Here is a 46766-nt window from a genome sequence, read left to right as displayed (position 1 = left end):
TGGCACGACCAACAGGCCCCACACTGCCGGGTCGGGCAGACCAATAGTCCATACCATCAGCCCGGTGGTAATGCCCACTAGCAGGAAATAGGTTAAAGCTTACCTGCACCGCTGAATTGGCGCATTACGGTTAAACAACAGCTCGCCCACTTCGATCAAAACCTTACCGCTTGCCTAAAAACCGTGGTTGCTCAATATCATGGTGCTGCAGCCACCGATATATGGTGGGCCGGGACACATCGAAACGCCGGGCCACTTCGGTAATGTTCCACCGATAGGTTTCAAGTGCCACCAGCAGACAACGCCGCCTATCAGGGCTTTCGCTCGGCTCTGTGGGCACAGACACACTCTTTTGCTTCAAACAAGCTTCTGGCAAATCTTCGGCGGTGATTTCGTGGTTATCACAGGTGGCTTCCGCAAAGGCCAAAGCGTTAACCAATTCACGAATATTTCCTGGCCAGTGGTACGCCAGCATGGCACTCATGGCGTCGGCCCGAATGTGAACATCCTGGACTTGACCCTGCTTTATAAGCTTTCGCAATACACTGTTAATAACATGCTGGCGATCGGCTCTCTGGCACAGCGAGGGCAATTTTAAAGTCGCGCCGTTCAAGCGATAGTATAGGTCAGAGCGGAAAGCACCCGACTGAATCAGCTGCTCAAGGTTCTGATGCGTTGCAGCCATGAAACGGCAGTTCACCCGAATCGGTGCCTCTGCGCCAACCGGAAGAACTTCGCCTTCTGCAAGCACCCGCAACAGCCGCGTCTGTAAATGCAGGGGCATGTCTCCGATTTCGTCCAGAAACAGTGTTCCACCTTCTGCCTGTTGAATCAGGCCGCGCATGCCTTTGGCACGCGCACCGGTAAATGCTCCAGCCACATAGCCGAACAACTCACTTTCAATCAGGGATTCTGGAATTGCCGCACAGTTAACAGCGATGAACGCGCCGCTCGCGCGGCTGCCCGACTGATGTATGGCCTTGGCCAGAACTTCTTTGCCAGTACCCGTTTCACCAAGAATCAGTAGCCCGACATCGCGGTTCCGCAGGCGCTTGGCCAACGAAAGGGTACGCCGCATAACCGGGTCGTCTGCGGCCAGCTGGTCTAACTCCGGCACGCACTCGTCGTTACTGGCCTTTACGCTGCCGGAGTAATCGGCCGGTTTGGCTTTTGGTTTGATCAGTGTGGCAAACAAGGTGTCTTTATTGGCGTAATGCCTGAATGCCTTGACCTGATCATCGTGATCGTAAGGAATGCTCCAGATATCTCGAAGATCGCATTCAAACAATTCGGTCACCCCGGAAACCCCATCGATAAGGCCGGCGGCATTTTCGGGCATGAGCGAGCGCCCTGCCGTATTGGCGGCTTCGATGCGACCAGCTTCGTCAATCGCAAACAGATACTGGCCATTAACCTGGACAAACTCGCGGGAAACGCCGCAGCGCAGAACGGTCTGATTACGGTAGCGTCGTAAAAAATAAGCGTCTTCAATCAAGCGTGCATAAAGCTGGGTTAAGTGCAGTGCGAAAGTCTGGCTCTCACGGGCATTTGGCGAGTCCAGGGCCGATATGTCGAGCACCGCAAGCAAATCACCGGAAGGGTCACGAATCGGCGCCGACGTGCAGGTAAGGCTGATGTGCGTTGCATCGAAATGATCAACCCGGTGGCAGGTCAACGCTTGCTGTTCCTGAATGCAGGTGCCCACAGCGCAAGTGCCGGCATACTGCTCGTTCCAATCGGCACCTAGATAAAGCCCGGCTTTGCGCAAACGACGGTCGTAGCGTCGGTCGCCAAGGTATTGAACGGTAATCCCCCGGTGGTCGGTCAACAGCACCACGTAACCAAGGCCCGCAATAATCCCGTAAAGCTGGTCTACCCCTGCCCGGGCCACGTTCAGGAACTCGTCCACCGAATCCTGATGCTCGCGCAAGGTCTGCTGCGTAACAATGCGAGCGCTGCGCGGCCGGCTCGGGTCCATGCCGTAGTCTTCAATACAGCGTTTCCAGGATCGCCCAATCAACTCGGCGCTTGGCGTTAACGCAGGGTAAGAGCCTTTCTCTGAAAAGTTCAGAATTGAATGAATATGACGACTCTGCGCCAGCTGATGGGTCATAACAGGCCTCGCGATGCTGTGCTCATTTTGTTGTTGTTGACAACGGATATAAAGGCAATCAATAAAGAGCATAGACCCCACAACGCCATAACGACATGCTTCGTTAGTACTCTCTACTGGCAATCTCTACAGCCCCCTGCGTTACACCTGTAACACCACTGAACTCTGCGATGTTTCAGGTGTAACGCCAAAACCTTCTCTAATCCGCTCACACACCCAACCCCCACACAGTTAAAAAAATTTATTTTATTATTTTCAATAACTTATATTTCCCAGAGTTTTCTAAAAAAACTGGCATGCCTGCTGCAACCTGAAGATTGTCATGAAAGGATAAATTCCTGCAGTGGGTGCCAGGCACCCCGGTAACAAAAACAATCTAACACCGGAAGGCTACGATGACGGAGACCAAGATGACTGAGAACAAAGTGACAGCGACCCAACAAGCCCGGCAATGGCTTGACAGCTTTGAGGAAACCCTGAATTCGGATAACCCCGCGCAAGCCGCCGATCTGTTCGAAGACGGTGGTTTCTGGCGCGACCTGGTCACCATGACCTGGAATATTAAAACAATGGAAGGGCGCGGAGCCATTCGCGACATGCTCAGCGCCACGGCCAAGCGAACCCAGCCCGCAAACTGGCAGGTTTCCGAAGAGGCGACCGAACAGGATGGCGTGATCGACGCCTGGGTCACCTTCGAAACCGTTGATGCCATTGGCAAGGGCCATCTGCGCCTACGCAACGGCCATGCATGGACACTGCTGACAACCATGCAGGAGCTGAAGGGATTTCCGGAGAAGCGCAAATTCCACCGCGCCAAGGGCGCAGAGCACGGCGCCAGCAAATCCCGTAAATCCTGGCTCGAAACCCTGCAAGACGAGCAGCAGGAATTAGGTTATAGCCGCCAGCCTTACTGCGTCATTATCGGCGGCGGCCAGGGTGGTATTGCCCTGGCCGCCCGGTTGAAGCAACTGGACGTGCCCACCATTGTCATAGAACGCAGCGCCAAAGCCGGTGACTCCTGGCGCAACCGTTATAAGTCCCTGTGTCTGCACGACCCGATATGGTACGACCACCTGCCTTATTTACCTTTCCCCGATCACTGGCCCGTTTTCGCACCAAAAGACAAAATTGGTGATTGGCTGGAAATGTACACAAAAATCATGGAGCTCAACTATTGGAGTTCTACCGAATGCACCGCAGCCCGCTATGACGAAGCCAGTAAAGAGTGGGTAGTAGACGTGGTTCGTGATGGCGAAAAGGTGACCCTGCGCCCGCAGCAGCTGGTGCTGGCCACCGGCATGTCCGGCATCCCGAATATTCCCGATATTCCAGGTATGGACACGTTTGAAGGCGAGCAACATCACTCCAGCCGGCATCCCGGCGGCGAAGCCTTCAAAGGTAAAAAGTGCGTGATTCTTGGCGCCAATAACTCCGCTCACGACATCTGTGCGGCGCTTTGGGAAAACAGCGCTGACGTGACTATGATCCAGCGCTCATCGACTCACATCATCAAGTCGGACACCTTGATGGATGACGTTCTTGGCGGGCTCTATTCGGAACAGGCGGTTGCCGATGGCATGACAACGGAAAAGGCTGACCTTACCTTTGCGTCTGTACCTTTCCGAATCATGCCTGATTTTCATATTCCGGTTTACCAACAGGTGGCCGAAAAGGACGCCGATTTCTACGGACGGCTGAGAAAAGCCGGATTTATGCTGGACTTCGGTGACGACGGTTCTGGTCTGTTCATGAAGTATCTTCGTCGGGGATCGGGTTACTACATTGATGTGGGTGCGTCAGAGTTGGTCGCAGACGGCGAGATAAAACTGAAAAGTGGCGTCAGTATCGAACACATCAACCCACGTTCTGTGACCCTGACAGACGGCACGGAGTTGCCTGCTGACCTGATTGTTTACGCCACCGGTTTTGGCTCTATGAACGGCTGGGCGGCACATATTATTTCTGAAGAAGTTGCTGACAAGGTGGGCAAATGTTGGGGTATGGGATCGGACACCACCAAAGACCCAGGCCCGTGGGAAGGTGAACTGAGAAACATGTGGAAACCCACGCAACAGAAGGCTCTGTGGTTCCACGGCGGCAACCTGCACCAGTCCCGGCATTATTCGCTGTATCTGGCGCTGCAGCTGAAAGCGCGTAAAGAGGGCCTTGATACGCCAGTTTATGGACAGGAATCGGTACATCATTTGTCTTGATTAACCACCAGGACTGGCCGTAAAGGTCAGCCCTGGTTATTTCCTGCCGGTTGCTCTCTACCGGATACTCTCTACCCGTTAAACTCTGCTGGTTTACTCTGGGCTGTAAAGCCGCTGAATACTGGAAAAATCCAGATCTGCATTTCCCTGCCCCGCGTGAAGCGAGAACAGGTTACGAGCCAGTGAGCCCATGGGAATCGACGCCTGGTTTTTCACCGCGTTGTCGAACGCCAGGCCTAGGTCTTTGGTCATCAGCTTTACCAAAAAACCGCCTTCGTAGTTGCGTGATGCCGGCGCTGCTTCCATCACTCCCGGCCAAGGGTTATACACATTCAACGCCCAGTTACCGCCAGAGCTTTGCTTCATGATTTCCGACAGTACGGCTGGGTCCAGCCCGTTTTTAACACCCAGAGCCAGAGCTTCGCTGGTGCCCGCCATCAAGATGGCCAGCAGCATGTTGTTGCAGATTTTGGCCACCTGCCCAGAACCGTGTTCACCAGCGCGAAAAATGTTCTTGCCCATGTCCTGCAGAATGGGCTGGGCAGCCGCGTAATCGACCTCGGAGCCACCGCAGATAAACGTTAGCGTGCCGGCCTTTGCGCCACCGACGCCACCGGACACCGGTGCATCCAGAAAGCGGACTTTGTGCTCTGAGGCTTGCGCCGCTACTTTTTTGGCGGTTTCCGGGGCAATGGTCGAGGAATCAATCACCAGGGTGCCTTCCGGCAGAGCTGCCAGTAAGCCTTCAGCGCCCAGATAAACCGCTTCTACGTGCTGGCCAGCAGGCAGCATAGTGATCACGCACTCAGCGCCTTTAACGGCTTCATGAGCGGTGTCGGCGCTGCTTGCACCTTTGGCCTTCAGCGCACTGACGGCGTCTGCCGACAAATCAAACACGGTGACCTGGTGGCCGGCTTTCAACAGATTGCTGGCCATTGGGCCGCCCATATTACCAAGGCCAATAAATGAAATAATTGCCATCGTATTTCCCTCTTTTGTTTTAGTGCGGCTTCTTTTGTCAAGTGCTGTTAAGTGCCCTGCTCATGGCGGCTCTAACAAGCTCAAACAAAAAAGCCGTTAACCCAATCGTTATCGATATCCGCAAGGGTGGCGTAACGCCACCTTGGTTGCTGGTCTTTGTCGATCAGCAAAGCCCGCACGCCCTCGGCAAACTCACCTTTGCTAAGGCAGTTGGTGGACAGCAGCAATTCTTTGTCAAACACCTGCTTCAAGCCATCCAGGCGGCAGCGGTGCATGTGTTCCCACACCAACGCACAAGCCACCGGCGACGTTGCCGCGAGCGGCTTCACAGCTTTGGCCAGCCAGCCATCGCCCGACGCCAGTTCCTTCAACTGGGCAATGGCCTGCTCCAGGGTGTCGGCGTCGGTGGCGCGGTTGATCTCATCAAAGTGATCGCGAACGGGTGAAGCAGGCTGGGCATCGGCGCTCTGTTGCTCAAACTGACGCAATACCGAGCCTACGACCTCATGGCCATGGCGGCTTTGCCAGTTGGCTCGAGTCAGCTCGGCAACCACCTGAGCTTTCAAATCGTGCTTTATAAAACGATCAGCCATGCCGGTGAACAGCGCATCGGCGCCGTTCATACGGGCGCCCGTGAGGCCCAAAAACAGACCGGTGCGGCCGGGGCAGCGATTGAGAAACCAGCCGCCGCCCACATCCGGGTAAAGCCCGATGGTGGTTTCAGGCATCGCCAGTTTTGAGCTTTCGGTCACTACCCGATGGGAAGCGCCCTGCATAATGCCCATGCCGCCGCCCATCACAATGCCGTGGCCCCAGCACACAACTGGTTTGGGGTAGCTGTGAATCAGGTAGTCCAGTTCATATTCTTCGGTGAAGAACGCCTTGCCGATATCAGCACTTCCGGCCTCCGTCATACTGCGATACAGAGCAACGATGTCGCCGCCGGCACAAAACGCCTTGTCGCCTTCGGCTTCCAGCCAAACAGCGCATACCCGTTCATCTTCAGCCCAGGCTTTCAGCTGCGGCGTCAGCAGGCGAATCATTTCCAGTGACAGAGAGTTCAGCGAGCGCGGCGTGTTCAGGCGTACGACTCCGATAGCGGCGTCGTCTGCGGTTTGCCACTGCTCAAATACAATCGGTTGATCACTCATGGTGAATCCTTTGGCCCATGTGTCGGATTGGCGTTAGCGGTTTTTCCACTGCGGCTTTCGCTTGCCTAAAAACGCATTGACACCTTCTTTCTGGTCTTCAGTAGAAAACAGCTCGATGAACAGTTCCCGCTCCAAGCGCCAGCCGTCCTCATGGTTATGACCGTCGCGCACGTTCATGATCAGATTCTTACAGCGAGCAATGGACGACGGGCTTTGCTTGCAAGCGCCTTCTGCTAGCTCCAAAGCTTTCGCCAAGCTTTGGCCGGTGGGAACCACTTCTTCCACCAGACCAATGCTGAGAGCTTTGTCGGCTTTCAGGCGCTCACCACACAGAATCATGCGCTTGGCCCAACCTTCGCCCACCAACCATGGCAGGTTTTGAGTGCCGCCTGCGCAGGGCAGCAGGCCGACGGCTGCTTCTGGCAGAGCCATTTGCGCGTGCTCTTCAGCAATACGGATATCACAGGCCAACGCGCATTCCAGGCCGCCACCCATGGCGTAACCGTTAATGGCCGCAATGGACACGCCGCGGAAGTGGGTTAGCGCGGCAAACGCTGCGCCAAAAGCTCGGGACATATCTGTGGCGCGGGCAATGTCGCCGTCGGCAAAGGCATTCAGATCCGCTCCGGCAGAGAAGAATTTGTCGCCTTGGCCGGTAACCACCAACGCAAAAATATCTTTGTCAGCGTTCAATTCAGCGATTGTGTGTTGTAATTTACTCAACGAATCGCGGGTCCAGGTGTTCGCCGGTGGGTTGCTGATCGTCAGCACGGCAATGTGGCCGCGCTTTTCCAGTTGCAGCTTATCGCTCTTAAAATCGAGTGTGTCGCTCATAAGATCTCCGCAATGTGATGTTGAATGGCTTGCGCTACTGAATCGCTTCCGCGACGCCCTGCTCCAGAATGCGGCGAGCCACAATCAGGCGCATGACTTCGTTGGTGCCTTCCAAGATCTGGTGCACCCGCAAGTCCCGTAGGTATCGCTCAAGGGGGTATTCCCGAATATAGCCGTAGCCACCGTGCAGTTGCAGGGCGTCGTTGACCACGTCGAAACACACGTCGGTGGCAAAACGTTTGGCCATGGCGCAGTGCAATGTGGCTTCAGGGTCGCCGTTGTCTAATTTGAACGCGCCCAGGCGCACCATTTGCCGCGCTGCAACCAGATTGGTGGCCATATCCGCCAGTTTAAATTGCAGAGCCTGAAACGCCGCCAGCGGTTTGCCAAACTGGGCGCGGGCGTGCATGTAGTCACGGGCACGCAGCAACGCCGCCTGGGCACCGCCCAGGGAACAGGTGGCAATGTTCAAGCGGCCACCGTCGAGGCCCTTCATGGCAATGGCAAAGCCTTCGCCTTCGGCGCCTAGGCGGTTGGTGACCGGCACCCGAACATTTTCCAGTGTGACCGAGCGGGTCGGTTGGCTGTGCCAGCCCATTTTTTTTTCATTCTTGCCATAGGACACGCCGTCGGCGTCCGCCGGAATCAAAAACGCAGAAATGCCTTTGGCACCGCTGTCCGGGCTGCCGGTACGAGCCATCAAAATCAGCACATCGGTCGCGCCAGCACCGGAAATAAAAACCTTGCTGCCGTTGATGACATAATCGTCACCATCCCGTTCTGCTTTGGTACGCAGGCTTGCTGCATCGGACCCTGCGCCGGGCTCGGTCAGGCAATAAGACGCCAATTTCTCACCGCTGGCCAAGGTAGGCACCACATTCTGCCTGACCTCGTCTGTGCCAAAACTGGCCAGCATCCAGGTCGCCATGTTGTGAATGGTAATGAAGGCTGCAGTAGAGGGGCAGGCGGCGGCCAGCTCCTCTACAATCACCGCGGTGTCTTGGCGCGAAAGCCCCATGCCACCAAAGGCTTCCGGCGTGTAGAGCCCGCAGAAGCCCATTTCTCCCGCTTGTCGAAGCACATCTTTTGGAAAAATGCTTTCTTCGTCCCAGTGCGCAGCGAAAGGCGCCATGGATTTTTGCGCGAATGCCCGCGCTGCCTCACGAAACGCCTGCTGATCTTCAGTCAGGTCAAAGTTCATAGCTGGCTCCTGCTCGTATCCCGCCTGCCTGACTGGCAAACTTGTGCGTCAGACAGACGGGCCACTGCGAATCAACGCAACTGAATAGAGAAGTTGGCTTCGGTGCTGGTGGCTTCTGAACTGAACCAGCGCGAGGTGACGGTTTTGGTTTCGGTGTAGAAACGCACGGCCTGCTTGCCGTAAGCATGCTGATCACCGTAGAAAGAACCTTTCCAGCCGGTGAACGAGAAAAACGGCAGGGGCACCGGAATGGGGATATTCACACCCACCTGGCCAACTTCAATTTCGTGCTGGAAGCGACGGGCTGCACCGCCAGAACCGGTAAAGATAGACGTACCATTGCCGTAAGGGCTGCGGTTAATGAACTCGATGGCTTCGCCCAGGGAATCTACTTCGGAACAGCACAGCACCGGGCCGAAGATTTCTTCGTTGTAAATGTCCATTTCGCTGGTCACACCGGCGAACAGTGTAGGGCCTACCCAGTTGCCATTCGGCAAACCGTCCACCGTGCAATTGCGGCCGTCCAGCAGCAGCTGGGCACCCTGGGCTTCACCCGTTGCGATCAGCGCCTCGACCCGCTCTTTGGCTTTCGGGCTGATAACAGGGCCGTAGCTGGCACCGGAATCGTTCCAGGCACCGGGGCGCACTTTTGTCATCGCTTCTTTTAATTGCGGAATCCACTGCCGCGCTTCGCCCACGAATACCGCAACCGAGATGGCCATGCAACGCTGACCTGCCGCGCCCACGGAGGCGCCTACAAGAGCGTTGAGCACCTGCTGCTTGTCGGCATCCGGCATGATAACCATGTGGTTTTTAGCACCTGCGAAAGACTGCACACGCTTCATATTGCGGGTGCCGGTTTCATAGATGTAGCGCCCAACAGGCACAGAACCAACAAAGGAAATCGCTTTAACGGCAGGATCGTTCAGCAGGGTATCTACCTGCTCTTTACCACCGTGAACGACCTGTAAAACGCCCTTGGGCGCGCCGGCCTGTTCGAACAACTCAGCAAGACGTGTCGGTGTCAGGGGATCCTGTTCCGACGGCTTCAGAATAAAGGTGTTACCGCAGGCAATGGCCATGGGGAACATCCACAGGGGAATCATTGCGGGGAAGTTGAACGGAGTAATACCCGTGCATACGCCCAAGGGCTGAATCCAGGAATGAGTGTCGACTTCGCGGGCCACGTTTTCAACAGTTTCGCCCATCATCATCGACGCTACGTTGGCGGCGTGCTCAACCACTTCGATACCGCGCCACACATCGCCCTTTGCATCATCAAACGTTTTGCCGGTTTCCTGGGCCAGGATTTCGGCAATTTCATTGTGATGTTCTTTCAGCAACGCCTGATAACGCAGCATCACCCTTGCCCGCTCTGACACTGGCACTTCTTTCCAGGTTTTGAAGGTTTCAGCCGCAAAATCGATGGCCTTGCGCATCTCTGCAGGCGTGGTACTAGGGGCCCTGGCGATGACTTCATTGGTGGCGGGATTGGTCACGTCAATCCAGCTGTCGGTCTGGCTTTGAACAAATTCACCTGCAAGGTACAGAGGGACATTTTTCATGGGGCGGATCCTGCGTGTTGTGTAGATCAAGAGTTTTGTTGTTGTGCAAATGTTGAGCGATGCCGGATTATCGTGCTGATTAGCTCAAGCGTGTCATTCAGACTAGCACGGTAATTGGGGCCGTGTGATTGACTAAGTTTCGCCAATAATGGACTATCTTTCGATCACGAAAAGCGGGAATTCCATATGGCCCTAACGTCGCAATGGCCGGCGGCGCCCGACAGCGTGCGCTACTTGCTACCCGAGCCCAGTATTCAACTTCTAAGCTCGCACCCGCTTACCCGCGAGCTCTATCCCATCGCTTTCGGCCACTATCGGCGGGCGAGCGGGCACCACATGCACCGGGAGCAGCCTGCGGATCATTTGCTGATCTATTGCAGCGATGGCCAGGCTTTTCTTAATGTGAATGGCGAAGCGTTTACCGTTAGCGCGGGAGACCTGGTGTTGCTGCCGGCCGGCACTAGCCACCGTTATACCGCCGATCCGGCTAACCCCTGGACGATTCATTGGGTACATTACACCGGCCCGTTAGCCGATGCTTTTACCGGCCACATGGGATTCGACCAGCAAACACCGCTGCTTTATATCGGCCGCCAGCCAAGGCTGTTGGTGGATTTCAACGGTTTGCTGTCGGTGCGGCAAACCGGCTTTCGCACCAGCGGATTGATTCACGTTGCCAATCGCCTGCGCCAACTGCTGGCGGCAATACCCATGATTGCGGAACACAGCGAACAAGACGCCGGTCCCGATCTGGAAGTGTTGAATAATTACATGCGGGAAAACCTGGAACAAAGGCTGACACTGGATCAGCTGGCGGAATTGGCTGGTTTGTCACCGGCGCATTTCGCTACCCGCTATCGCGAGCGCACAGGCATTTCACCCATCCAGCACTTTTTGCGTTTGAAAGTGGAGCGCTCTTGCCAGTTGCTGGATAGCACAACGCTGCCGTTCGCGGCTATAAGCCGCCAGTTGGGCTACGATGACGCCTACTACTTTTCACGACTGTTCAAGAAAATCATGGGGAAATCACCGCGGGATTATAGACACACCGCACGGCACTAAATTGCGGATTAAGATACGCTTGCAAAATATTAGTAAGCGGCTGTTACGAAATTGATCTGGGGCAACGCTCTGTTTTGATTGATTCCGTAAGCTCCGGGGGACCATTTAATGAGCGTCTTTTAGGAGAATAACATGGCCGCAGAACCCATTGTGCTGTTCGATAACGGGCACCACAAATGCTTGATGTTTGATTCGCTGGTTATTGGTGAGGGCGTTCAATCAAACCAGTTTCTGCTGGTAGATGGCAAACACGAAGCTCTGATTGACCCGGGTGGCGATCTTACCTATACGCCGCTGGCCGTGGCTGCATCGCGTTTCATGAATATTCGCGAATTGGATTACGTATTTGCATCACACCAGGACCCGGATATTATTGGCGCTATTGACCGTTGGCTGGTGCACACCCGCGCCAAAGTGGTGACATCCAAACTATGGGCTCGCTTCCTGCCTCACCTGGTGTCTGAACATGTGGCTAAACTGGCGGGCGGCAACGTTTATGATCGCATTATGGCGATACCGGATGCCGGAGCGAATGTTCGCTTTGGAGACACTTACGTTCAATGTTTACCCGCCCACTTCATGCACTCGGTGGGTAACATTCAGTTTTACGATCCGATCGCGAAAATTTTGTTTTCCGGGGATTTAGGCGCGTCTATAGGCGGCACCGATGAACACCTTCCGGTAACCGATTTCGACAAGCACATTCCTTACATGATGGGCTTTCATCGCCGTTATATTGCCTCGCAGAAGGTATGCCGCCTGTGGGCCAATATGATTCGGGAAATGGATGTACGGGCCATTGTGCCCCAGCATGGCAAGCGCTTTGAAGGCCCGGAAATGGTGGAACGCTTTCTGAACTGGGTCAGCTCGGTAGAGTGCGGTATCGACCTTGTGACTCAAGATAATTACCGCCCACCGGTAGATTACGCCTAAAAGGAATAAACACTGTTCGATCCCTGCGTTGTCCAGTAAAATTCTGCGCTCTTAAAAGAGTTTCAACGGGGTCCAAAAAGAGTTTCAACGGGGCCCAAAAACAGTTTCAACGGGGCCCAAGAGAGTTTCAACCGAGATTTAAGAGAGTTTCAACCGAGCTTAAAAAGAGCTCCACCCTGCAATCAACGAGGCAGCGCACATGGGCAGAGCCTATCAGAACCGCAAACAATCCATGGCCAAAACGGCCGACGCCAAGACCAAGGTTTACAGCAAGTACGGTCGTGAAATCTATATGTCGGCGAAATCCGGCGGCACCGACCCTGACGGCAACCTGTCTCTGCGCGGGCTGATCGATCGCGCCAAAAAAGACCAGGTTCCCAGCCACGTTATTGAAAAAGCCATCGACAAAGCCCACGGCGGTACCGGTGAAGATTACTCACCAGCGCGCTATGAAGGCTACGGCCCGGGTAATTGCATGGTGATTGTGGACTGCTTGACCGACAACCCCAACCGCACCTTTGGTGATGTGCGCCTGGCGTTTACCAAAACCAAAGCCAGAATCGGCACGCCGGGCACCGTTGCCCACATGTTCGACCATTGCGCGATTTTTGCCTTCAAGGGGCAAGATGAAGACGCTGTTCTAGAAGCGTTGATGGATGCGGATGTAGACGTAACCGACATCGAAATGGAAAACGAACTGATCACTGTGTTCGCGCCCCACACCGAATACGCCAAAGCCCGCCAAGCGCTAGTAGACGCGTTCGAAGGCATTGATTTCGACGCTGACGACATTCAGTTTCTTGCAAAAACCACCACAGAGGTGAGCGGTGACGACATTCCGATGTTTGAGAAATTTATGGATATGCTGAATGAGCTGGACGATGTTCAGACCGTGTTCCACAACGCGGAACTGCCGCAGGAACAAACATCCTAAGCAGGGATCTTTTCGGCTATGACTGCTCCGCTCGCTGACACTCGCAAGCCGCGCGTTATCATTGTAAAAACCGGCGAAACCTACCCACAGATTCGCGAATGCTGCGGCGATTTCGAATCCTGGTTTGTTCGCGGACTGTCTTCGGCGCTGAAACTGTCTGTGGTGAATGTGGTGGCCGGCGAATCACCGGGCGAACCCACAGACTGGGACGGCATTGTGATCACCGGCTCCCCGGCTATGGTGAGCAACCGCGACCTTTGGAGCGAGCGAACCGCGCAGTGGCTGGCCACTGCGGTAGCCGCCAAGGTGCCAGTGCTGGGCGTGTGCTATGGCCACCAGCTGTTGGCCCACGCCCTCGGTGGCACGGTGGGTTACCATCCTGAAGGCCGTGAAAGTGGCACTCATACCGTTACACTTACAGAGTCAGCCGCAAGTGACGCTCTGTTTGGCACCATGCCCTCCCAGTTTTCAGCCCAACTAACTCACAAGCAGTCGGTGTTGAGTTTGCCGCCACAGGCGGTGCTGTTGGGTACTTCGGATTTCGAGCCGCATCAGGCTTTTCGGATTGGTGAATGCGCCTGGGGTGTGCAGTTTCATCCGGAGTTTACCGATGAGGTGATGCGCGCTTATCTGGCGGTTCAGGCTTTGGATATAGAGTCTGAAGGAGGCGATGCGGCGGCTTTACTGGCCGCGGTTAAACCGGCGCCGGAAGCCAGCAGCCTGCTGCAGCAGTTTTCGGAATTGGTTCTTTCTGGGCGGTTTTAGAGTCTGATTTGGTGCTTGTGCGGGTGGGGCAAGATGATTTGAAAACCGCCCGCAAGTACATCCCTGTAGGGCTTCACTGCAGCCATCCATGGCTGCAGACATTTTCCAATCACCTTGCCCCACCCTCCCTTTCAGCATTGAACTTTGCGTCGACAACACCTAAAACAAGCACGTACTCCGGCGGAACAGTGTTCAGCCGAAGATATTGCCCTTACCCATTCGGCTCAGGGGATCCTAATCGCCGCGCCGAGCGCGCGTCCGCTCGATTCCGCGACGGTTTTGAGCCGAGCGGCGTCATGCAAAGTGGTCGTCACGGTTGAAGAGGACAGTGCACAGGGGAGCTCGGAAGCACAGTTTCCAAGCTCTTGGCCGAACACGGCGGTAAACTGATGCTGCGGCTTGAAGTAGTTGAGTTTGCGCCGACCGGCAGTGCAGACGAAATTCTTATTCACTTCCAGCTCGATGCAGCTGGTATTTTCACTTCGGTGGTAGATTTTATGGAGCGCACATTCACTGGTCAAAGAACAATTCTGCATAGTGGGCTTACGCGTTGAGTTTGGCCATTGTAATATTCGGCGTGCTGGGCGCTGCGCTGCTACACGCAATCTGGAACACTATCGTTAAAGGGCATTCTGACAAACTTACGATGATGCTTACCATCGCCATCGTACAATTCTCAATAGCTGTGATGATGGTTCCTTTTCTTGGATATCCTGTTCCGGAAGCATGGGTTTGGTTGAGCTTGGCAGCTGTGCCGCATACAACATATAAAATCGCTCTGGCAAAGGCCTATGAACTTGGCGAGATGACTAAAATCTATCCAATATCGCGCGGGTTCAGTATTGTATTGGTCACATCCGTAAGTATGTTGGTTTTTCAAGAAGAATTAACAGGTGTAATGCTTCTAGGTATCCTAATTATCGTTCTTGGTACTTTCGGTCTATCAGTGCCTGAAAGTAGCAGTGCTGTCCGGCTTAGTGGTGTTGCCCTAACTTTGTGTCTAGGAGCCGGATTGAGCGTAGCCGCATACACAATGCTCGACGGGGTCGGGGTTCGAGTCGGTGAAAATGCGACCACTCTCAAGTCCATCGCTACTTTTGCAGCTTGGCTTTTTATACTTGATGGATTGGGCATGATGACCTTCATGTTCCTTTATCGTGGCCGGTCCGCGTTTATAGCAGCAGTCGAAACCCGGGGCCGTGGCTTGCTCGCCGGTTTCGCAGCTTTTGCATGTTTTTGGATCGCGATCTGGGCGTTCGCCCACGCGCCTATTGCTTTGGTAGCAGTGCTGCGCGAGACCAGTGTTTTGTTCTCTTTGATCCTTGGCAAACTTTTCCTCTCCGAAAAAATAGGTGTTCGCCGTTCATTCTTTGCGCTAGTCACGTTTTTTGGAATTGTTATCCTACAATTTTCTTAGATTGAAACTGTTATATGGCGTTGTTGCGGAATTCCAGCCGGAGGCCTAATTGACTACTTCCTCATCCGATGTATGCAGCAACTCCAAAGGAGAAAAAGATGGAAAGCTATGAGTACTACCCTATCCGTATTTTCACTCCAAACATGGAGCTTCCTTTTGCCGGGCACCCGACGGTAGGGACTGCGCATCTGTTGGCGGAGCTAGGTATGGCTATGCGCGACAGGCCGCTCACACTCGACGCCGGGCCTTTAGTCGTGGCCTACGACAAAAACCTAACCCGTTTCACTGTAGCGGCACCAATACACATCCAAACCAGTACTCTAAAAAAGTAACCGCAGCTCAGTTGCTTGGACTGGAGCCGGAAGAAGTGGTCAGCAAGCCAGTACTTGCTTCGTGTGGACTCCCGTACCATCTGATTGGGCTTGAATCGTTAAAAACGCTCGGACGCGTTCAACTCTCGCCAAGTATTTGGTCGGAAAACATATCACCCAGCGGCTGCGATCAAATTTATCTCTATGTGGCCGAGAATGCCTCAAGTGCTGAAAGCTTCCTGCGTGCCCGTATGTTCAGTGACGAGGGAGGGCAGCGAGAAGATCCCGCCACCGGAAGTGCCGCCGCAGCCTTGATTGGCATGCTGGCAGTTGACGAAAAGATCCCTGGCTCACGGCGCTGGAAAATCAGCCAAGGCGTAGAAATGAACCGGCCGAGTCTCATCTTTGCTGAGACCGAATATGATAATAATAGCCCGGTGATTCGTATTGCTGGTCAAGCGCTGATTGTTGGTACTGGTATAATTGGGAAACTCCCTTCTTTGACTTCGCGCTCAACCAAGAAATTTTAACAGTCGAGTTTGGGATTTTACTCGAACTGTTCTGACCAAAGCCTGTCGCTACTCGTTAAACTCGCTTAACGCGAGCAAAGCCTGCTCTGCCTTATCGTACGGCACAAATACATGGTCGTGATAATACGCGGCAATCACATTTGCACTAATACCTTTTGAGGCTAGCTTTGCCGATACGGCAGCTGTTAAACCGACCGCCTCAAGACTTGAATGAACCGTTAATGTAATTTGGCGAAAAGAACTTTCGTACTTTAAACCTGCGTTTTGGGCCTGATGTTTTAGTAGCACCAACGTTAAACCTTCTAGCTCCAAGAACGTAGCCACTGGTCTTAAATGAGCATAATTGCTTAGTTCACCGACAACAGTACAAAACACAAATTCATCATTCGTCATTCTAGGCTTCATAGCGCTAAGCAATTGGTCAAGCTCCTTGACTCCTGACATGTTCACCTCTTTTTTTTCTACCTGATTTAACGCTAAAGAGCGAGAAGCGGTCAGCATCACCCCGGCAGCTTGTACCCAAGATTACAGCTGCTTGTTCCCCCTGTCTTCTCGCTCCACTAAAGCGTGATTAGCCCAAAATCCGCTGGCCTGGTATAGACCGCGTGAAGCAAATGCATCTATTTTCATCCGTTGAGCAACCGGCGCCTCATTTCACTCAACGCCACGCTCATACCTCCTCATTCTGCTTTGGTAAAAATGGCCACATCCTTTCTCGGTACCTCTAAGCTCCACTGATGCTGTTTCGCTATCAACTCCAGTGTTTCTTCTTTATAAAACACCACATGAGTGGGATCACGCCGGTAATGCCAGCTGGCAAAGCGGGTGTCGTCCGTCTGAAAACAGGTCATCACCGCCAGCAAACCGCCAGGTTTTAACAGGCCATCCAGCTGGCGCAAGACCGCCGCAGGCTGGTGCAAGTGTTCCAGCACTTCCGTGCAGGTGATGAAGTCGTATTGTTGCTGCAAGACATCAGGCTGCGGATGAAAGAACGGATCGTACAGCGCCATGGTCATACCAGCTTCCTCCAGCATGGCAGCCAGCGCCGGGCCAGGACCACAGCCGAAATCCAGGCCGTGAGCTCCGCGGGGAAGTCGGGCCAATAAGGGATCTGCTACCTTAGACAGGAAACGACGATAACCGGAATCACCCGGGTTGTTGTCGTGGTATTGGTAGATGGCTTTTTCCTGCTCGGCACTTAAACGACCGTCAGGATTCATCACGGTGCATTGGCATTCCGGGCAGCGCAAATAGTGCTGTTTTTTGATGGCCTGGAAGTGCTGTAACTCGGCCTGCTCGCAGACAGGGCAAATTATTGAAAGCGTTGAGGGCATGGGGCGATTCTAGGTGGTTTAAGCGGGCGCTATCGGGTAACAATGGCAGAGGCGGGTATTCACGTCCAGCGCTCTGGTTAACACTCTGGCGATTAAACCCTTGCCTGCTGTCGGCTGCTACCGGCGCGCTCGCCTGTTATGATGCACGGCTTAACTGAACCCACACCCAGCCGGTGCCCTGCATGACCCAGTCTTCTTCCACACGCCTGAACAAATACATCAGCGAGAGCGGCATTTGTTCGCGGCGCGAGGCCGACCGATACATCGAGCAGGGTAATGTGCGAATCAACGGCAAGCGCGCCAGCGTTGGCGATCAGGTATTGCCGACGGACACGGTCATGGTCAACGGCCAAATCATTGAGCCCCGTGCTGAGGAAGATCAGGTATTCATTGCTCTGAACAAGCCGGTGGGCATTGTCAGCACCACCGACAGCGCCGAGCGCGACAATATTCAGCGCTTTGTCGGGCACACAGTGAGAATTTTCCCTATCGGCCGGCTAGACAAGGATTCTCAAGGGCTGATTTTTATGACCAGCAACGGCGATCTGGTCAACAAGATCCTGCGTGCGGGTAATAATCACGAGAAAGAGTATTTGGTCACCGTTGATAAGCCCATCACCAAGACCTTTATTGATGGTATGGCCGGCGGGGTCCCGATTCTGGGTACGGTTACAAAAAAATGCCGGGTGTCGCAGGAGTCGCGCTTTGTGTTCCGCATTGTTCTGGTACAAGGCCTGAACCGGCAGATTCGACGCATGGCGGAACATTTTGGCTTTGACGTAACGCGCCTGGAACGCCAGCGCATTATGAATATTAGCCTGGGCAATCTGCCCGTAGGCCAATGGCGGGATTTAACATCGAAAGAACTGGCGGTGCTGATGGACAGCATTCGGGATTCGTCATCGGATGCCCCAGCTGCGCCTCAAAAGCCCGCCGGTAAGACGAAGCCAGCCAATGCTCCGGCACAAAAGCGCGAGAGCCACAAACCACGCGCCGGCAATAAGACCCCTCCCCGGCCAGGCGCCAAATCTGCAGGACAGCCCGGCGGACGGCCAGATAACCGCCCCGGCTCAAAGCCTGCGGCGCGGCCAAAATCCAAGCCGAAGAAACAGCGCCAGCGCAGCACTAAACGCTAACGCAGGCTTTTATCTGTTTTCTCTATCTGCACTATTTTCGGCCATCTTTCCGGCACTATTTTCGGTCTACGCGTCTTTGATCGCAGGCGTAGGCCGCACCAGTATTTCGTTAACGTCTACATGTGCCGGCTGGGCCACGGCGTACATGACCGCGTTGGCAATGTCGTCTGGCTGCAGCGCGTTGTCTGGCTGCTGGTCAAAGAAGGGTGTGTCTACCATGCCCGGCTCAATCAGGGTTACTCGAATACCGGAGCCCCGCAGTTCTTCGCGAGCGCCATAGCCAATGGCCGACACTGCCCACTTGGTGGCGCTGTACATAGATCCTGGAATGGTTACCCGTCCCGCGGCAGAGCCCGTCAATAACAAGTGCCCACGGCTCTCCCTCAGCGCTGGCAGGCAATGCTGCACAGTCAGGCCAACACCGTAGATGTTGGTCAGAATCATGTCTTTCCAGACTTCCGCATCTGCACCACTGAAGCCACCGGGCTCACCCCCGCGGCCGGCGTTGGCGAATACGGCATCGATGCGACCAAAACTGGCCAGCGCCTTTTTCACCATTTCACGCTGATCTGTGTCGCTTTGCACGTCGCAGCGCACCGTTAATACCTGCTCTTTACCGCCCAGTTCCTGTTGCAACTTGTGCAGTTTAGCTTCCGAACGAGCCGCCAGTACAAGGCGATAGCCCTGTTTGGCCGCTGCCCGTGCGGTAGCCGCCCCAATACCTGAAGATGCGCCTGTAATCAGCAGTACGGGTTGATCGCTCATGATTCGTTTCACCGTGGTCAATGAATGTTGATAGCCCTTACGTACTTTAGGCCGCCGGCTCACAGTTTCAACCGCGAGCGGTATTGAATCTGGCAACCAACGCGTGCTTATGCAATGCTTAAAACAGAAACTGCAAGCGGCTGGCGAGGCATTTTTATGATGTGGGCTCTGTATTTACTGATCTTTATCGGTCTGTTTTTGCTGGTTTTTTTAGCCGTGTCGTTCGTGCTGTTCCGGCCAGAAGACTATTCGACGTTTGATAGTCATGAGTTCAAATCGCGGACCGCACTGCCTAGCATCGCCAACAAAGAGGTAATCGAGCGCGTACGCAATATGGGGCAAAAGCTGCATGGCGTTAGGGGGCGGGCGCGAATTCTTGCCATGCGCGATTATATGGACAGCATCAGCGATGACCTGCACATGGTGTCTACCGTGACTGCGACCGACCAGCCCCGCGGTGAGTGGTTGGTAACCCCCGGCGCCGATACCCGTCGGCGTATTCTGTACATTCATGGCGGCGCCTGGATGGCCGGTAGCCCGCGCAGCCATCGCAGCATGACCGACCGGCTGTCGCAAATTGGCAAGGCTGCGGTGTTTGCGGTGGACTATCGGCTGATGCCGGAATATCGCTATATGGCCGGCGTGGAAGACTGCCGCAAGGCCTATGAGTGGCTGTTAGAAAACGGTCCGGAGGGCAAGCAGGAGGCTCAGATTATGGTGATTGCGGGTGATTCGGCCGGTGGCAGCCATACCTTGGCTCTGATTGCCTGGCTGCGCGACCAGAAGCTGCGCCAGGCCGATGCGGCCATTGCGCTGTCGCCGTCCACTGACATGACCATGACCGCGCCCAGCAATCGAAGCAATATAGCCACCGACCCCATGCTAGGCCCAATGTTTGGTGGCCTGCAAAAAGTGCCGCTGCCGGTTTTGTGGTGGTTCAGTACGGCAACTTTCCGCATGCGACCGGCCAGCCCCGTGGCGTCGCCACTACGCGGGCCGCTGCATGACCTGCCGCCCACCCTGATTCAGGCCAGCGACTGCGAAATGCTGATAGATAACGCAAGGCGCTACGCCGCCAAGGCGCAAGCAGAGGGCTCACCGGTGGAACTGCATATCTGGCAGGGAATGGTGCACGTGTGGCAGATTTTTGGCCCGATGCTGCCAGAAGCAGACGAGGCTTTTGACGATATGGCGGAGTTTCTGAGAGTTCACACCGGCGCGGCAGAACAGGATCGAGCGGGCTAAGCTTGAACCTTTCCCCGCAACGCTTTGGTACGGCCCTTTTGCACTTTACCGTCGGTGCGCTTGCGCTTGGCGGATTTGCTGGGTTTTGTGGCGCGGCGCGCTTTTTGCGGTTTTACCGCTTGCAGGATCAACGCTTTAAGCCGCTGCATGGCGTCGTTTTTGTTCAGCTCTAGCGTACGATGGCTTTGTGCTTTAAGCACCAGTACACCGTCTTTGCTGATGCGCTGATCGTTCAGCGCCATCAGGCGTTCTTTATAAAACAGTGGCAGCGACGAGTTCCAAATGTCAAAGCGCAGATGCACCGCAGAGGAGACCTTGTTGACATTCTGCCCACCGGCACCCTGAGCGCGGATCTGGGTGATTTCGATCTCCCAGTCCGCAAGTTCAACAGCGTTGGATAATTTAAGCATGACCTACTTTACCACGACAGATGGGGCACTAGTCCGAAGCATGTACAAATATGCGCGCTTCTACCGGCAGGTTTGCCAGCTTGCGATGCAGCCGGAATCTGAGGCGGTTGATATCGTCCTGCCAATTATCCGGCAGAGCCACTTCTACCATCAGTGATGGGCCAACCTTGATGGTGCTGGCACAGTCCGGGTGTAAGCCAACATCCCGCATGGCCTCAGATACACAACTTTGCAACTCTTCAGACGGTGCAGACAAAAGCAGTTCACGCACAGCCGCCGCGGTCATTTTTACCGGAACTACCAGAAAGTAACCTGAAATTAGCATCATCATCATCGGGTCGGCGTACTTGGCCAGGTGACCCCAGGCACCGGTTTCCAGCAAAGCGGCCGCTACAAAACCAATCAGCACGGCCCCACTCAGCCCCATATCCATCAGCCACTGCTTCTTTTCCGCCAGCAGCAAACCGGACTGGCTGCGGCCCGTAGCCCAATGCAAATAGGCCCACACCAGTGCGCAACCCATCACGCTGATTCCAGAGAAAATCAGAGCCATACCGGCGTCAACAACCTGACCACCGCTGAACAAAGCGGCAATGGCAGAGAACAGCGAGATGACACACACCAGGGCAATCGTCAGGCCTTTTACCGCAATCACCAAGGGCTCCAAAGCACCACGGCCCAAGGGGAACGCATCGCAGGCTGGCTTGCGCATCAGGCGCGCCGCATAAACCGACAACAGCGACAACATCAAACTCACCAACGAATAGGCGCCATCAAACAGAATAACCAAAGAATCGACCCACAAGCCCCAGGTAATACCCAGAACCGCAAACAGGGCAGCACCCATCGACGATAAAATCAGCGCCAGGTTTTCCCGCGCCAGAAAAGCAGCCATAAACACCTCCAGTGACTGGAGACTGATATTAATGATAGATACACTGAGGTGCGAGTCGGTGGCCGACGGTTTATCCGTCGCTAATAAGGGTAAATACGCAATTTAAGGCACTTTCTAATACACTTTCTAAGGTACTTCTAGCGTGAAAACGTCGCAAATACAGATTTTTCTGGCGATTGTGCGCTTTGGCACCGTTGCCGCGGCTGCCCGCGAGCTCGGCCGCAGCCGCACCACCGTCAGCACGGCATTGGCGGCGCTGGAAGACGAGTTGGGTGCGCAGCTGTTCGAACGCAGTGGTAACCAGCTTCAGCTGACCGCTGTGGGCCACTCCATCGTGACCGACTGCCGTCGCTTTGATCAGGTAGCGGGCCAAATCTTGGCGCGCTGCGAGCACCACCTCAGCGGTGCCGAAACCGCCCTCCGTATCGGCCGTGATGATTCCCTGCCCGAGTCGGCATGGCGCAGAATTTTGCAGCGCCTGAAACAACGCTTCCCCCATACCAGTATTGCGGTGTATCTGGCCTCACCCCGGGAATTGCCAGCGCTGGTGGAGCACCAGTCGGTGGATGTGTGTTATGGCTTGATGCCCGAACCCACCACCGAAGGCTATGAGTGGCGGCGCGAGTTGGCGGATGTGCGCATGTTAACGGTGGCGGCAAGCAGCCACCCGTTGTGTCAGCTGGAACGGGTAACTCAAGACGACCTGGTGGCGCACACCGAAATCACCTTGGCCTCTATACGCGATATGCGCCTGGAGCCGGAATCCCCGGAAACGGCCAACTATCTGGCGTTTACCCAGTACGAACTGATACGGGACTCAGTGATTGATGGCGCCGGCTGGGCGGATTTACCGCTGCCACTGATTCGCGAGGCGTTGGCCAACGGCGAGCTGACCACCATCCACCACCGCAGTGCAAAATGGTGGAAAGTGTTCAGCGCGCTGGAATCCGAGTATGCCCAGGGTGGCGCCGTGGTGGGCTGGCTGGGCAATGAACTAGAGACTTATCTGGCCGAGGTGGCCAGCTAGCCCTCTCCCGGCTAAGGGTGTGGCCACTGTGCCAGCGACCAGCCAGGGCAGAGGCCTCAGTCTGTCTTGCGGCGAATGTAAAGCACCTTGTGTACGCGAGCAACCAGCTCGCCTTGTTCGTCATGCACTTCGACGTCCCAGGTGGGCAGTATTTTCTCGCCATCGGCGGTGGCTGCTCGAATTTCATCGAGACGTTCGTTCGTCAGCTCAAAGTGCGCCACAACTTTGCCTTTGCCAGGGCGGATGAAATCGATGTGGGCAGATTTGTCCCACACAACGTAGCCATTGCCCAAGCGCCGCATCAGCAGCAGCATATACATCGGGTCTAACATGCTATAAAGCGAGCCGCCAAAATGAGTGCCAACGTAGTTGGTGTTGTACCAGCGCTGGCGCATTTCCACCGTGGCAGAGCCAAAGTCGTCGGCGATATGGGTCACCCGGATGCCCGCACCCAAGTAGGGCGAGTAGGCAGACATGATTCGGCGCAGAGCGCCTGCACTGGCAAAAAAGCGGCGAATAGTTTTATTCATAAACTGGCTCGAAGTGATGTTTTTAACGCCGATTTGAACACGGTTGGTTCTCGTGCAGCCTATTGACTTCTAAGAGTACGCGTTAAAGAGCGCTACAGACTGCCATTAAGAGCCAGTTGCAACGCTATCGCCGCCATCATTAAACCAATCAGGCCGTCAATAACGCGCCACGCCAGTGGCCGCGACAGCACAGGTGCCAAAGCTGCACCGCCCCACGCCAGCAGGCTAAACCACACCACCGAAGCGGTGCTGGCGCCGATCACAAAAGCCACGGCACTGCTCTGCTGGGCACCAATCGCCGGCACCAGCAACAACGTGTCGAGGTAAACCTGAGGGTTCAGAAGCGTGACCGCCAGCGCGGTCAATACCACCTTGCGCAAACTGCCTCGAGTGGCCGCTCCAACTTTTAACGCAGCGCGGCCCCTCCAGACACGCACGGCCGCCTGAAGCGCCAGCCAGCCCAAAAAAATCACGCCTAGCCAGCGCAAAAACTCCAACGCCTGGGGCACGGCTATCAGCGCCGCACTAACGCCGAACATACCCAAGGTGAACAGACTGGCATCGCACACTGCGCAAATAGCCGCCACCGGCCAATGGTGCTCCCGGCGAATGGCCTGGCTCAGCAGGTAGGCATTTTGCGCGCCAATGGCAATAATTAAACCACCACACACCAGTAAGCCGGTTAGGTAACTTTCAAACAAACGCAGATTCCTTAAAAAAGCTTGGCTTTTTAGACGCTGCGCAGAATATCGGCTTTACACCACAATCGCCATTAATGATCCATATCGGAGTGGTTCATGCTGGAATGATCTATTGCAGAGTGGTTCATCGTCGAATGGTCCACTCCACCATCGTCTTCGCCACTGCTATCCAGCGACCTGACGTCCAGTACGGCCTTCTGCGCCGGGATGCGTTCAAATTTTAGCGTCACAGGAATTTTCTGCCCGACCTTTAACGGCTGTGTTAAACCTTCCAGCATCAGGTGATAGCTGAGGGGCTTGAACTCCACGCTCTGACCAGAGTCTATGCTCAAGCCATCCGGCAACGGTTTCATACGCATCATGCCGTTGTCTGCGAGGGTTTCATGAATGGAAACGTCTGTGGCAACCTCGCTGGTGGCGCCGGTGAGGCGTACCGCTGCGTCAGTGTGGTTGTGAATGACCATGTAGCCAACCCCGACCGCTGCGCCCGGCGGCGTTGGCCGGCTCCAACCGTGCTCCACCATGACACCGCTAACATGGGGATGGGGATTGGGAGCGGTGTCGGCGGCAGCCATCAGCGGAATGCAACTGGCGACCGCGGCAACAACAGCGACCGTACTAACATGACGGGCAAAGCGACGAATCAAAGAAGAAGGTTCCATCAACAGCTCCTGCAAGGTCAAAATCGATAGTCAGCATAGCCTGCCACAAACAGCCACAGCAACGCTGCGACCAATTGTCGCTGGGCCAAAACAGCCAGACGGAACACTATTAGTGGGGGGACTTTGGCCCAACAGAAAGAGCGGCCGGACGGCCAAAATAGTAGCCCTGAAACAATTTGCAACCCATTGCCATTAACGCCAGGTATTGGCCTTCGGTTTCTACGCCTTCGGCAACCAGTTCGAGCTGATGACTGCGGGCAATGCTGATAATGCTGGCGACCATGTTTTGAACTTTGTGATCATCTAACAGGCCGTCAATGAAGGTCTTGTCAATTTTCAGCTCGTCCAGCGGCAGGGTTCTCAGTAAGCTTAGCGACGAGTAACCGGTACCAAAGTCGTCCATCGATACCCGCACACCCTGTTTGCGCAATTCGTTGAGTACGGCCAGTACATCGTCAAAATTGGAAATAAACAGACTCTCGGTCATTTCCAACACCAACTGCTTGGGCGACAGCCCATATCTCGATAGCAAAGACAAAACATCTTTGGCAAAACCCGGCTGCAAAAATTGCAATACCGATATGTTCACCGCCAGTTTTCGCATTTCACCCTGAGCACCCACAAACTCGGAAAACTCGCGAACGCTGGTTTCCATTACAAACTGACCCAGCGCTGGCATAAGTCCGCTGGACTCGGCAACCCCGACAAATTCATCAGGGCCGACCTGACCGAGTTCCTCGTCGTACCAGCGCACCAGCGCTTCGTATCCATAAACGACTTTGACGTGATCAACCTGGGGCTGAAACACCATGGTCAGCTGCCCAAGGCTCAACGCTTGGCGCAAGCGTTGTTCAAGCTGCACCCGGCGGATGTAGGCCTGTTCGAGTTCTTCCCGATACAGACACCAGTCATTACGGCTCTTTTTGGCCTGATACAGGGCCAGGTGTGCGCTGCGTAAAAGCGTATTCACCGAATCGCCATCGCGGGGGGACACCGCGACACCGATGCTGGCACCCAGCTGCAAGGGAAACTGTTCCAGTTCCAGCGGTTTGTCCAGTTGGTGGCTAAGCTGGCGCGCATGACTCTCGAGCGCCTGTAAATTCACCACCTTAATCAGTAACACAAACTCATCGGCGCCCAAACGAGCCACTACGTCCTTGTCGTCGACTACGCTGAGCAGCCTGCGTGCAAATGCGCAGAGCACCTGGTCACCGTATTCTTGCCCAAAACGGTCATTAACGCCGCGAAAGTGGTCGATATTGATGACAGCCACCATAAAGCTCTGTTTGCGCCGCAGCAGACTCTTGATGCTAGCGCTTAGTCCCGAACGATTGCCCACTCCTGTCAGTTCATCGTGTCGCGACAGGTACATCAGCTCTTTGAGACGCTTGGCTTCAGCGACCGCGATAATACGAAACATGATGAACAAGGCCAGAAAACTGCCTAGGAAAATGCTGACGTATAACAGTGCGGTTTTAAAAAACGTCACCCACAACGGGCGCATCAGGGTTTCAGACATCACCCACATTTGGAACCGATTGTTGAATTGGGCAGCTCCCAGATAGTTTTTCTGATCACGATGAATGCGGTAGGTATAGGGTGTATCTGACTGCTGTGTGTCTGCCGGGGACAGATTCTCCGACTGAGGGATTTGGCCCACAAGCGTTTGAGCCTGATAACGGAGTTTGGAATACTGCTCCGGGCCCGTGCCCTGCTCTGAAATAAACTGCACATAGCCGTCTGACGCCCGCGTCAGCATGACCCGATCGTAAGCGCCGCTGTATAAGGAGTTACTCAGAACACCGGCGCGGCCGTCAATACGAAGGCCAGCCGTCATTACCGCAACCACCTCACCCTGGGGATTGCGCAGCGCTTTGCGCACCGGAATTGTCCACTTGTTGATGGCGCCCATAAAATACGTGCGCCCCAATACCATGGTGTCGGTTGCCAAGGCTTCTTGAAAACTGTCTCGCGAGGTTTTCGCTCGCAACAGGTTTGGCAACAAACCCAGATCCAGATTAGAACTCACCAGCATCAGTTGCCCGTCTGAGCGGGCCATTCCCAAACCAATAGCAACGGGGTTTTCCTGAAGAATACGATCCAGTTCAGCTGAATGCTGGGGCGTCTGTGGCAGATTGCCAGCGCGCAGAATTTCGCGACCAACAACCGTCAGCAATAGCTCTTGGGTACGCAAAACGCTGTCTATAGACTGCGCCACCAATGCCACCCGCGCGCTATGGACTGAATTGCGCTCGGCAATAATCGATTGCCAGAACGACAACAAAAGCAGGACAAGAATCACACCTCCCGCTGCCAGCGTCAGAAGATAGAGTGTCCATAAATTGCGCTTTAATAATGCCAAAGAAAAAGATTCCGCTGGGGCTGCAGGTTTTGCCGTCTTTTCACGATGATCATTTAGGGTTAGCCATCTGCGAATGTTCCTTCAATTTAATCCGCATGTTAACAGCTAAATCCCGGATTTTCACAACCTGGAGCACATACTCCGCATCAGACCTTTTTGACGAACTCCGACTTCAGTTTCATCGGCCCAATACCGTCTACTTTGCAATCAATATCGTGATCACCGCCAACCAACCTTATCCTTTTAACCTTTGTGCCCACTTTCACCACCAGCGACGAACCCTTCACTTTAAGGTCTTTAATCACCGTTACGCTGTCGCCGTCTTGCAGTTCATTGCCGTTAGCATCACGAATGATTTTCTCTGATTCTGCGGCGGCGCCCTCGGTTTCGCTCCACTCGTGGCCGCACTCCGGACACACTAGCTGGGCGCCGTCTTCGTAGGTAAATTCAGAAGCGCATTGGGGGCAAGGTGGCAACTGTGACATAGCAGGTTTCCTCGGTGATTGGATAGGGTGCGCATTATAGCAGAATCACCCCCCGACCCAGTCACACCGAGCGGCACTTGATCTGAGTGTTAACGTGATAGATCACGTTTATAAAGGAACTTGACCGGTCAGAGCCAGCGCGGCCAGCACAAGGCAGATAAACAAACCCGCAGTTCCGGCAATTTTTAGCCCACCCATCAATTCCTGTTCCGGCGTCATAGCACTTCCCTGATTCCAGATGTATCCCAATTCAGCATTGGCCAACATTAAACTGCCTTATGATGGCGCCGCCCATGTGTGCGCCTTCACAAACATCAGCGAAACGCCACACAAACAATTTAATGCGAACAATTATTATTTGCAATGAATTTATTAGGGATGCCCTTCGCCAAATCGCCCATACAGCTCAGTGGGGGTCGTTCGTGCGCTCCGTCTTATCAAACTGTGGTAGCGAATCGGTGATCTGAAACCAGTCTGACTGCGCGGCTACATACACGTGTTGGGCCGCGACTTTACCCAGAGGCTTTTCCAGCGCGCCTACCCGCAGCCGCAAAATGGCGGGAATGGCGTCTACCCTGCTATACAGCTGAGAGCCGCAGCGGCCACAAAAGCCGCGGTATTTGCCCGGGCTGGAAGCGTATTCTTTTAACTGGTCTGCGCCGATCAGCCACTGCATGTGAATTGCCTGTGCCGGCGCGCTGGCGGAAAACGCACTACCGTGCGCCCGCTGACACTGTTTGCAGTGGCACAAGACCACCGGGCCCAGGGGGCCGCCATACTGAAACTGAATATCGCCACAGAGACACCGGCCGCTGTACGCCATCATTAATCTCCTCCCATTAGAAGAGATGTCGTAACCGCACCACGAACGCTGAATGTGAGCGTCAAAGAGTTGTTCATTCAATGTCCTTTTATAAAAAACAAGCTAGGAAGAATATTTAATGGTTTGCTGAGCCTTGTGAATGGTAGCTGCGGAGAAAATAAGCTACTGTTTAATGTGTCGAAAGTTTAATCAATACGCAACGCCGCCCTGCCACTTCGGACGCTATTATGCCCTGCTCGTTTCCCACTGTGAACGCGTTTACTGCCCTGCCGGCTCCGGCTCGCCGCCTACGCGGGTTGGCGTTAGCTGCACTGCTGGCATGGCCGGGGGCCCCGGCACTGGCCGTAGACACGAATGGCCAAAGCGCAATGGCGCAGGCAGGCGCATGGAACGGCACTATGCGGGCCTATGCCAGCAAGTCGCTGAACAGCGACAGCGCCTTGGGCATGGCCGCGCTGCCTATGAACGGGCCGGGCGTAGAGCAGTTTATTAATGCCGACACCCTGATGAGCCCTGGCTCCATCATGAAAGTCCTGACCACCTACGCCGCCTTGGAGATACTCGGGCCCAACTACACTTGGGACACGGATTTTCTGACCAACGGTGACATGTCCGACAGCACGCTTAATGGCAACCTTTATGTGCGCTTCGGCGGTGATCCAAAACTGACCTTCGAGCGGTTATGGTCAACGCTCAGAGAACTGCGGGACATGGGCATAACAAGAGTCAATGGCGACCTGATTCTAGACGGCAGCTATTTCCAGATTGACGGCGGTTTTCCGCCTTTCCACGATAACGGCAGCAACCCCCACGCCCCGTTTCTGGTGGAACCCTCTGCGTACCTGACGAACCTCAACCTGAGCCAGCTGGAGGTTCGTTCAGACGAACGCGGCACCCGCGCATGGAGTACACCGAATCTGGCTGAAGTGGTGATCGACAACCAGGTAGTTGCCTCCGCCGAAGGCCCCTGCCCGGGCCGCGGTTCATTCATCTGGACACCGGTTTTTCACAGCGACCAAAGCGTGACTGTGTCCGTTAAAGGCACATTACCCAAGGGCTGTCGAACCACACGCTACTTGTCTCTGCAATCCCATGAGCGCTACAGCGCATCGATGATCCGCTCGCTACTGGCAGAAATGGGTGTGGAAATCAGCGGCATCAACAGCGTGGGCAGTACGCCTGAGAACGCTAAACTGGTTATGCGCACCACATCGCCAGATTTGGTAACCATGGTGCGCGATATCAATAAATGGAGCAGTAACGTGATGGCGCGCCAGCTGCTACTGGGTATTGGCGCAGAAAAACGCACAGCTGCCGACAACGATGACCGGGTAACCGGTATTCGTGCCATTTACAGCTGGCTGGAAGATAAAGGTATTAACACCACCGGTATGGTGATCGATAACGGGGCCGGTTTAACCCGACATGGTCGCATCAGTGCACGCCAAGGCGTGGATATTCTGAGAAATGCCTGGAATAGCCGATATTCAGCGGACTTGATGGCGTCAATGCCCTTGATTGCAATGGATGGCACCATGGCCCGCAGGCTGCGGAACACGGGTATGAAGGGCGAAGGCAGGATCAAAACCGGTTACCTGGAAAATGTGCGTTCCATTGCCGGTTTTACTCGTGATCAGAACAACACCACCTGGGCCGTAGTGGGCATGGTCAATCACAACCCGGCCTGGAACGGCCAAGCGGTGCTCGACCGCATTTTGTATTCACTGCATCACAAACCGCCAGTGCCGACGACCCTGTCACAATCCGCAGGCCAGAGCGAAAACCGCATTCTGCAGTAGTGGGCAACCGGTCTAGTGTCCCGTCTGGCTAATTCGCAAGCCTACTGCCTGGCACTTAGCGGAAAAACCACGGCCCAAGTCACAAGAAACGCACGCAACCAGCGGAATACGAACTGCCCATCCAGCCCGGTGTTCATAAAGGTAATTACCCCAGACATCAGTAATGACATCATGCAGGACATATAAAAGCCAAAAATAAGCTGGCGCACTCGGGCAGATTTGAAGCGGGACATGAACATTCCTGTAACGTCTGAAAGCAAGCGACTGTCGTAAACGTAATAACGGCTATAGCGTGTGCCAATGCCATACGCATAGTAATAAGTAAACGATCTTTTAGGTAGCGTTTAATGTTTGCACCCACCCGGCCACAACGCATTACACCCGCCACCTTATTACGTTTGGCAACCACGATGGTGCTGGTGCTGGCAGTTGCCGGCTGTAGCTCTGCCAAGCTGGCTTACCGTTACGCGGACTGGGGCACGGTGTGGTGGATGGAAGACTATGTATCACTCACCGGCGCCCAACAGCAGGCCCTTGAACAGAGCGTTCGCGATTTTCGCCAATGGCATTGCAGCCGGGAGCTGCCCCGTTACGAACGCTGGTTAAGCACCGTTATAGCCGATACCAACTCAGCTGTACTGACGAATTCAACGCGTATGGAGTTCCATCAGGAGCAACTGTTTGCCTTGCTGCCAGCACTCACTGAAAAAGCCACGCCCATGGTAGTGGCCTTTCTTAAAACATTGAGTGACGAGCAGGTTCAGGAATTGGCGGCCAATATGGCCGACCGCCAGCAAGAGCTAGAGCAGGACTTGCTGAAGCGCTCCCCGGAAGCCACTGCCTCGGCTCGCGCCGAACGTGCCGCGGAGCGTCTTGAATCGTGGCTGGGCGACTTCAGTGATGATCAGTATTTCCGCATTCAGCGCTGGTCTGCAGCCCAGGCCGGCCAAACCGATGTCTGGCTTGAAGGTCGAGAGCGCTGGCAGCAAGTGTTTCTGGAAGCACTGCAACAGCGACAGCAGGCAGAATTCGCCAGCGTTATCGCCGATTTGTTGCAAAACCCAGAACAGGCTCGTGGACTGGCTTACCAGCAGACCATGGCACAAAGCAAAAACGCTATGGCCACACTGTTAAGCGACCTACTGGCAATGGGTGGCGAACCTGCCCTGGAACAAGTCAAAGTTAAAGCCGCTGAACTGAAAAGCGACGTTGACGTACTCACCTGCCCGCTGCCTACAGTCTGAGGCAGTGCCATTCGCGCCAATTCAAATGGTTAAATAGCCACCGTCAGCGTTCACACAAGCACCGGTGGTGTAACTGGATGCGGCCGATACCAGATACAGCACTGTGCCCGCCATTTCGTCCGGGCTGGCTACCCGCTTCATGGGTATGTGTGCCATCGCCTGTTTTTTGATCGCTTCGTTGCTGGTCAGCGCGCTGGCAAATTTTGTATCAGTCAGCCCCGGTAAAAGCGCGTTCACCCGAATGTTCATTGGCCCCAATTCCATGGCGAAAGACTTGGTCATGGAAATGACTGCGGCCTTGGTAATGGAATAGATACCCTGAAAGTGCCCGGGGTTAACGCCATTTACCGACGCCACATTCACAATGGCTCCGCCACCGTGTTTTTTCATTAGCTGGGCACCCTTGGCGCACATAAAAAAGTAACCGCGAATATTCACATCCACGGTTTTATTGAAGGCGGCCATATCGGTGTCTTCTACCGGCCCAAAATAGGGGTTGGTAGCAGCGTTGTTCACCAGAATGTCCAGCTTGCCGTGCTTTTGTGCGATATGTTCCCAAACCGCGTCAATCTGGTCCATCTCGCCAATATGGCAGGCGAAGGCCTCGGCGCTGCCGCCAGCGCTGCGAATACTGCTGGCCACCGCCTCGCAGCCGTCCAGTTTGCGACTGCTGACAATCACGTGGGCGCCTTGGGCGGCTAATGTGCGAGCAATGCTCTCGCCAATACCGCGGCTGGCACCGGTGATTAACGCGGTTTTTCCGTTCAGATCAAACAGATTTGTGCTCATGGATTTCCCTGTTTTTAGCGAAGTTTTTGGCGAAATTGTTAGCGAAAGGTTACCAGGGCGGGGTCTTCCGCCTCCAGGTGGCTGTAATTGTTGAACACCGCCAAACTGCGCCGACTGTCGCTATGGCGCCCGCGGCTGCTATAAAGCACTCGGGTAACGCTGGTGTTGGCGATCATGCTGTTCAAGTCCAGAGTGCGTTCATCGCTCAGATCAAGCAGCGCTTGCACTATCACTGCGATGGGGCCACCTGAGGTTGCAACCAGCAGATCTTTACCCGCGGCGCAGCTGACTGCCTCGTCCAACGCCGCCAAAACCCGTGCCTTGAACCCGAGCCAGCTTTCCGCGTATTCGTGATCAAAGCCGCCACTGGCCCAGCGCTGGACCGCCGCGACAAATTCCACTTGAAACGTCTTGGCCGGCGCGATGGAAGCAGCCAGATCCCGCGCCATCACGCTATGGTCCTGCCACTGGGGCCGGTGGCGGTGAATCAGCGCCACATGGTCAAACTCATCAAAACCGGACGCCACCTGCATAGCTGGCAGGCCGTCACCAAAACCGCGAGCCATAGCCTCCACGGTTTCCCGATGGCGCCGCAACGTACCGCCAAAAACCGCCTGCGGCTTTGCTGTCGCCGCTTGCGAACACCTCAGTGCGCGCCCCAGCACCCGCCCCTGCTGCCAGCCGATTTGCGAAAGGCGATCGTAATCTTCAGCGCCAAAGCTGGCCTGGCCGTGGCGCACCAGATAAATCGTTGCCATTACAGGCTGCTCTTTAAAATCAGCTTTTCACAGCGCATTTGTAAATAATTGGCGGCCTGGCCAAACATCGCAAAGCGCTGGTCTGCGGTCTGGCCATGGTAATAGCGGGTGTAGATCTGCTGAACAATCACCGCCAGACGAAACAGACCGTAAACCTCGTAAAAATCAAAGTTATCGATCTGTCGCCCTGATTGTTGAGCGTAGTAAGTGACGACCTCGTCGCGAGTCAGCATGCCCGGCTGATGGGTTGGCTGGCGCCGCAACATCTTAAATGGCGCCTCGTCATCCGCCTGTATCCAATAGGCCAGACTGTTGCCCAAATCCATCAACGGATCGCCAATGGTCGCCATTTCCCAATCCAGCACCCCAATCACCTCGAACGGGTTGTCGGGATTCAGCACCACGTTGTCGAAACGGTAATCGTTGTGGATGACCACTTGGGCGACATCGTCTGGCATCTTGTCATTCAGCCATTGCATTACCGTGGCAAAATCGCCTACATCGTCAGTTCGGGCTTTTACAAAGCGTTCGCTCCAACCACGGATCTGACGCTGCACATAACCCTCGCCCTTGCCGAGATGGCTCAGGCCCGCAGCTTCGGCATCCACCTTGTGCAGCTCAACCAGTTTATCAATCACGTTCGTGCAAAGTGTGCGAACGTCTTCTGCTGGCATGGTCAGGTCCGCCGGGAAATCCTGGCGTAGAATTACGCCTTCAAGGCGCTGCATCACGTAAAAATCACAGCCCAGAACGCTGTGGTCATCGCAGGTGGCAACAATTTCTGGCACATAACCGTAAACTGGCTTGAGCGCCGCCATCACACGGGCTTCGCGCAGCATATCGTGGGCTGAACGGGCAATTTTGCCCAACGGCGGCCGGCGTAGGACAAACGAATGCGAGCCGTAATCCACCTGATACGTCAGATTTGAAGCACCACCGGGATACTGGCGAATCACCGGCTTGCCCTTCAGATTAGCCACCGCCTGCTTCATAAAGCGATCGACCGCTGAGGCATCCAGCTCCTCGCCATCGCGCACCGCTACCGCCTGATCGATCTGACTCATTACATCCACTCCCGTTTTACAAAATTCGACCGTGCCGGCACCTTCAGGATTTGGGCTTCGCGCCCATCTTTTTAATCCAGCTCTTACTGCCCTGATGCATCAGCCAGTCAAAAGCCCAGGGAGCGTGGCGCTTGAGGACCCACATACGGCGCTCCTTAACGTGGGGCAGAACCCAAAAAGTGTTGCTCTGAACCGCCCGAAAAATGTCATCGGCCACATCTTCCGCAGAAATCGTGGAGCGCTTCATCAACTTGGCGACATTGCCCTGAATACCGGGAATCACCGAACGCATACCTTCGGTCAGATTGGTCTGGAAAAACGCCGGGCACACGCAACTGACCTGAATACCGCTCTCGCGCAGCTCTTGGCTCATGGTTTCCGATAGAGCAATTACACCGGCCTTGGACACATTGTAACTGTTCATCATCGGTGCCAGCATCAGGCCCGCCATAGACGCAATATTCACAAACGTACCCGCGCCCTGCTGTTTGAACATCGGTGTAAACGCCTTACAACCACGCACCACGCCCAACACGTTGATATCCAGAATCCACTCCCAATCCGCCATCGGCGTGTCTTCAATAGACCCGGCCGACGCCACACCGGCGTTATTCACCACAATATCCACCCCGCCCCAACGCGCGGCCAAATCATCCCGAACCCGCTCCAGATCCTTCAACCGGCGAACATCACAATCCACATAATAGCCCTCGCCCCCCGCCTTACTGATTTCCTGCTCCACCAAAGCGCCCTGCTGCGGATTCACATCGCCAATGCAAACCTTTGCTCCCTCACGAGCATAGCGCAGCGCAATCGCTCGCCCCAAACCACTGGCTCCACCGGTAATAAATACTCTTGTTGTCATAGTTATGTCCTGATGTTTGAAAAACGGTTGATACAAAAACCGGCTGAAACTGTGCGGAGCCGTAAGTGGCGGAGCCCAAACCGCGCTGGGAGCCTTGAGGCGTGTTTCATCCGCACCAACGGCAAGTCGCCAAACTCCGTATTTAGCGCTTTAGGCGCAAAAATCCTATGCCAAATAAAAATCTATTTGTACTTACGCAACTCAAGCCGAGCCACCATCGCTCGATGCACCTCATCCGGCCCATCCGCTAGGCGTAAAACCCGCGCATACGCAAACAACGCCGTCAGCGGAAAATCATCATCACTCACCCCGGCTCCGCCGTGAATCTGAATAGCGTCATCCACAATCGTCTGCAGCATCTGCGGCACCAGCGCCTTGATCATCGACACCTCCTGCAATGCTCCAGCAATGCCCTTGGTATCCAAGGCCCAGGCGCACTTCAACGTCAACAAACGCGCTTGCTCGATGGCCATACGCGCGTTGGCAATCTTGTCCACATTGCCCCCCAATTTAGCCAAAGGCCGACCGAACGCCTCACGGGATAACGCACGCTTAATCAGCAGTTCCAGCGCCCGCTCAGCAGCGCCAATGGCACGCATGCAGTGGTGCACCCGCCCCGGCCCCAAACGGCCCTGGGCAACCTCAAAGCCGCGGCCAGGCCCGGCAATAAACGCCGAAACCGGCAGTCGCACATTATCAAACGCCACCACGCCATGGCCGTAGGGCTCATCAAAGGCGCCAAATACCGGCAACATGCGCTCAATACTGACACCCGGCGCGTCCATCGGCACCAACACCATCGAATGGCGACGGTGCTTGGCAGCATCTGTATCGGTTACGCCCATAAAAATGGCGACCTTGCAGTCCGGATGGCCCACACCTGTGCTCCACCACTTACGCCCGTTCAGCACCACCTCATCACCGTCCACCGTGGCGGTAGCCGCCATAGTCGTCGCGTCTGACGAGGCCACGTCGGGTTCGGTCATACAAAAGGCCGAGCGAACTTCACCACTCAGCAGACGCGGCAGCCATTCTGCTTTCTGCTGATTTGAGCCGTAATGGATCAGCACCTCCATGTTGCCGGTGTCTGGCGCGTTGCAGTTGAAGATCTCCGGCGCAATAAAGCTGCGACCGGTCTCCTCGGCAATCAGCGCGTAGTCGGAATTCAGCAGGCCACAACCGTAGGTGTCATCGGGGAAAAACAGATTCCACAGACCTTGCTCACGGGCTTTGGCCTTCAGTTCGCGGATAACGGGCAGCACCACCCAACGGTTATCTAGCGCCGCCAACTCCCAGTGGTACTGTGCTTCTACCGGAACAATCTCGTCGGCCATGAAGTGTTTTACCCGCTCCAGATAATCCTGGCCTTTGGCGGAAATTGAAAAATCCATTGTTTTACCTCCTACGCTGACTGAGCGCTACTGACACCCGCGGTTTGCGACTACTGTCCAGTGTACGCACAGGCAGTGTAGGCACAGGCAAAGTATTACGCGACTGAATTATTTTTATCCTTTACCATTAGTAAAATTGATATCACTGCGCATCTCAGGGATGAAAAACATGGCGGCAAACCGGCCAGACCTGAATCTACTTCAGGTTTTTGACACTATTTATCGCGAGGGCAGTCTGACCCGCGCCGCCAAGACCCTGCACCTGACCCAGCCAGCGCTCAGCCACTCGCTGGCGCGGTTGCGGGCCTGGTTTAATGACCCATTGTTCAGCCGCCAAGGCAATCGCATGGTACCTACGCCGCTGGCCACCCGGTTTATAGAGTCCATGCGGCCAGGGCTCAACCAGATACACAGCGCCGTCGCTCAGTTCCATAGCTTTGACCCGACACATCAGCGGAAGACGTTTTCGCTGGCTCTGCGCGACATTTTGGAATCGACATTTTTGCCCCAGCTGATGGCGCAGCTGGCGCCCTACCCGGATCTGGGCATTGTTAGCCAAAGAGTGGCGCGCCGGGACATGGAAAGCCAACTGGCGGCGGGAAAGCTGGACTTTGCGATTGACGTGCTGCTGCCGGTGAGCGAGCACACCGGCCACCAATGGTTGCACCAGGACCCGCTGGTGGTACTGGCGCGCAAAGACCACCCGTGGGTGACTATGGCGCCGACCGAGACCAGTGACGAGTTATCGACTGAGCGCTATTTGGCTGCGTACCTGCAAGCACAGCACGTACTGGTGTCGTCGCGGGCCACAGGTTCAGGAGTGGAGGATTTCGAGTTATCAAGACTGGGACTGCAGCGGGATATACGTCTGCGCTGTCAGCACTATTTTGCAGCCTGCCGGGTGGTCGCCAACACCGAACTGTTGCTGACCATGCCGGCGTCTTACGCGCGACTACTGGCCAGCCACCACGACCTTGCCGTTATGCCAACGCCAGCCCCACTGCCGCCGGTGAATGTTCATTTGTACTGGCACAAAGCCTATGAGCAAGAACCCGCACTGGTGTGGTTTCGCCAAAAACTGATACGTGACCAGCCTTAATAGGCGCCGACCAATCCCAGAAAACCGAAGAAACCGGCTGCGGTAATGCCCAATGAGGCAACCACAATCGCAAACCCCCACCAAATTGCCTTACCCGAGTCCACGGCCAGATCATACCCCTGCAGGGTCCGGTAAAACGCCCAAGGCCCTAATACAAAAGCGCCCACAATGGCGAACACCAGGCCCACACTGATACCCACAAAAGTCCAGGTGGCCAAGTTGTTGGCGCGCTCCTGCAACTGTTCGGTAACACCCTGACGCTGCAAAAACATTCGGCAAAATAGCCAAACCAGAGCAAACAAAATGGCCACAAAAACGGCGCCACCGATAACGGTCAAAATTCGATAAAACACAAGCACCTGCCTTGGTAGAAAGAAATAAACAACACGCTTGTGCAGTGCACAGGCACACGTTTGAGCGAATTAATCCTCCGGAAAAAAGGGTTCCGGCAGCTCCTCAAAACCTGGCCGGGCGAACAAGTAGCCTTGAAACAGGCTAATCCCTCTGTGCCGAAGCCAGCGGTATTCCTCCATGGTTTCTACGCCCTCGGCGATCACCCGAGTGCCCAACTGGTCCGACATGACCAGAATACCGTTAACCACTGCTTGTTGGTTATTATTACGCTCAATACCACGCAACAGAGTCATATCCAGCTTAATCAGGTTCGGCGGGCTGGCAATGATCACGTTCATACGCGAATAGCCAGCGCCAAAATCGTCCAGCGCAACCTGAAAGCCCATCTCGCGGTAAGCGTTGATAATCGACACCAAATGGTCCGCATCGGTGAGCGCCTCATTTTCGGTCAACTCGAAGATCAGTTTTTTGGTATCAAAATTATAGGTTTTTGCCGCCGCCAGAGTGGTACGGATGCAGCTTTCAGGTTGGTAGACTGCGTTGGGCATGAAATTGATGCTCAACCGGGTTTGCAGCTTCAGGTGTGCCGCCAACTTTACTGCTTTGACCCTGCACCTCTGGTCAAACGAGTACCTGTTGCGTTCGTTTACGCGGTTCAAAATAGTGTGAGCGCCCTCGCCTTGGGTGCCACGCACCAGAGCTTCGTAGGCATACACATCCCGATTGTCTACATCGATAATCGGCTGAAATGCGAATGAAAAGGAAAAGTCCAGCCCCTCATCACAGTCGCATTCGCCACAACGGTCTTTTCCATGTAGATTTTCAGGCAACATCATTTTTTGCTCTTCTCATGTATTTATAGACGACCACTATTTACGCTCACTATAGTCGTCACCCGCTGAGCCGTAAATAACTCATCGAATCAGCCGGTGGCATTGGCGGCCATCACAGCTACACTCATCACAACTACGCTACAGTAGTGCTTTTTTTGCTTACCGGCCAAGGAGTTTTAATGTCTGCTACAACCAACATCGCTATCACACCCGGCGACGGTATTGGCCCGGAAGTGGTCAATCAAGCTGTTAATTGCCTCGCATTATTACGCCAGCGCTTCAAACTGGATCTGGACTGGCACCAATTCCCCTGGCCCTCACACCATTGGCACCAGCAACACGGCGAATCCATGCCTGCTGACGCTCTGGAACAACTAGGCGCCTTTGATGCCATTTTGCTGGGCGCTCTGGGCGACCCTGGCCCGGTGACCGATCACAATCGTTATCTGTTGTCTGACAGCGTGTCGCTGGCGCCGTTACTGCAGATCCGTAAGGGCTTTGACCAGTGGGCGTGCGAGCGGCCCGCGCGCTTGCTGCCCGGCGCTCGCCAGTATCTAGCGGACGATCGCGCCCGCGACATCGACATGCTGGTCATTCGGGAAAACTCAGAGGGAGAATACGTCAGCCAGGGCGGGCGCCTGCGCCAGGGTACGCCCCATGAAGTGGCTACCCAGATTGAAGTATTTACCCATTTCGCCAGCGAACGCATCATTCGTTACGGCTTCGAGCAGGCCCGCGCCCGAGCCATTCACCGCAAGCAACACGACGAGACACGCCAGTTTCAGACATTAGATGGCCGCGTCTGTGACAGCCAGGTTTGCCTCGTAACCAAACGCAACGCCTTGCGTTACTGGGGTGATCTTTATACCGAAGTGTTCGAGCGCATGAGCCTGGAGTACCCGGATGTAGCAACCCATCATGAGCTGGTGGATGCCGCCTGTATGAAGTTCGTGCAAAGCCCGTGGGCGTTCGATGTCGTGGTGGCCAGTAATCTGCAAGGCGACATTTTAACCGATCTGGCCGCGGTGCTGTCCGGCGGCCTGGGGGTGGCGCCATCCTGCAACCTGAATCCCACGGACCCAACCATGCCGTCAATGTTCGAGCCGACTCACGGCAGCGCGCCGGATATTGCCGGCCAGGGCCTTGCGGACCCCACAGCTATGTTATTTACCACCGCGCGCATGCTGGATTGGTTAGCCCATAAAGATCCCACCATGGCCGCGGCAGGCCATGCTCTGTTTGAGGCTACCGCCGCAGACCTGGCACAGCACGGCGGCAAACGACGATCAACCGCTGAGATCGGCGCAGCCGTTTGTGCACGGTTAAACGCCTGACCTCAAAGTAAACACCACTGCGCCTAGTCGGCCATAACAAACTCAAGCCGGCCTGGCGCTACGCGGATATCCATGGGCACCATGCCAAACAGTCGCTGGGCCATGCTGCTATCGTCTAAGCGATATATCGGCATAGTTTCCAGCATTTGCGCCACTACCCGCATAACCGTGTCGGTAACGGGCTTAAGATCACCGCGAAAAAGTGGTGATTCAACGCTGCTTTCCAATAGTTGTAAACGACGAAGATACACCGCCTTTTCAGCGCTGTCATAAACCGGAGCACCCTCCAGCTTCAACGAGATATCCACTGGCAGTTTTGCCATTAAAACGGTCAGGGCTACTTGCCCTTTCAACCCTATTACGGCCACATCACGACCGTCCGGGCCAAGGGTAATGTCCGCGTCATTCAAGCTCAGGCTTAATGGCGAGCCGCTTTGCAACTGCTTGCGATCGTAGTCGCGCACAGCATCCTGCAGGTGGCGTTCAAGCTCACCTTCGGAAACTGCGTAAGGAGAAAGGCTGGCGCAACCACTGGCCAGAACGGCCAGCAAGAGAATACTCAAACAGCGTATGGTGTTCAAAAATCCGATCATCAGTGTTGCCTCCGTGGGCTCGGACTCTATCCTGACCCACGGCTGCCAAGCGGGCAAGGCCCGCTTGGCCTTATTGGCTGGCTATTGTCAGATTGATTATAAGTTCTGCTTGGCCATCCACGGAATGATGCGGTCAAACGCCGCATCCAGTTTCTCGCAGGTGGTGGAAAAACTGAAACGCAGGGCATTGGTGCAACCCTCACCAAAGGAGTCTCCCGGCACCACGCACACGCCCGTTTCTTTCAGCATCCGCAGCGCCAGATCCGTACCATCCACATGGGGGGGCAAGTCTGGAAACGCAAAAAACGCACCGCCCGGTTTATAGCCGTTCAGGTGTGGGGTTTGCGCAATCAGGTCCACAATTTTGTCGCGGCGCTCGCGATAAATATTCAACATGTCGGTCACGCATTGCTGATCGCCGTTCAGTGCCGCAACACCGGCGAACTGCGCCGGCGTGTTCGCCACTGACGTCGTAAACATGTGATAGCGCCGCAGCGACTTGATGGCCGCCTGACTGGAAATCACCCAGCCTACCCTCAACCCCGCCATACTATAGGTCTTGGAAAAACTGCTGATGCACATGATGTTGTCTAGATCCACCGCGCAATTGAGCACGCTGGCAAATTTGTCGTCATCAAAAATAAAGTGGTCGTACACCTCATCCGCGTATACCTGAACTCCGCGGTAAGCACACTCCTCTAGAATGGCTTCCACGGTTGAACGCGGATACACCGCTCCGGTGGGGTTATTCGGATTATTCAGAATCAGCGCGTAGGTGCGCGGCCCAATCGCTCGGATAACGTCGTTCGGATCTAACTGGTGGTTGTTTTCCACGTGAGTCGGCACATATTTCACCTCACCACCGTTCATGCGGATTAGCGGCGCGTACAGCAGAAAAGACGGATCTGTAACCAGAAACTGACGCCCGGGTGCGGCGGTTGCAGCTATGGCCAGGTACATAGCCTCGGTGGCGCCATTGGTTACCAGGATGTTGTCGCGAGTAAGCTTGCGGTTGTAACGTTTGCTGTAATAATCGCGCAGAGCTATTACCAATTCTGGTAGGCCCGCATCCATGGTATAGCCGGTTTGGCCTGCGTGAAGAGCATCCACATAGGCATCAATAATATGCTTTGGCGTGGGCAAGTCAGGCTGACCAATGGACAGATGAATCACGTCTTTCATGGTGGCCGCCAGATTCACCATACGACGGATACCAGGTACGGGAACCGCCTGCATAGCAGGGTTCCAGCTGGCTTTGGTTTTGCGATATTTGACGGTTCTGCTTTTGGCCTGGCTGCTTTCGTGGTTGGCGGACGCCACCATAAATTAACTCCTACAAGCTGCGACGAGGTGAGACGGAAAGTTCCGCTGAAACTGCAGGTTAGTCTCGTTACGCAGGCTCTACAAGCACGCATCTGCAGGTTGACCCCAGCCCATGTGCTGTCCAGACTGTAAGCACACTCGCTAATCCATTCAAGCCCCAGGGCTCAAGGGAAAAAACACTCATGGCCACACAGAAAAAACCGGTGATTACCATTCTGACTGCGCCCGGTGATCCGCAACCCGAGGGATTACATGCTTTGCGGTCGCGAGTAGAAATACGTCACGCCTGGGACGAGAAAACCCTGAAAAATACCCTGCCCGGGACCTCGGTGCTGTTGGTCACTGATTTTCGTACAGAAGCGCTGGAAGCCGCCTGGCACTGCGCCGATGAGCTGCGTTGGATTCACGCCACCAGCGCCGGCGTGGATGCGCTGATGTTCCCGGCGCTGGTGAGCAGCAAGGTGATGGTCACCAACGCCCGCGGTATTTTCGATCGCACGATTGCCGAGTATGTATTGTGTACCATCCTCATGTTTGCCAAGGATTTTCCGGCATCATTGCGATTTCAGTCAGCGCATCGCTGGCAGCACCGCGACACGGAAAGAGCAGAAGGCAAACACGTGCTGGTGGTGGGTGCCGGCTCCATCGGTCGACAAATTGCCCGCCTAACGAAGGCCATTGGCATGAACCCCCATGGCATCGCCCGCAGCGCCCGCCCGCAAGATGCAGACTTCGTTGCGGTACACGCCAACGATCAGCTCCATGAGCAACTTGGCAAAGCTGACTACGTGGTCATTGCGGCACCGCTGACACCACAGACCGAGGGCCTTTTTGACAGCGTCGCCTTTGCCGCGATGCGCAAGGAAGCACGCCTGATCAACATTGGTCGCGGCCCGATTGTTAAAACCGATGACCTGATCGCCGCTCTCGAACAGGGCCAGATTGCCGGTGCCGCGTTGGACGTGTTTGAAGAAGAACCCCTGCCGGCCGACCATCCGCTATGGGATCGGGAAAATGTGATCATGACGGCCCATATGGCCGGCGATTTTATTGGCTGGCGGCGAGCTCTGGTGGATCAGTTCCTGCAGAACTTTGATCGCTGGCACCAGAATAAAGAGGTGTTCAATCGCGTTGACAAAGGATTGGGCTACGCTGCCAAAGGTTGAAAATACGGCGCCGAACAAAAACAAAAAGAAACAAAAAAGCCGACGGCTATGGCAGCACGTCGGCCTTTTGTTACCCATTTTAGGTTAGCTGCCCGAGAGCGACTGCTCCGACGGGTCAATCTCCATCTGCTGAATGGCAATCACAGCCTGGGTGCGATTACGCACACCCAGTTTGCGGAAAACCGCCGTAATGTGGGCTTTGATCGTGGCTTCAGACACATCCAGATCGTAAGCGATCTGCTTATTCAACAGGCCTTCGGCCAACATACCCAAAACACGAAACTGCTGTGGTGTGAGTGACGCCAGTTTCTCGGAAAAATCGGTGGCATCTGAATGCATGCGTTCAATTTTATCCGCGGCGCCCTCAGGCAACCATACATCACCCTGCAGTACGTCCTGAATGGCCTTGGTGATGGTGGGCAGCGGCGCCGATTTCGGAATGAAGCCAGACGCTCCATAGTCGATTGAACGACGCACTACCTGCAACTGCTCCGAACCCGACACCACCACCACCGGCAAGCCAGGATACTGCCCGCGCATGAAAACCAGCCCAGAGAAGCCGTGAGCACCCGGCATGTTCAGATCCAGTAACACCAAATCGGCATCCGGGTGAGCCTCTATCGCCGCTTGCAGCGCCTTGATGCTGTCAACCTCTACGGTAAGAGCGTCGGGTACTGCCTGGTTCACCGCCTGCTTCAATGCTGCCCGAAACAGTGGGTGATCGTCCGCGACAATAATTGTTTGTGCCATTCCACTGTATCCTTGACGGTGCCGGCGCTTGCCGAGCGATTACTTTGACTAACGGCTACTTTGACTGACGGCTGCTGATCAGATCATCGACGACGCCCGGGTCGGCCAGTGTAGACGTGTCTCCCAACTGATCGTACTCGTTGGCAGCAATTTTACGCAAAATGCGGCGCATAATCTTGCCTGAACGGGTTTTTGGCAAGCCCGTTGCCCACTGAATAACGTCCGGGGAGGCAATAGGGCCAATTTCTTTGCGCACCCATTGTACCAGCTCTTTTTTCAACTCGTCGGTCGGCTCTTCGCCCTGCATCAACGTAACATACACGTAGATGCCTTGCCCTTTGATGTCATGGGGATAACCTACCACCGCCGCTTCCGCTACTTTCGGATGGGACACCATGGCACTTTCCACCTCAGCGGTCCCAAGGCGGTGGCCAGATACGTTCAGCACGTCGTCAACCCTGCCGGTAATCCAGTAGTCACCATCGGCGTCACGGCGGGCACCGTCACCGGTAAAGTACATGCCTTTGTAAGCGCTGAAGTAGGTCTGAATGAAACGTTCATGGTCGCCATAAATGGTTCGCATCTGCCCGGGCCAGCTGTCCATAATCACCAGATTGCCTTCGGCTTCGCCTTCCAGCAACGTGCCTTCGGCGTCTACCAGGGCCGGCTGAACACCGAAGAATGGCACGGTCGCAGAGCCCGGTTTCAAATCGGTAGCGCCCGGCAGAGGGGAGATCAGGATACCGCCGGTTTCGGTTTGCCACCAGGTATCAACAATCGGGCATTCGCCATTGCCCATGACCCGGTGGTACCACTTCCAGGCTTCAGGGTTGATGGGTTCACCTACCGAACCCAAAATTCTCAGGCTGCTGCGGTTGGTGCCATCCATGCAACTTTCGCCTTGGGCCATCAGTGCTCGAATGGCTGTGGGCGCGGTGTACAGGATGTTCACCTGGTGCTTGTCGACCACCTGGCCCATGCGCGAGCTGTCCGGGTAGTTGGGCACACCTTCAAACAGCAGCGTAGTGGCGCCGTTGACCAAGGGGCCATACAGAATATAACTGTGCCCGGTAACCCAACCGAAGTCGGCGGTGCACCAGTACACATCACCATCGTGATAATCAAAAATGTATTGGTGGGTCATGGAGGCGTACACCAAGTAGCCACCGGTGGTGTGCAACACACCCTTGGGCTCGCCGGTAGAACCGGAGGTGTACAGCATGAACAGCGGGTCTTCGGCGTTCATGGGCTCGGGCTCGCAGTCTGCCGAAGCATTGGCCATCAGGTCTTCGTAGCGCTGGTCGCGGCTTTCTGTCCAAGCAATATCGCCGCCGGTACGAGTGACCACAATAACGGTTTTTACCGTGTGGTGATCGTCGTTTTTAAGCGCCGCGTCGACGTTCTTTTTAAGCGGAATTTTGCGGCCGGCGCGAAGGCCTTCATCGGCGGTAATCACGATGTTGGATTTGCCGTTAACCACTCGGGAGCCAAGTGCTTCTGGTGAAAAGCCGCCAAAGACCACCGAATGGATAGCGCCAATACGGGTACACGCCAACATAACCACGGCGGTTTCGACGATCATCGGCATGTAAATGGTGACAACATCGCCTTTTTTAACCCCCTGGCTTCTCAGCACGTTGGCAAATTTGCACACTTGCTCGTGCAGTTCGCGGTAGCTGACGTTGCGGGAGTCCGACGGGTCATCGCCTTCAAAAATGATGGCGGTCTGGTCACCACGGCTTTCCAGATGGCGGTCCAGGCAGTTGACAGAAGCGTTCAGCTCGCCATCTTCAAACCATTTGATGGACAACGCATCGTAATCATAAGTGGTGTTTTTGACCTTGGTAAACGGCTTGATCCAGTCTACGCGCTTGCCATGCTCGGCCCAGAACTGATCTGGGTTTTCGATGGACTGCTTGTACATCGCCTGGTACTGGTCTTTATTAATCAGCGCGTGTTTTGCCACTTCCGGGGTTACCGGATACACCTGCTTATCAGTCATGCTGCTCCCCTTTTTCCTGGTCTATTGTCATTATGGTTTTTAAATTCAGAGCGAACGGGCCTAACGGCCCGCCATCGGGATGCCCATATTTCACTACAGTTCACCACGCCGATGGCCTTTTGTTGAATTAGACGAACGTACTAATTAACGTGAACGTGTGGCAAAGTTGCGAAAAATGACGCTAACAAGACGACAAATTGCGAGCTTACGTCGGCTTTAAATATGGCCCCAAAAACCCACTATAGCACCGGGAGCAAGGCCCAGGCCGGTCATGAAACATTCTATTCCGGGCGGCGCAGACGCGCTGAACAACGCCTGCTGCAAAGGCTTTGGCGGCATGCCCGGCTGCAGCCGCGATGTGAGCGCTTGCGGTTGCGCCGACTTTAAGAAGGCGAGCAACTGCTCTACCCTGCGCGCGATGGCATCACCACTGTCGACCCAAAACCGCACACCGGGTGCTGCCTGCTTCAAGGCAGGTAGCAGCAGTGGATAATGCGTGCAACCCAGTACCACCGTGTCTACCCCTGCGAGCTCAAACGGAACCAGAATCTCAGCCAGCCGAGACTGCGGCACGGGCTCGCCCCGCGCCAGCCCCTCCGCCCAATGCACCAGACTTGGGTGCCCAATACGACTCACCTGGCAGTCAGCTGCGTAATCCGCAATCAGCTGATCCAGATACGACCTTGCCACCGTGGCCGGCGTAGCCAGTATCCCGATGCGGCGATTAACACTGATCGCCGCCGCCGGTTTGATGGCTGGCACAACACCCACAACCGCCTCCGATACACATTGACGCAACGCGGGCAACGCCACTGTACTGGCAGTGTTGCAGGCTAAAACCACAATCTGGCAATCAAACTGCGACAGAGCGCTGGTTACCAGGTTGCAGGTGCGCCTGGTAACCTCCTCTTCGGGTTTGTCGCCATAGGGAAACCCTGCGTTGTCCGCCAGATACACCAGAGGCAAATGCGGGCACCGGCGTCGAATGCTGGCAGCCACGCTGAGCCCGCCTACACC

General features: G+C 55.0%; 48 protein-coding genes (1 of these 48 only partly in view). 17 read left to right on the top strand and 31 right to left on the bottom strand.

All coding sequences use genetic code 11. The features are described from left to right. Positions 1-163: 163 nt before the first annotated feature. Positions 164-2113 (bottom strand): sigma-54-dependent Fis family transcriptional regulator, encoded by a 1950-nt coding sequence (locus MELB17_RS13945; RefSeq protein WP_007350919.1) that lies wholly within the window; start codon positions 2111-2113, stop codon positions 164-166. Positions 2114-2523: 410 nt separating this feature from the next. On the opposite strand from MELB17_RS13945, the gene MELB17_RS13940 reads away from it, so the two are divergent. Then, complete coding sequence (locus MELB17_RS13940; protein ID WP_036184820.1) at positions 2524-4326, top strand: flavin-containing monooxygenase; 1803 nt, start codon at positions 2524-2526, stop codon at positions 4324-4326. A gap of 93 nt (positions 4327-4419) precedes the next feature. Here MELB17_RS13940 and mmsB read toward each other — a convergent pair whose 3' ends face one another. From mmsB to MELB17_RS13915, 5 genes are all read right to left on the bottom strand, one after another. Next, a complete protein-coding gene (mmsB, locus tag MELB17_RS13935) occupies positions 4420-5307 on the bottom strand; it encodes a 3-hydroxyisobutyrate dehydrogenase (protein ID WP_007350917.1) in 888 nt (295 codons plus the stop codon). 80 nt (positions 5308-5387) lie between these two features. Beyond that, on the bottom strand, positions 5388-6458 hold the full coding sequence (locus tag MELB17_RS13930) for an enoyl-CoA hydratase/isomerase family protein (RefSeq protein ID WP_007350916.1): 1071 nt from the start codon (positions 6456-6458) through the stop codon (positions 5388-5390). A 33-nt stretch (positions 6459-6491) separates the two neighbouring features. Next, on the bottom strand, positions 6492-7292 hold the full coding sequence (locus MELB17_RS13925) for an enoyl-CoA hydratase (protein ID WP_007350915.1): 801 nt from the start codon (positions 7290-7292) through the stop codon (positions 6492-6494). A 34-nt stretch (positions 7293-7326) separates the two neighbouring features. Further along, positions 7327-8493: an acyl-CoA dehydrogenase family protein gene (locus MELB17_RS13920; RefSeq protein ID WP_007350914.1), complete on the bottom strand. Its 1167-nt coding sequence runs from the start codon at positions 8491-8493 to the stop codon at positions 7327-7329. Positions 8494-8564: 71 nt separating this feature from the next. Beyond that, a complete protein-coding gene (locus tag MELB17_RS13915) occupies positions 8565-10058 on the bottom strand; it encodes a CoA-acylating methylmalonate-semialdehyde dehydrogenase (protein ID WP_007350913.1) in 1494 nt (497 codons plus the stop codon). Between the two features lie 186 nt (positions 10059-10244). On the opposite strand from MELB17_RS13915, the gene MELB17_RS13910 reads away from it, so the two are divergent. The 8 genes from MELB17_RS13910 to MELB17_RS23280 all read left to right on the top strand — a co-directional run bounded on the left by MELB17_RS13910 (position 10245) and on the right by MELB17_RS23280 (position 16010). Next, positions 10245-11120 (top strand): AraC family transcriptional regulator, encoded by an 876-nt coding sequence (locus MELB17_RS13910; protein ID WP_007350912.1) that lies wholly within the window; start codon positions 10245-10247, stop codon positions 11118-11120. A gap of 132 nt (positions 11121-11252) precedes the next feature. Continuing rightward, entirely contained in the window at positions 11253-12053 is an 801-nt protein-coding gene (locus MELB17_RS13905; protein WP_007350911.1) for an MBL fold metallo-hydrolase, read from the top strand. Positions 12054-12252: 199 nt separating this feature from the next. Continuing rightward, complete coding sequence (locus MELB17_RS13900; RefSeq protein WP_007350910.1) at positions 12253-12987, top strand: YebC/PmpR family DNA-binding transcriptional regulator; 735 nt, start codon at positions 12253-12255, stop codon at positions 12985-12987. 18 nt (positions 12988-13005) lie between these two features. Then, entirely contained in the window at positions 13006-13752 is a 747-nt protein-coding gene (locus MELB17_RS13895) for a glutamine amidotransferase (protein WP_007350909.1), read from the top strand. A gap of 389 nt (positions 13753-14141) precedes the next feature. Further along, entirely contained in the window at positions 14142-14306 is a 165-nt protein-coding gene (locus MELB17_RS24630) for a hypothetical protein (RefSeq protein ID WP_007350908.1), read from the top strand. Between the two features lie 2 nt (positions 14307-14308). Further along, positions 14309-15169, top strand: coding sequence for a DMT family transporter (locus MELB17_RS13890; RefSeq protein WP_157133308.1), 861 nt, complete (start codon positions 14309-14311; stop codon positions 15167-15169). A gap of 98 nt (positions 15170-15267) precedes the next feature. Next, on the top strand, positions 15268-15501 hold the full coding sequence (locus tag MELB17_RS26175; RefSeq protein ID WP_007350906.1) for a PhzF family phenazine biosynthesis protein: 234 nt from the start codon (positions 15268-15270) through the stop codon (positions 15499-15501). An 11-nt stretch (positions 15502-15512) separates the two neighbouring features. Beyond that, positions 15513-16010: a PhzF family phenazine biosynthesis protein gene (locus MELB17_RS23280; protein ID WP_007350905.1), complete on the top strand. Its 498-nt coding sequence runs from the start codon at positions 15513-15515 to the stop codon at positions 16008-16010. Between the two features lie 48 nt (positions 16011-16058). On the opposite strand, the gene MELB17_RS13880 is transcribed toward MELB17_RS23280, so the two are convergent. Both MELB17_RS13880 and MELB17_RS13875 read right to left on the bottom strand, forming a co-directional pair. Then, a complete protein-coding gene (locus MELB17_RS13880; protein ID WP_007350904.1) occupies positions 16059-16511 on the bottom strand; it encodes an ACT domain-containing protein in 453 nt (150 codons plus the stop codon). A gap of 179 nt (positions 16512-16690) precedes the next feature. Then, entirely contained in the window at positions 16691-17344 is a 654-nt protein-coding gene (locus MELB17_RS13875) for a class I SAM-dependent methyltransferase (protein WP_007350903.1), read from the bottom strand. 182 nt (positions 17345-17526) lie between these two features. On the opposite strand from MELB17_RS13875, the gene rluF reads away from it, so the two are divergent. Next, the gene (gene rluF / locus MELB17_RS13870) at positions 17527-18480 is read left to right on the top strand and encodes a 23S rRNA pseudouridine(2604) synthase RluF (protein WP_007350901.1); all 954 of its coding nucleotides are present in this window, start codon (positions 17527-17529) and stop codon (positions 18478-18480) included. A 66-nt stretch (positions 18481-18546) separates the two neighbouring features. Here the strand turns inward: rluF and MELB17_RS13865 are convergent, their stop codons facing one another. After that, complete coding sequence (locus tag MELB17_RS13865) at positions 18547-19245, bottom strand: SDR family oxidoreductase (RefSeq protein WP_007350900.1); 699 nt, start codon at positions 19243-19245, stop codon at positions 18547-18549. Positions 19246-19404: 159 nt separating this feature from the next. On the opposite strand from MELB17_RS13865, the gene MELB17_RS13860 reads away from it, so the two are divergent. Continuing rightward, complete coding sequence (locus MELB17_RS13860; protein ID WP_198136492.1) at positions 19405-20490, top strand: alpha/beta hydrolase; 1086 nt, start codon at positions 19405-19407, stop codon at positions 20488-20490. On the opposite strand, the gene arfB is transcribed toward MELB17_RS13860, so the two are convergent. Next, positions 20487-20900: an alternative ribosome rescue aminoacyl-tRNA hydrolase ArfB gene (gene arfB / locus MELB17_RS13855; RefSeq protein ID WP_007350898.1), complete on the bottom strand. Its 414-nt coding sequence runs from the start codon at positions 20898-20900 to the stop codon at positions 20487-20489. The two genes, MELB17_RS13860 and arfB, sit on opposite strands and share 4 nt — an antisense overlap. A 28-nt stretch (positions 20901-20928) precedes the next feature. Beyond that, positions 20929-21795, bottom strand: coding sequence for a cation transporter (locus MELB17_RS13850; protein WP_007350897.1), 867 nt, complete (start codon positions 21793-21795; stop codon positions 20929-20931). A 142-nt stretch (positions 21796-21937) separates the two neighbouring features. On the opposite strand from MELB17_RS13850, the gene MELB17_RS13845 reads away from it, so the two are divergent. Continuing rightward, positions 21938-22822, top strand: coding sequence for a LysR family transcriptional regulator (locus MELB17_RS13845; protein WP_007350896.1), 885 nt, complete (start codon positions 21938-21940; stop codon positions 22820-22822). Positions 22823-22878: 56 nt separating this feature from the next. Here the strand turns inward: MELB17_RS13845 and MELB17_RS13840 are convergent, their stop codons facing one another. From MELB17_RS13840 to MELB17_RS13815, 7 genes are all read right to left on the bottom strand, one after another. Next, entirely contained in the window at positions 22879-23352 is a 474-nt protein-coding gene (locus MELB17_RS13840) for a DUF4442 domain-containing protein (protein ID WP_007350895.1), read from the bottom strand. A gap of 92 nt (positions 23353-23444) precedes the next feature. Then, positions 23445-24053 (bottom strand): LysE/ArgO family amino acid transporter, encoded by a 609-nt coding sequence (locus MELB17_RS13835; protein WP_007350894.1) that lies wholly within the window; start codon positions 24051-24053, stop codon positions 23445-23447. A gap of 71 nt (positions 24054-24124) precedes the next feature. Beyond that, positions 24125-24715 carry a copper chaperone PCu(A)C gene (locus MELB17_RS13830; protein ID WP_007350893.1) on the bottom strand — a complete coding sequence of 197 codons (591 nt, stop codon included), beginning with the start codon at positions 24713-24715 and terminating at the stop codon, positions 24125-24127. Between the two features lie 109 nt (positions 24716-24824). Further along, entirely contained in the window at positions 24825-27077 is a 2253-nt protein-coding gene (locus tag MELB17_RS13825; RefSeq protein WP_036184805.1) for an EAL domain-containing protein, read from the bottom strand. A gap of 146 nt (positions 27078-27223) precedes the next feature. Beyond that, complete coding sequence (locus tag MELB17_RS13820; RefSeq protein ID WP_007350891.1) at positions 27224-27562, bottom strand: zinc ribbon domain-containing protein YjdM; 339 nt, start codon at positions 27560-27562, stop codon at positions 27224-27226. Positions 27563-27670: 108 nt separating this feature from the next. Further along, entirely contained in the window at positions 27671-27829 is a 159-nt protein-coding gene (locus MELB17_RS24625; protein WP_007350890.1) for a hypothetical protein, read from the bottom strand. A gap of 139 nt (positions 27830-27968) precedes the next feature. Beyond that, entirely contained in the window at positions 27969-28385 is a 417-nt protein-coding gene (locus MELB17_RS13815; RefSeq protein ID WP_007350889.1) for a GFA family protein, read from the bottom strand. A gap of 227 nt (positions 28386-28612) precedes the next feature. On the opposite strand from MELB17_RS13815, the gene dacB reads away from it, so the two are divergent. Continuing rightward, positions 28613-30184 carry a D-alanyl-D-alanine carboxypeptidase/D-alanyl-D-alanine-endopeptidase gene (gene dacB / locus MELB17_RS13810; RefSeq protein WP_007350888.1) on the top strand — a complete coding sequence of 524 codons (1572 nt, stop codon included), beginning with the start codon at positions 28613-28615 and terminating at the stop codon, positions 30182-30184. Positions 30185-30225: 41 nt separating this feature from the next. Here dacB and MELB17_RS13805 read toward each other — a convergent pair whose 3' ends face one another. After that, on the bottom strand, positions 30226-30417 hold the full coding sequence (locus MELB17_RS13805) for a DUF2798 domain-containing protein (RefSeq protein ID WP_036184803.1): 192 nt from the start codon (positions 30415-30417) through the stop codon (positions 30226-30228). 114 nt (positions 30418-30531) lie between these two features. Here MELB17_RS13805 and MELB17_RS13800 point away from each other — a divergent pair, with 114 nt between their 5' ends. Continuing rightward, positions 30532-31428 (top strand): DUF6279 family lipoprotein, encoded by an 897-nt coding sequence (locus tag MELB17_RS13800; protein WP_007350886.1) that lies wholly within the window; start codon positions 30532-30534, stop codon positions 31426-31428. A gap of 21 nt (positions 31429-31449) precedes the next feature. Here MELB17_RS13800 and MELB17_RS13795 read toward each other — a convergent pair whose 3' ends face one another. From MELB17_RS13795 to MELB17_RS13775, 5 genes are all read right to left on the bottom strand, one after another. Then, a complete protein-coding gene (locus MELB17_RS13795) occupies positions 31450-32217 on the bottom strand; it encodes an SDR family oxidoreductase (protein WP_007350885.1) in 768 nt (255 codons plus the stop codon). A 38-nt stretch (positions 32218-32255) separates the two neighbouring features. Next, positions 32256-32975, bottom strand: a complete 720-nt coding sequence (locus MELB17_RS13790) for a histidine phosphatase family protein (RefSeq protein ID WP_007350884.1) — start codon at positions 32973-32975, stop codon at positions 32256-32258. Continuing rightward, positions 32975-34039: a phosphotransferase family protein gene (locus MELB17_RS13785; protein ID WP_007350883.1), complete on the bottom strand. Its 1065-nt coding sequence runs from the start codon at positions 34037-34039 to the stop codon at positions 32975-32977. The genes MELB17_RS13790 and MELB17_RS13785 overlap by 1 nt, the downstream gene beginning before the upstream one ends. A gap of 43 nt (positions 34040-34082) precedes the next feature. Continuing rightward, positions 34083-34904 carry an SDR family oxidoreductase gene (locus tag MELB17_RS13780; RefSeq protein WP_007350882.1) on the bottom strand — a complete coding sequence of 274 codons (822 nt, stop codon included), beginning with the start codon at positions 34902-34904 and terminating at the stop codon, positions 34083-34085. 182 nt (positions 34905-35086) lie between these two features. Beyond that, positions 35087-36295, bottom strand: a complete 1209-nt coding sequence (locus MELB17_RS13775; RefSeq protein ID WP_007350881.1) for an acyl-CoA dehydrogenase family protein — start codon at positions 36293-36295, stop codon at positions 35087-35089. Between the two features lie 169 nt (positions 36296-36464). Here MELB17_RS13775 and MELB17_RS13770 point away from each other — a divergent pair, with 169 nt between their 5' ends. Further along, positions 36465-37394, top strand: a complete 930-nt coding sequence (locus MELB17_RS13770; protein ID WP_036184800.1) for a LysR family transcriptional regulator — start codon at positions 36465-36467, stop codon at positions 37392-37394. Here MELB17_RS13770 and MELB17_RS13765 read toward each other — a convergent pair. Together MELB17_RS13765 and MELB17_RS13760 are read right to left on the bottom strand one after the other, a co-directional pair. Beyond that, complete coding sequence (locus MELB17_RS13765) at positions 37391-37747, bottom strand: hypothetical protein (protein ID WP_007350879.1); 357 nt, start codon at positions 37745-37747, stop codon at positions 37391-37393. The two genes, MELB17_RS13770 and MELB17_RS13765, sit on opposite strands and share 4 nt — an antisense overlap. Positions 37748-37816: 69 nt before the next feature. Further along, positions 37817-38584, bottom strand: coding sequence for an EAL domain-containing protein (locus MELB17_RS13760; RefSeq protein ID WP_007350878.1), 768 nt, complete (start codon positions 38582-38584; stop codon positions 37817-37819). Between the two features lie 176 nt (positions 38585-38760). Here MELB17_RS13760 and MELB17_RS13755 point away from each other — a divergent pair, with 176 nt between their 5' ends. Then, positions 38761-39915 (top strand): isocitrate/isopropylmalate dehydrogenase family protein, encoded by a 1155-nt coding sequence (locus MELB17_RS13755; protein WP_007350877.1) that lies wholly within the window; start codon positions 38761-38763, stop codon positions 39913-39915. A 23-nt stretch (positions 39916-39938) separates the two neighbouring features. On the opposite strand, the gene MELB17_RS13750 is transcribed toward MELB17_RS13755, so the two are convergent. After that, complete coding sequence (locus MELB17_RS13750) at positions 39939-40508, bottom strand: DUF1439 domain-containing protein (protein WP_007350876.1); 570 nt, start codon at positions 40506-40508, stop codon at positions 39939-39941. Positions 40509-40604: 96 nt separating this feature from the next. Then, positions 40605-41831 (bottom strand): pyridoxal phosphate-dependent aminotransferase, encoded by a 1227-nt coding sequence (locus MELB17_RS13745; protein WP_007350875.1) that lies wholly within the window; start codon positions 41829-41831, stop codon positions 40605-40607. A gap of 182 nt (positions 41832-42013) precedes the next feature. Here MELB17_RS13745 and MELB17_RS13740 point away from each other — a divergent pair, with 182 nt between their 5' ends. Continuing rightward, the gene (locus MELB17_RS13740; RefSeq protein WP_007350874.1) at positions 42014-42997 is read left to right on the top strand and encodes a D-2-hydroxyacid dehydrogenase; all 984 of its coding nucleotides are present in this window, start codon (positions 42014-42016) and stop codon (positions 42995-42997) included. A gap of 84 nt (positions 42998-43081) precedes the next feature. Here the strand turns inward: MELB17_RS13740 and MELB17_RS13735 are convergent, their stop codons facing one another. From MELB17_RS13735 to murI, 3 genes are all read right to left on the bottom strand, one after another. Next, positions 43082-43747, bottom strand: a complete 666-nt coding sequence (locus MELB17_RS13735) for a LuxR C-terminal-related transcriptional regulator (RefSeq protein WP_007350873.1) — start codon at positions 43745-43747, stop codon at positions 43082-43084. A gap of 55 nt (positions 43748-43802) precedes the next feature. Then, the gene (gene acs, locus MELB17_RS13730; RefSeq protein ID WP_007350872.1) at positions 43803-45749 is read right to left on the bottom strand and encodes an acetate--CoA ligase; all 1947 of its coding nucleotides are present in this window, start codon (positions 45747-45749) and stop codon (positions 43803-43805) included. Between the two features lie 216 nt (positions 45750-45965). Continuing rightward, positions 45966-46766 carry the 3' portion of a glutamate racemase gene (murI, locus tag MELB17_RS13725; RefSeq protein ID WP_007350871.1) on the bottom strand. Its footprint extends 42 nt past the window's final position, so 801 of the gene's 843 nt are visible here — the last part of the coding sequence; the start codon falls outside the window, past its right edge; its stop codon occupies positions 45966-45968.

Source organism: Marinobacter sp. ELB17 (assembly GCF_000169375.1).
Taxonomy (GTDB): Bacteria; Pseudomonadota; Gammaproteobacteria; order Pseudomonadales; family Oleiphilaceae; genus Marinobacter.
Note: the sequence above shows the minus strand (reverse complement) of the source record. Positions and strands in the feature narration are given on the sequence as shown.

Excerpts from the sequence above, each read along its gene's own strand:
- MELB17_RS13850 (WP_007350897.1), bottom strand. The coding sequence starts at position 21,795 with ATGGCTGCTTTTCTGGCGCGGGAAAACCTGGCGCTGATTTTATCGTCG.
- MELB17_RS26175 (WP_007350906.1), top strand. The coding sequence starts at position 15,268 with ATGGAAAGCTATGAGTACTACCCTATCCGTATTTTCACTCCAAACATG.
- MELB17_RS13800 (WP_007350886.1), top strand. The coding sequence starts at position 30,532 with ATGTTTGCACCCACCCGGCCACAACGCATTACACCCGCCACCTTATTA.
- acs (WP_007350872.1), bottom strand. The coding sequence starts at position 45,749 with ATGACTGATAAGCAGGTGTATCCGGTAACCCCGGAAGTGGCAAAACAC.
- dacB (WP_007350888.1), top strand. The coding sequence starts at position 28,613 with ATGCCCTGCTCGTTTCCCACTGTGAACGCGTTTACTGCCCTGCCGGCT.
- MELB17_RS13740 (WP_007350874.1), top strand. The coding sequence starts at position 42,014 with ATGGCCACACAGAAAAAACCGGTGATTACCATTCTGACTGCGCCCGGT.
- MELB17_RS13735 (WP_007350873.1), bottom strand. The coding sequence starts at position 43,747 with ATGGCACAAACAATTATTGTCGCGGACGATCACCCACTGTTTCGGGCA.
- MELB17_RS13945 (WP_007350919.1), bottom strand. The coding sequence starts at position 2,113 with ATGACCCATCAGCTGGCGCAGAGTCGTCATATTCATTCAATTCTGAAC.
- MELB17_RS13790 (WP_007350884.1), bottom strand. The coding sequence starts at position 32,975 with ATGGCAACGATTTATCTGGTGCGCCACGGCCAGGCCAGCTTTGGCGCT.
- MELB17_RS13760 (WP_007350878.1), bottom strand. The coding sequence starts at position 38,584 with ATGATGTTGCCTGAAAATCTACATGGAAAAGACCGTTGTGGCGAATGC.
- MELB17_RS13815 (WP_007350889.1), bottom strand. The coding sequence starts at position 28,385 with ATGGCGTACAGCGGCCGGTGTCTCTGTGGCGATATTCAGTTTCAGTAT.
- MELB17_RS13770 (WP_036184800.1), top strand. The coding sequence starts at position 36,465 with ATGGCGGCAAACCGGCCAGACCTGAATCTACTTCAGGTTTTTGACACT.
- MELB17_RS13925 (WP_007350915.1), bottom strand. The coding sequence starts at position 7,292 with ATGAGCGACACACTCGATTTTAAGAGCGATAAGCTGCAACTGGAAAAG.
- MELB17_RS13750 (WP_007350876.1), bottom strand. The coding sequence starts at position 40,508 with ATGATCGGATTTTTGAACACCATACGCTGTTTGAGTATTCTCTTGCTG.
- MELB17_RS13840 (WP_007350895.1), bottom strand. The coding sequence starts at position 23,352 with ATGAATAAAACTATTCGCCGCTTTTTTGCCAGTGCAGGCGCTCTGCGC.
- mmsB (WP_007350917.1), bottom strand. The coding sequence starts at position 5,307 with ATGGCAATTATTTCATTTATTGGCCTTGGTAATATGGGCGGCCCAATG.
- MELB17_RS13875 (WP_007350903.1), bottom strand. The coding sequence starts at position 17,344 with ATGCCCTCAACGCTTTCAATAATTTGCCCTGTCTGCGAGCAGGCCGAG.
- MELB17_RS13795 (WP_007350885.1), bottom strand. The coding sequence starts at position 32,217 with ATGAGCACAAATCTGTTTGATCTGAACGGAAAAACCGCGTTAATCACC.
- MELB17_RS13785 (WP_007350883.1), bottom strand. The coding sequence starts at position 34,039 with ATGAGTCAGATCGATCAGGCGGTAGCGGTGCGCGATGGCGAGGAGCTG.
- arfB (WP_007350898.1), bottom strand. The coding sequence starts at position 20,900 with ATGCTTAAATTATCCAACGCTGTTGAACTTGCGGACTGGGAGATCGAA.
- MELB17_RS13905 (WP_007350911.1), top strand. The coding sequence starts at position 11,253 with ATGGCCGCAGAACCCATTGTGCTGTTCGATAACGGGCACCACAAATGC.
- MELB17_RS13940 (WP_036184820.1), top strand. The coding sequence starts at position 2,524 with ATGACTGAGAACAAAGTGACAGCGACCCAACAAGCCCGGCAATGGCTT.
- MELB17_RS13775 (WP_007350881.1), bottom strand. The coding sequence starts at position 36,295 with ATGGATTTTTCAATTTCCGCCAAAGGCCAGGATTATCTGGAGCGGGTA.
- MELB17_RS13915 (WP_007350913.1), bottom strand. The coding sequence starts at position 10,058 with ATGAAAAATGTCCCTCTGTACCTTGCAGGTGAATTTGTTCAAAGCCAG.
- MELB17_RS13920 (WP_007350914.1), bottom strand. The coding sequence starts at position 8,493 with ATGAACTTTGACCTGACTGAAGATCAGCAGGCGTTTCGTGAGGCAGCG.
- MELB17_RS13830 (WP_007350893.1), bottom strand. The coding sequence starts at position 24,715 with ATGGAACCTTCTTCTTTGATTCGTCGCTTTGCCCGTCATGTTAGTACG.
- MELB17_RS13860 (WP_198136492.1), top strand. The coding sequence starts at position 19,405 with ATGTGGGCTCTGTATTTACTGATCTTTATCGGTCTGTTTTTGCTGGTT.
- rluF (WP_007350901.1), top strand. The coding sequence starts at position 17,527 with ATGACCCAGTCTTCTTCCACACGCCTGAACAAATACATCAGCGAGAGC.
- MELB17_RS13880 (WP_007350904.1), bottom strand. The coding sequence starts at position 16,511 with ATGCTGACCGCTTCTCGCTCTTTAGCGTTAAATCAGGTAGAAAAAAAA.
- MELB17_RS13930 (WP_007350916.1), bottom strand. The coding sequence starts at position 6,458 with ATGAGTGATCAACCGATTGTATTTGAGCAGTGGCAAACCGCAGACGAC.
- MELB17_RS13895 (WP_007350909.1), top strand. The coding sequence starts at position 13,006 with ATGACTGCTCCGCTCGCTGACACTCGCAAGCCGCGCGTTATCATTGTA.
- MELB17_RS13900 (WP_007350910.1), top strand. The coding sequence starts at position 12,253 with ATGGGCAGAGCCTATCAGAACCGCAAACAATCCATGGCCAAAACGGCC.
- MELB17_RS24625 (WP_007350890.1), bottom strand. The coding sequence starts at position 27,829 with ATGTTGGCCAATGCTGAATTGGGATACATCTGGAATCAGGGAAGTGCT.
- MELB17_RS13865 (WP_007350900.1), bottom strand. The coding sequence starts at position 19,245 with ATGAGCGATCAACCCGTACTGCTGATTACAGGCGCATCTTCAGGTATT.
- MELB17_RS13910 (WP_007350912.1), top strand. The coding sequence starts at position 10,245 with ATGGCCCTAACGTCGCAATGGCCGGCGGCGCCCGACAGCGTGCGCTAC.
- MELB17_RS13745 (WP_007350875.1), bottom strand. The coding sequence starts at position 41,831 with ATGGTGGCGTCCGCCAACCACGAAAGCAGCCAGGCCAAAAGCAGAACC.
- MELB17_RS13805 (WP_036184803.1), bottom strand. The coding sequence starts at position 30,417 with ATGTCCCGCTTCAAATCTGCCCGAGTGCGCCAGCTTATTTTTGGCTTT.
- MELB17_RS24630 (WP_007350908.1), top strand. The coding sequence starts at position 14,142 with ATGCTGCGGCTTGAAGTAGTTGAGTTTGCGCCGACCGGCAGTGCAGAC.
- MELB17_RS13755 (WP_007350877.1), top strand. The coding sequence starts at position 38,761 with ATGTCTGCTACAACCAACATCGCTATCACACCCGGCGACGGTATTGGC.
- MELB17_RS13780 (WP_007350882.1), bottom strand. The coding sequence starts at position 34,904 with ATGACAACAAGAGTATTTATTACCGGTGGAGCCAGTGGTTTGGGGCGA.
- MELB17_RS13820 (WP_007350891.1), bottom strand. The coding sequence starts at position 27,562 with ATGTCACAGTTGCCACCTTGCCCCCAATGCGCTTCTGAATTTACCTAC.